Origin of the sequence: Ruminococcus sp. SR1/5 (assembly GCF_000209835.1) — a bacterium.
Lineage (GTDB): Bacteria > Bacillota > Clostridia > Lachnospirales > Lachnospiraceae > Blautia_A > Blautia_A fusiformis.
Genome location: NC_021014.1, coordinates 2,972,784 through 3,018,149, shown reverse-complemented (window position 1 = coordinate 3,018,149; position 45,366 = coordinate 2,972,784). Strand labels below are relative to the sequence as shown.

Below are 45,366 nucleotides of genomic sequence, written 5' to 3'. Positions count from 1 at the left end.
GAGACAAAGTATTCCACTGCGTTCTCAGGGAAGAATTCCTTAAACTCACCATATAACTGAGCCGCAAGTGTTTTATTGTGCGCAAGTACCAAAGTTGGTTTGTTTAACTGGGCGATGACGTTCGCCATGGTGAAGGTCTTACCGGAACCGGTGACACCCAGCAAAGTCTCGAACTGGTTGCCTTCCTTAAAACCCATGACCAGTTTTTCGATAGCCTAAGTCTGGTCTCCTGTGGGTTGGTATTCGGAGTGTAATTTGAAATGATCCATACGGTTCTCCTTGTTGTTCTGAAATTTGTGGATATGTAAATACTGCCTGTTACTATATGTAAAGAGAGTGCTTTTATCTTTATTATTGTTGCTTTTACAGTATATCATTCAGCATAAAAAAGTATAGGACAACCGAATATTTGTTCTATACTTTTTACCGCACCACACAAAAAAGGCAGAGCCTGCTCCACTCAGACTCTGCCTCTCACTTTTTTCTTTTTATACTGCCGTCATTCTTCTACTTTTCTCTCATAAACGATCTCACCGCCAAGAACTGTCATATCCACTTTCGTGGTCTTGATCTCATCCGGATCAATCTTATAAATATCTTTCTCCAGAACTACGAAGTCTGCATTTTTTTCCACTTCGATGGTTCCGTTCTCGTCTTCTGTATAGGAAGCGTAAGCTGCGTTTTTTGTAAAAAGCTTCACCGCCTCATCTACAGACATTTTTTCGGATGGGATCCAGCCTTCCTGTGGCTGACCGCTGATATTTTTGCGGGTGACTGCAAAATAAATATTCTCCATGGCATCAAAGCTTACCACAGGAGCATCCGAACCGCCGGACGTATGGATTCCCATATCCAGCATGCTCTTCCATGCATACACCTTATCCATACGGTGTGCGCCGATGGCAGGTTCCACTGTGTTCATATCCAGATCGATAAATACCGGCTGGATATATGCCAGAAGATCCTGGTCTTTCATCCCCTGCAAAATACGCGGATTGGTGATCTGGCAATGTACGATACCATGTCTGCCCTTTTTATTATCCTTCCGGTAAGGAGATTTCGTAGCTGCCTCAATGACCATATCCATGGCACGATCGCCGATACAGTGTACCGCTGCCTGCATCTGATGCTGGTCAAAAAAAGCAAACAGATCGTCAAGCTCCTCCTGACTGAATGTGATGATCCCGGTATTTCCCGGCGAATCCTCGTAAGGCTCATTCATGGCCGCTGTTCTTGCACCAAGGGAACCATCCTGGATCAGCTTCATCGGTCCGACAGTAAAGTGATCTCCCCTCTGCCCGGTACGATATCCTTCCTCAATAAAAGCCTTCGCATCCTCCGCCCGCTCAAAAAGGCACTGCTCATAATGGCGGATACTCAGCTCTCCTCTGGCATCCAGTGCCTTGTAGGAGGCCATGATCCGACGCCAGTTTTTCCCCGGAAGTGAGGCAAGATCATCGGACTGTACACCTGTAAATCCACATTCATTCAGCTTCTTCGCACTGTATTTGATGTAGTCTTCCACTTCTTCCTGGGATGGTGCTTCCAATACGGAAGAATAAAACTGTACTGCATTCTCCTTCAGAAGTCCGGTATCCAGGTCAACCTCCTTCGCAATCTCCGGGAACTCCGGGATTTTTTCAGAAGCTCCAGACCGCAACTGTTGCACACAGCCACATGCCCGCAGACACGCACCATAATGATGGGGATTTCCGTTGAGAGCGCATCCAGCTCATCCTTGTGCGGATAGCGTGGCTTATCAAAATGTTCCTCATTCCAGCCTCTGCAGTAGAGCCAGGTCAGCTTCTGACCTTTGCTCTCCTCCAGTCTTTTTTTGCTGCGGCAAGCATTTCCTCAACACTTGTGCAGTCAAACAGTTTTACAGATCTTTCCACAAATGCATAATGCAGCATATGCATATGTGTATCCACAAAACCGGGCAGCATCAGCCTTCCCTTAAGGTCGATCCGCTTTTTGCAGGAAAAAGCTTCCGCTTCTTTATCAGTTCCCACAAAAACGATCCGGCCATTTTCGATTCCCACAGCCTCTGCCACTTTTTCACTGTCATCCAGTGTTCTTATACATCCGTTAAAAAAATTGTATCCACTGTTTATTTTTCCTCTTTTTCTTTTTTATCCTCGTAGAAAAGTGCCATATCCTTGTCTACCTTTCCGATTCCCATGTAACGCGCCTTGTAATCCTTCAGCAGTTTAAAGAAAGTACCACTTAAGATAAATAATGTGGCAACATTTACAAATGTAGGGAATACGGTTGTAAAGTCTGCAATTACCCACAGCTGCGCCGGTGTTCCGTTTCCATAAAGAGTAAGCACTGTGACCAAAAGACCCCATAATGGTGTTCCAAGGATAAAAACCTTCTCTGCAATCTTCAGAACCTTCTGATTATTTTTCAGCCAGTGCTTCAGGATCACGCTGTAGTAGGTGAACCATCCGGTTGATGTTGTCAGTCCGAAAAGGAAAATACTAATCGCGATCAATGCTCTCGCAACAGAGCCCATTCCGGACTCAAATGCTGTCAGTGTCAGCTCTGACCCCTGAAGTCCTGAATTCCAGTAGCCTGTGGTGATAACGACAAGACCTGTCATGGAGCAGACTACGATAGTATCTGCAAATACCTCAAATGCTCCCATCAGTCCCTGTTTTACAGGATGGTCTGTCTTTGCGGAAGCATGGATCATTGGAGATGTTCCCCAGCCTGCCTCGTTGCTGTATACGGAACGGGCAAAGCCAAGACGCATTGCTGTTGCAACACCGGCTCCCATAAATCCGCCGACTGCCGCCTGTGTTGTAAATGCACCCTTGAAGATCAGTCCAAAGGTTTCCGGCAGCTTGTCAAAATTCACTACCAGTATTACGAGAGAGCCTACAATGTAAAGCATGCACATGATCGGTGTCATATAGGAAGAGATCACGCCGACTTTCTTTACACCGCCGATGATGATCAGATAGATCGCTGCCACATACAAAAGTGACGGTACGATGTACGGCAGGTGGAAGGTACTTCCGACAGCCTCTGATACTGTATAATTCTGCAAAGTAATGAACCATGTCATGAAAATACAGCCGCCGAACAGTACTGCAAAAAGTTTCCAGAAGGGAAGCTTTTTCTCTCCGCCAAGCCCCTTCTGCATGTAGTAGGTCGGGCCTCCCTGGTACTCACCGTTTGGCTGTTTCTCTCTGTAGTATACAGCAAGTGTTACCTCTGCCATCTTGATGACCATGGCAAGAAGCGCTGCGATCCAGAGCCAGAATAATGCCCCAGGTCCTCCTGTTGCAATAGCCGTTGCAACACCGGACATATTGGATACACCAACAGTACCTCCGATCGCAATGGAAATAGCCTGGAACGGTGTCAGGCTCTTTCCGTCATCTCCGCCTTCCTGGCGACGTTCTTTACTGAACATGTTTTTCACAATGTAACCAAAATGGCGAAACTGGAAGAAACCGGAACGTACTGTCAGATATACGCCTGTAGCGAGGATCGTGATCAGCAGCGGCAGTCCCCAGAGCCAGTTGGTCAGATTTTCAAATAATTCAAACATCTTTTCCTCTCCTGTCCTTCTTATTTTTTGTCTTTTGCATCCACTCGGAAAATCTGTGTATAGAATATAAAAAATCCCCGGAACATGAAGGCAGATACGGATACCCGGTGTTCCCGACATACAGCTCTTCTGCCATATATCTGCGAGCCCCGTTTCTATCCTCTTTATCCTTCATGCTCTGGGGATCTTACATTTCAGCCCACGAATCTTCCAAACGATGACAGTATATCACAGTTCCGGAAGAATTTCTACTTTTTCTGTTTGAATTTTGTATTTTTATTCATTTTTCGTGAATATTACTATTTTACCGTATGGATTCCGGATACTCCACCCCTTCCGGCATGGAATCCCATTCGTTAAGGCCAAGGCTCTGCTTGAATTTCGCCTGTTCAAGCGTAAGCGTCGGGAGATCATCCTGCAGATAATCCATCAGCTCGCTGATGCCTTCCCTGGTCTTGTTATTTACCATAAAGATCCTCTCACAGCCCATGTTCTCCATCCACTGTCTGACCATGGGAATGTTGGCATGGGGAGAATCCACCTTGGTGATGATCCCGATCAGCGGCCGTAGTAGAAAATTCCTGCTGCCGTCACTAAACAGGTTAAAGGGCTCATTGGCTGCCTGTACAATGGCGATCACATCCGCCTCAAAGGAAAAGCAGGCCAGTCCTACGCTGAAATGCTTGGATTCCGCATATTCTCCCGGTGAATCAATAGTATCTTCATTTGTATTGGTATACTGAGTCTTATGATAATGAAGCTCTTCCCCTTTAAGCGCCTGTGTCAGGGATGTTTTGCCGGCTTCACTTCGACCCATCAGAAAAATTTTTTCATTTTTTATCCCGTCCTGCCTCAGCTTCTGTGGATCTTACAGACATCGAATTTCAATGTCTCATGGAAAAATCGCACCACTTCCTCCACAGCTGTCATCACTTCCGTAAAACCGCCTGTCAGGATCAGCGTCCCGCAGAAACGATCCATAAATCCTACTTCCACATGAGCTGCCTTCACTGCAACATCTGCCGCAACTACAATCGCCTCCCAGGGTGTGACTCTGACCATACCAATGGCATCTCCCCTGTGGTCCTCGCCTTCATGGACACCGATATGTAACGCAAGATTCTCATAAACAGATTTATCACTTGGCGTAAAAACATGTGCAAAGGAAAGCTCCTTTCCAGGTACTCTCACCCGGGTCAGCCGAAGTCTTCTTCCCTTAAGGTTCTCATAATCATCATGAAACAGCCTCTCCAGCAGTTCTTCCTTTGTTATCCGTTCTTCCATGGTACACTTCCTTATCTCTTGGTGATATTGCATACTACATATCCCAGAGTATCACGGAAATAATCCACGATCTCCTCCATTGCAGTCTGCACATCGGAAATCTCTCCTGTTATGATCAGTGTTCCTGTAAAACGGTCTGCAAATCCAAGATACACATTACCGCTCTTCACAGCAATATCGGATGCGATCACAGCAGACTCGGAAGGTGTCATATTCATGATACCAATTGCAGATGATCCATAGTCCACCTGCGGATTCAGTCCAAGCTTCTGATATATGATAGGTGCCGGACCACCCATGATATGGGCAAATGTGATCTCCTTACCGGCTACGGTTTCCTGTACGATTCTGATCTGATCTCTATGTTCATCCGCCATTGATGATTCCTCGCTTTCAAAATTTTATATTATTCTCGATCTGATAATATTGGATAATTTTATAAGCCGGATTTCATTCATCCGGCTTACAACTTCCTAAAGTCAGGCAGATCTTTGAAATCCGCTCTGCTACCTGCTCATGGTCAAAAAACCTTCTGGCAGTTCATCTGATTTAATTTTACTATTTACCAATTTTAATGTCAAGACAATTCTTCGAAAACAAGTCAAAAAACAACGTTTTTAAAAATAGAAATCCACAAAAAACAACATTTATTTTCAAATCCTCGCGGAAAACCAGTCAGAAATCTGCTTAAAACTCAAACGCCTTCTTAATACTGTCATAATGTAGGAATTTTCCCTCTGCGGCAAACGCCCGGATCTGCTCCAGGGTTGCAAACATATATCCGTCTGTCTCTTCCATCTGAAGCTTCAGATCCTTATCCTCCACATCCATGACAAAACGGTACACATCCACAAAGTAATTATCTCCTTCCCCCGGGTTCTCTCTTTTATATGTAAAAAGGTATCCGCCCTCTGCCTCACTGGCGTCCAGTCCGGTCTCCTCTTTTACCTCACGGAGTACTGCATCACGGGATGCCTCTCCCGCCTGGGCTGCACCGCCGGAAACCTCCCACCAGCCCGGAGCCCAGGCCTTTGTCATCACACGTTTAGTAATAAGAAAGGTCTTGTCCGGTCTTGCTACCACGCCCAAAACTGTCAGATGATACTCTCCATCTTTTAAACACCAGTCATTGCGCTTCATAGTCCGTCCTGTCGGTTTCTTATCTGCATCGTAAATATCCCAGAATTCCATTTTATCTATCTCCTGTCTTTTTACAGAACGCGGAAATACAGTCTTACATTTGATCCGTTTCAGCCTGCCCGTTTCTCCGTTTTCTGTATCTTTTTTATTTGTTATGATAACACGTTAAAATCATATATGTAAACCCCCTGGATCCGATACCATTTTCCAGTTAGCGTTACCGTTCACTCCGTTCTCAGTAACCAGTTGTCCTTCTACATCTGTTTTTTTCACATTATAAGCATGCAAGTACCTGCAGCCTGAAAGATGATATCCAAAAATCTATAGATTGTTTTTATTATATTGCTCGTATTATGAATTAGTTTTATAGATTATTCTGTTATATAATTAACACAAACAAACGATTCTATTTAAAATAACCAGGGAGGTTTTTTTCAGATGAAGAATGATTATCCGCATATTTTTTCCCCATTAACCGTTAAAAATATGACTATCAAGAACCGTATTGTTATGATGCCGATGGGCACCAACTACGGTGAACAGAACGGCGAAATGAGTTTTCTTCATATCAATTATTATGAGCAGCGTGCAAAGGGTGGCACAGGTCTCATCATCGTAGAGAACGCAAGTATCGATTCCCCGCAGGGCTCCAACGGAACCACACAGCTGCGCATCGACCATGACAACTATCTGCCACGTCTTTTCAAATTCTGTGAAAATATTCATAGATACGGAACAAAGATCGCGATCCAGATCAACCATGCCGGAGCTTCCGCTGTTTCTTCCAGGATCAACATGCAGCCGGTTTCCGCATCTGACGTTCCATCCAAAGAAGGCGGCGAGATCCCGCGTCCTCTTTCCAAAGACGAGATCCTTCACATCGTAAAAAAATACGGTGAGGCTGCAAAACGTGCACAGACAGCTGGCTTTGACGCGGTAGAGATCCATGCAGGACACTCCTATCTGATCAGTCAGTTCCTCTCCCCGATCACAAACAAGCGTACCGATGAGTTCGGCGGATCTGTTGAGAACCGTACCCGTTTCTGCCGTATGGTCATCGATGAGGTAAGGAAACAGGTAGGACCTTTCTTCCCGATCATGCTCCGTCTCAGTGCGGATGAGCTGATGGAAGGCGGAAATACACTGGAGGATACTCTGGAATACCTGGATTATCTTCAGGAAGAGGTTGATATCTTCGATGTTTCCTGCGGACTTAACGGTTCCATCCAGTACCAGATCGATGCAAATTATCTCCCGGACGGATGGCGTTCCTACATGGCAAAGGCCGTAAGAGAAAAATTCAACAAGCCATGTATCTCCATGGGTAATGTCCGTGACCCGAAGGTTGCTGAGCGTATCCTGGCTGACGGTGATGCAGACCTGATCGGTATGGGCCGTGGTCTGATCGCAGACCCTGCATGGGTAAACAAGGTTGCCACAGGTCATGAGTGTGACCTCCGCAAATGTATCTCCTGTAACGTTGGCTGTGCCGGAAACCGTATCGGTGTAAACCGTCCGATCCGCTGTACTGTAAACCCATCGGTTCTTGAGGGCGATGTATATAAGAAAAAACATGTAAATAAAAACTGCAACGTGGTCGTTATCGGCGGTGGCACTGCCGGACTGGAAGCTGCCTGTACAGCCGCAGAGGTTGGATGCAATACCTTCCTTCTGGAAAAAAGCAATGAGCTTGGCGGACTTGCATCTCTGATCTCAAAGATCCCTGCAAAGAACCGTCTTGCTGATTTCCCGCACTATCTCATGCATCGTGCAGAACAGCTTGATAATCTTTACATCTTCAAAAACACAGAAGGAACACCGGAAAACATCCGCAAGTTCCATCCGAATATCATCGTAAGCTCCACCGGCTCCGCTCCGCTTCTGCCTCCGATCGCAGGACTGAAGGATCGTATTGACAACGAGAACCATAATATTTATTCTATTCTTGGTATGATCAGCCACATTAATGATTTTCCGAAGGATCTGGAAGGCAAAAAGGTTGTAGTTGTAGGCGGCGGTGCTGTAGGTCTTGATGTTGTGGAATTCTTTGCTGACAGAAACGCAGACATCTCTATCGTTGAGATGATGGATCAGATCGGACGTGATCTTGACCCGGTAAGCAAAAATGACACAAAGACCATGATGAAAAAACACAATGTACATCAGCTTACAAAAACTGCTCTCCTTGAGGTTAAGGATTCTTCCTTCCTTGTCAGGGGCGACGGTGAGCCTTATGAGCTTCCATTTGAGTACGGCTTCGTATGTCTCGGAATGAGAGCTCAGGGACAGCTTTACCAGAACCTCACAGAGGAATTTTCTTCTGAGGATGTTGAGATCATGAACATCGGCGACAGCCAGAGAGCAAGACGAATCATTGACGGTACCCAGGAAGGACGCAATGTCCTTACCGTTCTTGAGCAGAAGGGATACCTTTAATATTTTTCCGCTATACCCTTTCCGGGAACATTTCAATCCTTCTCCCGGAAAGTGTATATAGATCTGTTACAGTTCACTCGGTGATCCGTAACATAGATTTTCCACGTCTTCCTCCCCCGCAGCCGTCCGGAGAATGTCCGCAACTTCTTCAGATCTATGTGGTGGGAGGTTTAAAAAAGACAAATCTTCATCCAGATTTTACCAATGAGAGGAGTTATTACCATGTCAGAAAGAATCACAGGACATACCGAACTGATTGGTCTTATGGCATATCCGATCCGCCACTCCAGCTCTCCTGCCATGCAGAATGAAGCTTTTGCAAAGCTTGGCTATGATTATGCATATCTTGCATTTGAGGTTGGTGCAGACGAGATCGAGGATGCTGTAAAAGCAATCCGTACTCTGAAAATGAGAGGTTCCAACGTTTCCATGCCGAACAAAACTCTGGTAGGCCAGTACCTTGACGAGCTTTCACCGGCAGCAGAAATGTGCGGCGCTGTAAACACCATCGTTAATGATCATGGTCATCTTACAGGCCATATCACAGACGGTATCGGATTTATGGCAGCACTGAAAGACAATAACATCGACGCTATCGGAAAGAAAATGACCATCGTAGGTGCAGGTGGTGCCGCAACTGCTATCGAGATCCAGGCAGCACTTGACGGTGTAGGCGAGATCGTGATCTTCAACCGCAAAGATGAATTCTGGGGCCGTGCAGTATCTACGGTAGAAAAGATCAACACCAGAACTTCAAGCCATGCTGTTCTCTATGATCTGGCAGATCTTGACCAGCTGAAAAAGAAATGGCTGACAGTTATATTTTCGTAAATGCGACAGGTGTTGGAATGAAACCACTGGAAGGTCAGTCCGTTGTTCCGGACAAGTCTTACTTCCGCCCGGAGCTTATCGTTGTTGACGTGCCTTACTCCCCTCTTGAAACTGCTATGCGTTCTATGGCAAAGGAAGTTGGCTGCAAGACAATGAACGGCCTTGGCATGATGCTTTTCCAGGGCTCCGCTGCATTTGAACTGTGGACCGGCGAACCGATGCCGATCGAACATATGAAAGAGATTCTTAACATCAGATACGACGACTAAACTGCTATCTGTTCCTGTCGTATCAGAAAGGACCATTATGAAAACAGTTCAGGTAAGAAATATCACACTCGGAGAGGGAAGACCGAAGATCTGTGTCCCGATCGTGGGACAGACAAAGGATGATATCCTCCTTGAGGCAGGGACCTTCGCAAGGATCCCCGTAGACGTTGTGGAATGGCGTGTTGACTGGTTTGAGGACGTTTTTGACACAGACAAGGTTCTGGATGTGGCAAAAGATCTCCAGACCGTTTTAAAGGACACTCCGATCCTCTTCACCTTCCGTACTGCAAAAGAAGGCGGAGAAAAAGCGATCTCCAACGAAGCTTACAAAGCACTCAACATGGCTGTCGCAAAAAGCGGCTATGTAGATCTCATTGATGTAGAAGCCTTCACAGGTGAGGAGATCGTAAAAAGCATGATCCAGGAAGCACACAGCTATGGCGTAAAGGTCATCGCTTCCAACCATGATTTTGACGCAACTCCTGAGAAGGATGAGATCGTGCGCCGTCTTCGCATGATGCAGGACTATGGCGCAGATATCCCGAAAATGGCTGTTATGCCAAGAAACAAACAGGACGTGCTTACACTCTTAAGTGCCACGCTGGAAATGTCCGAGCAGTTCGCCGACCGCCCGATCATTACCATGTCCATGGCAGGTACAGGTGTTGTCAGCCGTCTCGCCGGCGAAACCTTCGGTTCCGCCCTTACCTTCGGTGCAGCTACCAAAGCTTCCGCACCGGGACAGATCAATGTCAACGAGCTTGCACAGGTTCTTGACATTATCCACAAAAGCCTGTGATCCTGTAACCTCCCATAAAAAGGATCTACGGTAGATTTTTGTAACAGAACGCGAATTATAAACCAGTTTTTAAACCCAATTGATGTAACAAATTTTTGCAATTTTAATCCCATAATAGCAAATCTATTAAAATAATAATTAAAAACAACAAATCTCATGACAAAAAAAGAAGTGTGCTGACCCATCCAGCACACTTCTTCTTTTTCTGTTTTTTATATCTTTGTTATTCCTCTGATCAATTTTTATCCTCGATGGCATTCTCCTCTTTCTTTCTGGGGTCCCAGTTTGAAAGGAAGATATTCAGACCGAAGCCTACAGCCAGGGCCCATGCGGATGCCCATGCAGTTCCCTGGGTTGCAAGCACAGCTGCCATAACACCTGCGATCATCTTGTCACGGTCTGTTCTGCAGTAATCCATACCGATCCTTGCACAGACAAAGGCCTGGAACATCAGAGTAATGGAGGAACCGACTCCGAAGATCGGACGGAAGAAGCTTACAACCGGAATGATCAGCACACTTAAAAACGTTGCAATACGGAAGGATGCCATACCGCCGATCAGAGACTTCATAGCTTTCTTTCCCTCCTTGTAACGGATGGAAACAGATACTGTCATTCCAACCCATAACGGACCGGAAAGCGGCGGGAATGGGGCAATGACGGAAAGGATCAGGTTCCTGATGCCGCTGACCAGGTTGGAACGGCTGGAATTGAAATCAATGTACTCATCATCTCTGGACTGGCGTGCCTCTGTAACCAGTGTCTCTGTGGTAACAAAATCACCAAATGCGATAACATAACATACAAGTGCCAGAGGAAGCGCTTTGACAAACATGGAGACCGGCGGGATTCCCACACCAAAGATACTTACCTGTGAGATGATCTCTTTGAACTGCGGGATCTTGATAAAGGTTCCCAGCTCCAAACCAGGCGCATCCAGCTCGCCTACAAGAAGACCTACCACCATGGCGATCAGATACGGGAAAAGGTTTCCATACCTGGCAACAAGATCCAGGAATTTGTTGTTCTTTCTCTTCTCCTGATATTTATCTGAAAAGCTGATCAGAATCAGAAGGCCTACACCGGCAACGATCGCCAGCGGATACTTATGCATGTTGCCGCCCTCTCCCAGCTGTCCTGCCATAACCGTCACCGGCGCAGCAAGAAGGATACCACCCTTAACAGAATTTGGTACTGCATGGACAAATTTATCCGCAAGCTTGGTGATGCCCATAAATATGAACACGAGACCAACCAGCATCTGCAGGGCGATCATTGCCTGGATACGTTCTTTTCCCATAGGGAAGCCTTCCAGGAATACGATCGTCAGCGGAAGGGTCGGTGTGATCCATCCCGGTACAACCGGATCACCAAGTAAGCTGTGTAGCATATACAGCATGGTCTCTATGATCACACAGCTCCATGCCAGCTCATAAGGCAATCCCAGATATTGTTCCAGATAAGGAACCGCCGCCAGTGCCGTAACCCCGAGGATCAGGCCCTGGATAAACTCTACGGACTCAATTTTATAGTGAATAAACGGAAAACGAATCTGAAATGGCCCAAACGGAATGTAGGGCAGTTCGTTTTCTCTTCGCTGTCTTGCTGCACGTGCCATAACGATTCTCCTTTGTCGTTTTTTTGATAATACATATATAGTATCTTTTACTTTATAAGTTTGTTAATTAACAAACATTTCCAGAAACGGTAAAGTCCAATCCGGGAATTGTTCCCGAATTGGAACTTTGTTTTGCACAGATTCAGTCATCTTTGTCTGTATCCATACAATGATTCACTTTTTTTACTGTAGTCAAACGGATATTCACCCCAAGGGATTTCCTTGATTCAGTCAATCCTCTTTTCCACGGTTCATCTTAACGAACAGTGCAAGAAGGATTCCTATGAATGTCACTGCCATATTGAGAAGCAGGATCATTCTCGGAGCACTGGTTCCGGCAGTCTTTGTAATGTAGCCGGCCAGTGTCAGAATGGTGTAGTTCGCAACGCTGGATGCGATCATGACCATGGATGTTGCAGTTCCCTTGTTTTCCGGGAAGAACTCCGCAGTTGTGGAAACAGCCAGCTGAAGCACACCGCCTGCACCTGCAAAACCGATCACAAATCCACCGATAAGACAAATTGTCGGATTCTGGATAAAGTAGCAAAGTCCCAGCATGATGAAAGAGATCAGCGGATAAATGATCAGGATATTGATCTCCTTCAGTCCTTTTTTGATAAATACAGAGGAACACAGGATCGCTGCAAAGGTTCCTACTGCATAGAAGGACTGGATCTTGGAAGGATCACTTAAGTTATAAAGCTTTCCGAGCTCCTGATTACAGTTCAGCCACAGCATGAATGTAGAAGAGCTTGTAAATCCGATGAGGATTGCTGCAAGAGCTGCAGGAGTGATCTTTAATTTTGCTTTTTCTTTCTTTACTGTACCTGCTGTATTTCTCTCCGGGAATGGCAGGAACAGGATCAGGATTCCATCGATAAAGATCGCAGCACCTGCAACAATAAAGATGGTTCTGTAGGACATATTCGCCGCTGCTACAAATCCGATGAGGAAAGGAAGCAGAAACTGGCTGATACACATGGAGAATTTTGTAAACAGGTTCGCTACAGAAGGATTGTTTACATAAATCTCCATACATGTCGGGCTTACGCAGGTGTCCAGGAAGGAGTTTGCGATACCGCCTACAATGGCAAAGGCGTAGGCAACTCCCATAGACGGAGCAAATGCGATTCCCATAAAGTATGCTGCATAACAAATCACGCCGATGATTCCGCTTAATCTGCGTCCGAATTTGTCGGACAGGGGACCGGAAAACGGAAGAGAGATCAGTCTTCCAAGTCCAAGTGCGGCAATTACAGATACTACCATGCTGACATCCATAGTTCCATCACTTAAAGCCTTTGCTCCCCAGTGAGCCGCAAGCTCCGGCTTGTACTGACCCATGATGGAAGCTCCGATTCCATGGATGAAATATGTAAAATACAGCGCGATAGAAGTAATCACTAAATTTTTCTTACCTGTCTGGCTCATTTTTCTTATTTCCCTTCGTTCTCAGCCTGAAATTTCTGGTACTCATCTGTCGGCATCTCAAGACCTGTGTAAAGCTTGTAAGATGCTGCACCCTGCCACAGAAGCATTCCTTTTCCGCCTACCGCAAGCTTCACGCCTGCTTCTTTTGCTTCTTTTACCATCTTTGTCTCTGCCGGATTGTATACGCAGTCAGCAACAACAAGATCCTTATGGAACATGGATTTATCAACCAGTGTGATGTCATCATGTGGTTTCATTCCTGCAAGTGTTCCGTTCGCGAGGATATCTGCGTTTGCGATCTCTTCTCTCAGTTTGTCCTGGTCGTCAAGGCAATATACGCTTACTTTGCAGTCCGGTACTTCTTTTGCAAGCTTCTCAGCAGTTCCTTTTGCTCTGTCAAGGAATGGATCGTCAGGATTGAAGATCGCGATGGATGCAGCTCCGTCAAGGGCACACTGTACAGTAAGGGCTGTAGCTGCACCGCCTGCTCCGAGGACTACCATCTTTTTACCCTTTACATCAACACCGTGCTCTTTCAGGTTGCGGACAAATCCGATACCGTCTGTGATATGTCCAACAAGTTTTCCATCCTCATTTACGATAGTATTTACAGCGCCGATGATCTTTGCTGCCGGTGAAAGCTCGTCTACACACTGCGCTACTTTGTTCTTGCAAGGCATGGTTACATTGCAGCCTCTCATTTTGAACAGACGCATTGCATCAAGAGCTGCCGGAACCTGATCCTCTTTGATATCAAATGCCATGTAAGCATAGTCCAGGTTATGGTACTGGAAGCTGAAGTTGTACATAGCCGGGGATCCGGAATGTCCTACAGGGCTTCCGATCAGTGCAAGTAAACCAGTTGTTCCTTTAATTCTCTGTTCCATTTCTTTTTACCTCCTGCATTTTCCCCTGACAGACACCGGATATATTTTTTCCGGTGTCTGTCAGGGTATCTTTTTAATTTTTGTACTGTCCGGTTTATTGGATAGATTGGCAGATCAGATCCTGGAAGCTACCTCATAAGCCTCTTTTGTTGCATCCAGTGCACGTCTTGCACGGATAGCATCTCCGATCACATGTGTCTCAGGTACAAGGTCTTTGATCTTCTCTTCCAGAGGATTGTAGTTGCGGAATCCCATGGAAAGGATCACAGAATCATATCCTCTTGACTCGTGACGTACTCCGTCAGCGGTCTCATATTCTACACCGTCTTCATAGAATTTGCATACCTTTGCTCCGGTGATCTCCTTGATTCCGTAGTCCTCGAAATCCTTCATCAGATATACTCTGTGCTCGTGGATCACGTCTGCACCTACGGTATCACGGAACTCGATAACAGTTACATCATGCTCCTGCTCGCCTAAAAATGCAGCTGTCTCGCATCCAACCATTCCACCGCCGACAACGAGAACCTTTTTGCCTGCTGCTCTCTTGCCATCCAGAAGATCAGAGCCGTGGATGATAGCCGGATTGTCGATTCCCTCGATCGGAAGGATCAGAGTCTTGGAACCGGTGGCAATGATCACGCTGTCCGGCTTCTCTTCTTTGATAAGCTCCGGAGTTACCTCACAGTTCATCACGATCTTAACGCCATCCTTCTGGCAACGATGGATGTAGCTGCGGATCATGTTTGTGATGTCACCTTTTCCCGGCGGATATGCAGCAAGTCTCATGTTTCCGCCGAGAACATCTCCTGCCTCATAAAGTGTTACCTCATGGCCTCTCTCCTTTGCGATAAACGCAGCGGAAAGTCCTGCAACGCCACCACCGATAACCATAACCTTCTTCGGCTCCTCAGCTTTCTCAAGCGGCTCTGCCTCATGACCCAGGAACGGGTTTGTCAGACAGCATACCGGATTTCCTGCATACATGTTTGCAACGCAGCCCTGAAGACAGGCGATACAAGGAGTCATATCCTCAAGACGCTCTTCCTGTGCTTTTTTCGGCATAGCCGGATCTGCAAGGCTCTGACGTCCGAATGCTACAAGGTCTGCTCTTCCTTCTTTTACCATCAGTTCTGCGAACTGTGGCTCTGTATAACGTCCAACTGTGATCACCGGGATATTTACCGCACGTTTGATCTCCTCAACCTCTGCTGCAGAGAATCCACCGTGGATAACAGTCGGTGCCCACATAAACTCATCCTTGATATGAACGGCACGGGATACATGGAGTCCGTCCAGTCCGCAGCTTTCCAGATATGCTGCGATCGCTGCACTGTCGTGGACATCAAGTCCTCCCGGAACCTCATCTGCACAGTTGATTCTTGCAAGAACTGCAATCTTTCCCTGTGTTGCTTTTTTAACTTCCTCGATGATCAGACGGGAGAAACGCATACGGTTCTCAAAGCATCCGCCAAACTCATCCACTCTCTTGTTTGTTCTCGGAGAGAGGAAGGTACTTACCAGATAACCGTGTGCCATATGGATCTCAACAGCATCTGCTCCTGCTTCCATAGCTCTTCTTGCTGCCTCACCGTAGCCTTTGATCAGCTCGTAAACTTCCTCAGTTGTAAGCTGCTTCGGAATATCACGGCCGCACACTGACGGGATACTGGTTGCTGCTGTGATCGGTGCTCCTGCGTTTTTTGCATTTCCTTCCGGACCTGCGTTCTGAAGCTGGATGGACACCTTTGCTCCTTCTGCATGACATCCGTCGATAACCTTGCGGAAGCTCTCGATCGTAGAGTCGTCATAAAGACATGGTTTACGCGGGCCGCCCTTTGCGCCCTTGTGAACTACAGTAGCCTCGATGGTGATCAGACCAAATCCGCCTTTTGCTCTTTCTCTGTAATATGCAGCGGACTGCTCACTCATTGTTCCGTCTGTGTTTGCAAAGTTATTTCCCATTGGCGGAACAACAAAACGATTCTTTACTGTCATAGGACCGATCTCGATCGGCTGAAACATCGCATTGAATTTCATATGCGTTCTCCTTTCCTTTGAAACAATCTTTTTGTTTCTTTCACGGTAACGCCCTGTCACCGGTATGACGTCGGAAACAGGGGCCCGTCTGAAATATTAGTTTCTTATATTAATTACAGTACTTCCGGCCAAGCCTCTTCCAGTACCTTCTTTGTGTTCTCATATGTATGTTTTGCAGCATACTCGATACCTTTTTCAAGGTTTGCATCGCTGATAACCTCTACGCCGATGGCATTTGGTCTGATGCCTTTTTCTTTGATCATTTTTACGAACGGTACTGTTGTTCCGATTCCTGTTCCAGGAGCAAGACGGTCATGCATGGACTCATCTCTTAAGATCGTTGTTGCATATGGTCTTTCCCATACATCGTTGATCTGGATGGATACGATCTTGTCTGCCGGGATTCCCTCAAGTACGGAAAGCTCGATCGGCTGGTTTGCTCTTACCCAGTGCCATGTATCAAGGATCAGTTTCGCATTCTCGCAGTCAGCAGCTTTTACAACAGCCCAGCCCTTTTTCACATCCGGGATTCCGCTGTATGGCATTGGCTCAACACCGATGATGTATTTGCCTGCTCTGTGGCAAAGCTCACGAAGCTTCTGTGCTGTGTACTCTACGGAATAGTTCTCCATCAGTCCGCAGTTGATCTGTTTTACGTTAAATAATTCACACATATGGAAGCAGAGCTGTTCTTTGTATTTCTGCTCATAGGAACGATGCTCCTCTGCCCACTGCACGATGTACTCAACCTCTGTTACCTTCATGTCATATTTATCCAGGATTGCCAGGATATCCTCGTCGAAAAGTCCCTCATTCAGGGCATCTACGTAGGTTTCTGCTCTCAGGCCGATTCCCTCATAGCCAGCCTCTTTGGCAACTTTTACACGGTCCTCAAATTTGCACTGATCTCCCAGTGTCCAGGAACTGATTGTGATTGGAAATTCTTTTGACATGATAATTCCTCCTGAAAATTTAAATAATTTTATTTGTTTTTTAAATTATTTTGTATCTTTTTTCTATAAGCATTATATAACTTTGTTAAATACAAAACAAATTGATTGTACCAGGAGAATCCATAGATTTTATCAATATATCATGTTATACTATATAAAACACATTCAGCCGTATTGCCGCCGTCACTGCATACGGCCCGGCAAATCTCTTATGTCTGTCAGACTTACCGGGGATCTGTCCGAAGTAAAACATTCAGATAAACTTACGAAAGGAGTATTAAAAAATGAATCTGTATCATCTTCGCTATTTCGTGACACTGGCTCATCTGGAACATTATACAAAAGCTGCGGATGTTCTGGCCATCACACAGCCCAGCCTAAGTCACGCGATCTCTTCTCTGGAGGAAGAGCTTGGAGTGAAATTATTTGAAAAAACGGACGGAATGTTTCTCTCACCAAATATGGCAAGTCTTTTCTGGAGGATGTGGAACAAACTCTGAACCGGCTGGATTCCTCCGTAAACGGTCTCCAGCTTGCAGGAAAGGGAGAAGGACAGATCGATGTGGCTTTTCTCAGAACTCTGGGTGTTGACTTTATGCCAAAGATCATCCGCAGCTTTCTTAATGCCAATAAGGGAAAACAGATCCATTTCAATCTGTTCTGTGATAAGGTTCTTACCGGCGATATCCTCACCGGACTGAAAGAGAAGAAATACGATATCGGCTTCTGTTCCAAATTTGACGACGAACCACTGATCGAATTTATTCCGGTTGCCAAGCAGGATCTGGTCGTCATCGTTCCGCCGGAACATCCTCTTGCTGAGAAATCCGAGATTCATCTGGAGGAAACGCTTCCATACAAGCAGATCATCTTCAAGAAGAGAAGCGGTCTCCGCCAGATCATTGACCAGTTATTTAAGAGCATCGGTCAGTACCCGGATGTGGCTTTTGAGATCGATGAGGATCAGGTTGCCGCAGGGTTTGTTGCCAATGATTTCGGCATCTGCATTGCACCGGATATCCCGATCCTTCACTCTCTGAACCTTAAGATCCTGCCCCTTGTCTCTCCAAGCTGGCAGCGGAATTTCTACATGGCCATGCTGAAGGATGTATACCATCCGCCGGTCGTGGAAGCCTTTAAAAAATTTGTGATCGAGGAAACCTCGAGGGAAATTTTTTATAAGACCAATTAAACGATCTGTTCATCTGCAAATATATGGTCCGGATCTTTTATATCATAAAGGACAGCTGCCCGATCTCCGTTCTGTTTCTGTACGGTTTATCGGACAGCTGTCCCTTTTATATGTAAAACTATTCTGTTTTATGATCAGCAGTTATTTATTTGCCTCTGCCTCACGAAGTCTGTGGATCAGCTCCTCACAGATCTCAAGCTCACTCTTTCCGTCTGTCTCAACAACTATATCTGCTGCTGCCTCATATTTCGCGCGACGTTTTTCCAACAGATCAGCGATAAATGAAACATTTTTGTTGTTCTCAAGTAAAGGACGGTCATGATTATCCTTTACACGTTCCAGAATAGTTTCCGGCTTTGCAGTCAGAAGTACAACACGGCCATTTTTTTTCATCTCGGCAACATTGCGCTCCCGCATCGGAACACCACCGCCACAGGATACTACAACATTAGATCTGGACTGCATCTCGATCAGAAGATTTGTCTCGAGCTCACGGAAATACTCTTCACCGTAAGTCTCAAAGATATCGGAAATGCTCATTCCCTGTCTCTCCACGATACACTGATCCATCTCCACAACATCCATGGCAAGAACATTCTTCAGATAATCGGAGATCGTAGATTTACCAGCTCCCATAAATCCGATCAGGAAGATATTATAATTGAAAAGATTTCTGGACTGGATCCTTTTACTGTTCTGTGTGATGCTTGCAAAAACATCATTGACCTCTTTCTTATGACGTCTGCCTTCCATTCTGGCTTCCAGCCATCCTTTCTGCTTCGCCTCCTGTTCCGGCTGAAGTACCGGAAGATCGTTAGCTTCCTTGTATACCATGATGTCCTCTACGATCCTGTTTCTCATAAGGAGTGCGTCCAGGATGATCTCATCGCACTGTCCAAGGCTTTCTCTTAATACTTCTAACTGGTTCATAATATCTCCTTTACTTCGTTCATTTTATTACGGATTTCCGTCATCACTTTATCACTTTAAATCAAGTATCTGTCCTTATTATACCAACTGGTCATTTTTATCTCAACCCAAATTTTCATTGAATTTACGCATGTGAACTATAGATTATTTTTATAATTTTTAGGCACGGCAAAGATATCTGACGCCGGACTTCACGCTATGATGGACTGAATTGTTTGCAGTAATTTATGGAATTGCTATAGTATTCACGCCAGGATCTGTGTCAAAAAAATCTCCGCCCTATTACAGAAGCAGAGATTTTTTACAGAAATTTTATCACCAAGATTCTACTGTATCACTTCATAGATCCGGTAATGCTTGTATATATAATCCCGGAACTGCTCCACAAGCGCACTTGGATACCGATTTTTCATCATTCCCATGTATATGTAACGACGGCAGTGCAGATTCTCAATATTTAAGATTTTCACAGGAAGTGTATGGATCACCGGTACATCCGGCACAATGCCTACACCAAATTCCTCCGCCACCATACCTGCCAGTGCACCATCCTCTTCTACCTCAAAGGCCGTCTCCGGTGAAAGTCCTTCCTTTTCGAAAAGCTCCCGGATCACAAAATACAGTCCGCTTGCAGGGGTAAAGGTCACCTGCGGATACTGCCCCAGCTCTTTTATGGTCACTGAATTTCGGTCTGCAAGAGCATGGTTCTCAGGCACTACAGCCACCAGCTTTTCTTCTGACACCGGCACAAAGCTGATCTCCTTCTCGCCCTCTGCCCGGGAACAGAAGATCACGTCGAATTTCTCTTCCTTCAGACCCCGGATCAGACTTCCGGTAGCTGCATTCTGAAAACGGAAATCAATCTTCTTCCCCTCCTGTTCATTAAGGAACCCCCGGACAAGCTCCGGGATAAATCTGCGTCCCTGGGTATGGATATATCCGATGGAAATACTTCCTCCCGGAATCCTTGCCGCTTCCTGTATCCTCTCCACACCAAGATTCAGGATATGTAAGGAGTCCTGCACATATTTCAGAAACATTTCCCCGTATTTGGTCATGGTCACATTTCTTCCGTGACGCTCAAAAAGTGGAACCTGCAGTTCCTTTTCAAGGTTGGAGATCGCATGGCTCAGGCTTGGCTGGGTTATATCCAGCCTCTTGGCTGCTCTGGTATAATTTTCGATCTGGGCAAGAGTCACAAAATATGTGAGCTGATTTAAGTTCATATGTCAAAAAATCCTTTCTTTCCTCCGCGCGAGAGACTTTCAGGCAGGTAAGCTCAGACACCTCGCTGCCTGGTCCGTTTCACACTCCAAGGCTCAGGAGTTCTTTTCCCGCCGCAAGTCTCTCATAAAACTGCTCATAAAAATCCCGCTTCTCATCATAAGGCTTCCTGTAAAACTGGTTTACCACATACATGTTCAGGTTTCGGATCAGATCACTGTCCTCGCTCTCATAGAGAACCGACTGGACATCCAGAAGAAAATAATGCCAGTCACAGACAAATTTTTCGTAATTTCGAAAATCCGGAGTATCTACCCATTTCCGGACCTTGATCTTACTGCGGCTGGTCTTTTTGCACTCGTGGATCTGAAGGATGTATTTAAAACTCCCGTCCTCATAGTATCTTCCCAGCAGGAACAAACGGCAGAAGCCCGGACGAAAGCTGTGGATGGAGCATCTTCCGTTGCCATTCAGAAATACGCATCGTTCCTCTGCCCCTGTCATCCTAAGATGCGGCAGAATATTTCCGTCTGTGACGCCAAGCTCTATTTTTCCGGCAAGCAGCTGGTCCACACTTAAGTGAAGTCCCTGACTTAACCGCCATACATCCAGCGGATCCAGTACAACAGAATCTCCCATTCCCGTACAGCAGTCAAAACAGCCCTTACAGTCCTGACAGTCTGCCTTTACCATGTCATTTGCCTCGTATAAACGACCGTCGGAAATTTCCTCCAGTGTAACCTCCCGCCGCATTAGACAAGTGCCTCCAGTCCTGTAACTCCCCAGTCCTCAGCCAGGCTTTTCAACCCGTCCAGGATCTCCTCCCTGGAATAATCGTGATCATCCAGGTAATCTACGTCCATATCATTGAGATGCAGATAAAAGGTAAGGGCAAGCTCCAGATAATCCGGATCATCTTCCTCCATGTTCATAAGAAGCTCATTTTCCGCTCCGTTGATGTCACCCTCATCAGCAAGTCCGATAACCTTCTTAAAAAGCTGGTCTGCCTCTGTATAATCTGCCTCTGCTGCAGGAAGTGTATACTGCGGCATATCTCCCTTAAGAAGAAGTCTTGTGATCAGTCTTGCGATATCCTGAATATTTCCTGACATTCTGTCATCCTGTAATCCCAAATCGTTTTCCTCTCTTTCTGCTGTCCTGTTCTGCCAGACACATTTCTCCGACCGACGTATCTGCATCCGGTCCTCCGCTCATCCGAACCCCGGATATCTGGACAGGCAATTTATTTAATCCAGTTTAATTCCTGACAACGCCTGCGCAAATGCATTGTTCACCGGCTCATTGGCCTCTTTCTGCTGTTTCTTAAGATAACGCTGCACATCACGCTTATTCACACCTGCACCCTCTTTGGCTCGTCTTGCCTGGAAGGATGAAAGCTTTTCTTTATAGCCGCACTGACATACAAAGGTCTCTTCTTTTCCCTTCAGAAGCATCTCCATACGCTTATGGCATTTCGGACAGCGCGCATTGGTGGTCCTGGATACTGTCTCTCTGTATCCGCATTCCCGGTCCTCGCACACCAGCATTTTGGCATTCTTTCCGTTGACTGCCAGGAGATGTTTGCCGCAGTTAGGGCACTTCTTGTTTGTCATATTGTCATGGCGGAAGGTTCCCTGTCCGCCTTTGATCTCATCTACGATCTCACAAGCATATTTACGGATCCCTGTGAGGAATTTATCCTGACGGAGCTTTCCGTTTGCAATATCACTGAGCTTCATCTCCCAGTCTGCGGTAAGCTCCGGCTTTTTCAGTTCTTCCGGAACCAGCTCCAGAAGCTGTTTCGCCTTGGAGGTAATGTAGATCTCATTGCCTCTTTTTTCCATCATAAAGCTGTTGAAAAGCTTTTCAATGATGTCCGCTCTTGTGGCCACCGTTCCAAGTCCACCGGTCTCACCAAGGGTTTTTGCCGCTTTTTTGTCGTGGCTTTCCATAAAGTGGACCGGATTTTCCATGGCACCAAGAAGTGTGGCCTCTGTAAATCTGGCCGGTGGTTTTGTTTTGCCTGCTGTAAGAGCTGCTCCTTCCACAGTAAGTATCTGACCTTCCGTAAGCTCCGGAAGCTTCTGGTCTTTCAACTTATCACCGGATTCCTCTTCATCCTCATCCTGCCAGCCGCCTTCATAAACCTCTCTCCACCCTGCACTTTTTACAATACGTCCGCTTGCAGCGAAAGTTTCTCCTGCTGCAGTTCCTTCCATGCTTACCAGCTCATATACAGCCGGCGGATACAGCACGCTCAGGAAACGGCGTACTACCATATCGTAAATCTTCCGTTCCTCGTTGGTCATATGATCCAGCTGTACAAACTGTTCTGTAGGAATGATGGCATGATGGTCACTGACTTTTTTGTCATCCACAAAGCCAGCACTGGTCTGGATCGGTTTATTGACCAGCGCACCGGCAAGTTTTCGATAAGGACCTGTCCCGCATGCCTGAAGACGCTCTTTAATGGTAGGAACTACATCTTTTCCTATATATCTAGAATCCGTTCTTGGGTAGGTAAGGACTTTGTGATTCTCGTAGAGCCTCTGCATGATATTCAGAGTTTCCTTTGCAGAAAAGCCGTATTTCTGATTGGCTTCTCTCTGAAGAGTGGTCAGGTCATAAAGCCCCGGCGCATAGGTCTTCTTCGGCTTTCTGGAAACCTTTGTTATGGTAAGGCTGCTTTTTCCTGCCTTTGTCTGGATCTCCTGGGCACGCTCCTTCTTAAAGGTACGGAGGCTTCCGCTTTTTCCGTCACGCCAGGTCCAGCGTACATTTCCCGCCTGCAGAATGATCCCGTAATAATCCTCCGGCTTAAATTCCCGGATTTCCTGCTCTCTTCTTGCGATCATGGCAAGGGTGGGGGTCTGCACACGTCCGCAGGAAAGCTGGGCATTATATTTACAGGTCAGTGCTCTGGTCCCGTTCATTCCCACCAGCCAGTCCGCCTCCGCCCTGGCCTGTGCCGCACGGTAAAGATCATCATAATCATGGCCGTTTTTAAGGTGGGCAAAGCCGTCACGGATTGCTTTGTCCGTTACGGATGAGATCCACAGACGCTTGATAGGTTTATGGCAGTCTGCCTTTGCAAGGATCCATCTTGCTACCAGTTCTCCCTCACGTCCGGCATCTGTGGCAATGATGATCTCCCCGATATCCTTCCTGTAAAGCTGGGTTTTCACCGCATTGTACTGCTTGGAGGTCTGGCGTATCACCACCAGTTTCATTTTCTCCGGCATCATGGGAAGCGTGGAAAGCTCCCATTTGGTATATTTTTTATCGTATTCTTCCGGATCTGCCAGTGTTACCAGATGTCCCAGGGCCCAGGTCACTACATAGGCTTTTCCTTCCAGGGTTCCGTTCCCCTTCTGACTGCAGTGGAGGACTCTAGCAATGTCTCTGGCAACGGATGGCTTCTCCGCAATTACTAATGATTTCATATTTTTTCTTTCACCTCTTACTCTTTGGAGCCTGTTTCCTAATGGCTCCGGGGTTCAACTATTATAGCATGAAAAAAGCACTTCGTCCAGAAAAGGGCCGAAGCCTTTTTCCGTCGAAATGCTCTTTACTTTCATATTACTCTCAGCAGCTGTTCATGCACATTTTCCACTGATCTTATAGCCCACTCCACGAACTGTTTCCACCAGATCTCCTGCCGGGCCAAGCTTCTGGCGAAGGGTACGGATATGTACATCTACGGTTCTGCTCTCCCCGTCGAATTCATATCCCCAGATCTGATTTAAAAGCTGTGTTCTGGAAAGAACCGTACCACTGTTTTTCAAAAGGAGACAAAGCATCTCGTATTCTTTCAGTGTCAGATTCACAGGCTCCTGATCAACAGTTACCTCATGTCTTCCCGGACATACATAAAGATTTTCCATACGATACTCCTCTGCGCCATTGTCCTCTGATCTCCGAAGAAGGGCACGTACCCTGGAGATCAGTTCCATCATGCGGAACGGCTTCGGAATGTAATCATCTGCACCGCTGTCCAGACCTACCACGGTATCAAACTCACTTCCTTTTGCAGTAAGCATGATCACCGGAAGTTTCCGCACATCCGGACGGATACGGATTTTTTTAAAATAGACAGTCCGTCTTCCTCCGGAAGCATAATGTCCAGAAGCACCAGTGAAGGCAGTTCTTTTTCCAGCGCTTTCCAGAAAAGTGATGGCCGTTCAAAACCCTGTGCCTCCAGACCCTGACTGTTTAATGTATATACAACAAGTTCACGGATACTTTCATCATCTTCCACAAGATATATCATAATTTTCCTCCAGCTTCATTTTTCATCTGATACGTGCAAGTATAAAGTGCATTCGTAAAATCCAACATAGAAAAAAGGTTAAGTTTATGTAAAATATAGAAATCCTTAAGAAATTTTAATTTGTAAAAGCCGAACGTCAATGTTATGATAAAGCAGAGAGTTGTTTGGAGGTTTTTTATTATGTATTCTTTTATTGTGAATCCCAATTCAAGATCCGGTGAGGGACGTAATGTCTGGAACCGGCTTCGCAGCATCATGGAAAGTCAGGGGATCTCATATCAGTATTTTCTCACAGAATATGTGGGACACGCCACAGTACTGGCACGAAGGATCAGTACTGCCGGAACACCGGAGGACCCGGTAACTCTGGTAACAGTAGGCGGTGACGGCACTATTTACGAAGTACTTACCGGGATCATTGATCTGTCTTCGGTTGTTTTCGGATTTATCCCGGTCGGGTCCGGCAACGATTTCTGCCGCAGTATGGGCCTGCCCTTTGATCCTTTTGAAGCGCTTCGCTCTATTCTTGAGAACAGACGGACCATTTTCATGGATGTTCCTGTTCTCCACCTTGGCAGCCATTCCTACCGTTTCGGCATCAGTGCAGGAATGGGCTACGATGCGGCAATCTGTCAGGAAGTCCTGATCACACCTGGCAAAAAATTTCTCAACCGTCTCCATATGGGTAAACTCATCTACCTTATGGTGGCACTGAAGCAATTTCTCTTCCTTACTCCGTCCCCGGTCACGATAACACTTGACGGGAACAAGCCACAAACCTTCAGCAGGACTTGGTTTGCGGCTGTAATGAACCAGAAATATGAAGGCGGAGGCTTTAAATTCTGTCCAAACGCCAGTCCGGAGGATGGTTTACTGGATGTGATCGTTATTGAAGGAATCTCCAAGCTGAAAATGCTGTTCTGCCTGCCGAGCGCTCTCTGGGGAAAACATACCCGCATTCGCGGTGTACATATTTTACAGTGCAGGAACGTACATATTACAAGTGACCATTCCCTTCCTGTGCATAAAGACGGAGAATCCGGCGGAATCCAGCGTGAATTTTCTGTGACCATTGAAAAGAAACCTTTAAAAATCATAATGCCTGTGTTATAGTAGCAGGTAGATACTTAACAAAAAAGAAGCTTAAGGCTGACATCAGCCATACCTCAAGAAAAGGAGCGGCAAAATGTTGAGTAAAATAAAAAATACAGGCACGGTTTTATCATAGCAATCTATTTCGTTGCCTATCTTATCCTGTTTGGATATCTGGAGCAGCGGCCTGTACGAGCCTACCATGTTGTACATACTGTTTTTGATGATATGATCCCGTTCTGCGAGATTTTTATTATTCCGTACCTTTTATGGTTTCCATATGTGGTAATAACGGTTGTGTATTTCCTGTTTCGCAATAAGAATAAAAAGGAATATTTCCAGCTGATCTTCAACCTGATGATGGGAATGACGGTTTTCCTTGTTGTTTCCTACATCTATCCGAACGTTCAGTATCTCCGCCCTGCGGTATTCCCCAGAAGCAACATCTTTACACGACTGGTGGCCGAGCTCTATCGGACAGATACTCCCACCAACATCCTGCCAAGTATCCATGTATTTAATTCCCTGGCTGTTTATTTTGCCATTCATCACTGCCAGGCACTGAAAGACAGGAAATGGCTTCAGCGAGGAGCCCTGATCCTTTCTGTTCTGATCATCCTGTCCACCATGTTTATCAAGCAGCACTCCGTGATCGATGTATGTCTTGGTACCACACTGGCACTGTTCGGACATCTCCTGTTCTATCCACAGAGAGTGGAGGATTACGAGGAACAGCGCTCCCTATCTCATATGCGCAAGAAGAAACCGGAACAGAATTTATAAAAAAAGCCCCGTTGGGGGCTTTTTTAATTAAATCCATAAAACTTCTGACAGATCTTATAGGCTGCCACAAACATCTTTCTTCCACCTTTTCCGGGAAGATTGGACACTCTTCCGAAGAGACTTCTCCGAAGCTTCCGGTACAGTCCCATATTCTGGTTTTTGATGTAATCCTGCAGCTCCTGTTTTTTATCCAGGCATTCCTGCGTTGCAGCTCTTACCAGCATGATCGAAGAAACGGTTGTGATGATATCCAGATAGCTGAACATATAAGCACGAAGTCTGCGGTTGCTCACATTAGCCTTCAGATAGGCGTCCACCATCAGTTTGTTTACACGGATCTGCTGATCGATACGCTTGATCATCACTTTCTCATTGACAGACTGATCATCTCTTCCAATAAAATATCGATAGAAATTTACATCCAAATAATAGAGATTTTTTACATAGGGAAGCGGCTCAAACGCAAACAGGTTATCTACGTAGAACGTATGCTTCGGAAGCTCCATTCCACAGTCATGGAGAAGTTTTGTACGGTATATCATGGAATGCATAAGGAGATACTGGCCTTTTTTCATGTGGCGTACCTCATCCCATCCGAAAATCTGGTTTGTCGGAAAACAGTGTCTGTACTGCATGATCTTTTTGCGGGTAGCTCCCTGCTTCTCATAAACGAAATTACTGATGAGAAGATCCACGGTCTCAGCCCCACGTGTCAGTTCATAAAGTGTTTTCAGGACCTCATAGTAGGCGTCCTGATTTACCCAGTCATCACTGTCCACAACCTTGAAATAAAGTCCTGTTGCGTTTTTGATCCCTGTGTTGACTGCCTGTCCATGGCCGCCATTTTCCTGATGTATGGCTTTTACGATAGTTGGATATTTCTCGGCATAATCATCTGCGATCTCGGCAGTACGGTCACTGGAGCCATCATCTACAATGATGATCTCCACTTCCTCTCCTCCGATCAGCAGGGAATTGATGCATTTTGACATATAAGCCTCTGAATTATAGCATGGTATTGCTACGCTCAAAAGTTTCATGAGTTTTCCTCCTTCATATATCTGGTGTATGCGCGAAACGCAGATGGTATTGCATATTTTTTATCGGATTCTCTCTTATCCACAAACAGGAACTCCCCCTGCGGTGCTTCTTCCAGAGAGGATACAGCGATACGATAAGCACACATCCTCCATTCAATATGGGAAAAAATATGCTTCGCATCCGGCAGTGCTTCGATCCGCAGTGGTTCCAGCCCCATGGCTTTTACCCGGGCAAGTGCCGCCTTCTCCGTCAGATGTCCTTCCACATTTGGAAGCTCATAAAGGCCTGCCAGAAGTCCTGTATCCGGACGTTTACGGATCGCTGTACCTGCTCCATCCTGGATCACAAGGACCGTTCGCTGTTCTATGGTGCGGGCTTTCTTCGGTGCTTTTACGGGAAGTTCTTCTACAGTTCCATGCTTTCTGGCAAGGCAAAAATGCCCCAGCGGGCATTCTTCGCACTTTGCTGCTCCGTTTGGAACACAGACTACAGCTCCCAGCTCCATCATAGCCTGGTTGAAATCCCCTGGTCTGTCCTCAGACATCTGCTCTGTAAGATCATTTTCCACCGATTTCCGTACAGACTGTTTCATGATATCTCCACGGTTTTCGGTGAGTCTTGCGTATACCCGCAGCACATTTCCATCTACTGCAGGGACTTTCTTTCCGTAGGCAATGGACGCAATGGCACCTGCCGTATATCTTCCTATTCCTTTTAACGAGAGAAGTGTCTCAAAATCCTCAGGGATCCTGCCTCCATATTCTTCCATGACCTGAACAGCCGCTTTCTGCATGTTGCGGACACGGCTGTAATAGCCAAGGCCTTCCCACAGCTTGATGATCCTCTCTTCCGGTGCCGCCGCAAGGGCTGCTACATCCGGAAGTTCCTGGATAAAGCGCTGAAAATAAGGTTTCACCGCTTCCACTCGGGTCTGCTGGAGCATGATCTCAGATACCCAGGTATAATAGGCATTGTCTTTATCTCTCCAGGGCAGGAGCCTTTTGTTTTTATCGTACCATTTCAGAAGGGGTTCTGCAATGTTTTCAGGCATATCATTTCCTTTCTATAATCTTACCGGTATCGGATCACAGATCTTCATGGAATCTTCCGTGACGGCACAGTCATAGGCCAGGATGTGAACACCGGCATCTGCTGCCGCCTTAAGTGTTTCTCCAAATTCCGGATGTGTCTCCCGATTTGGTTCAAAATACCTTACACCCTTCATCTGGATCACCAGAAGAAGATACGCCTCATAGCCGTCAGTTGCTGCATGCATCAGCTCACAAAGATGCTTGATCCCCCGTTCTGTAGGTGCGTCCGGAAAGCGCACGATATTATTTTCTTCCAGAGTGACGCCTTTTACCTCGATAAAAGCCTTTCGCTTCCCGGATTCCACATACAGGTCAAAACGGGAATTTCCGTATGTCTTTTCTCTCCTGACAGTCACTTTCTCCGGAAAAAGATTTCCGGCCGCCACCCACTCTTCTGCTGCTTTATTTGGGGCCTGGGAATCCATATTGATCCAGCGGCCCTCCTTGTTCACACTGATCAGATCGTATTTCGTTTTCCTGGCAGGATTATCACTCTTTTCCAGGATCACTTCTGCTTCCGGAACAAGAAGTTCCCGGCATCTGCCTGTATTCTTCACATGGACCGTTTCCAGCTGATCCCCGATCTGCACATGAGCGATAAAACGGTTAGGCCTGTCTTTGAATATACCTCTGATCGTATTCTTATAATTCATAGTTTTTCCCTCGTAACCCTTACTATAACATAAAATCTTCAAAAGCGCAGTTGCTTTTTTTCTTTTCTCATATAGAATTATTTTGATAACTGTTCACTGGTAATATTCCGCGAGGTGTTTTTTGTGAGCGAAGGTCACAGAAAACCCGAGACATACCGCGCGAATTTATGCGATTAGCATAAATTCTGTGCATCGCGAAGCGTATTGCTGAGAACGGAGTGAACAGTAACTTGTTTTGTACTATGTCCAGTACAAAGGGTTGCTTTTTTTACATATCATAGTTTTTTGGGGAGGTTTTTCTGATGGACAGTATTATTTTTGATGTTGACGGTACGCTCTGGGATTCCACCGGGATCGTAGCTGAGGCCTGGAGTGATTACCTTATCCATACGGAGCACATGGATACCGATGTAAGCGCCAAACGACTGATGGGGCTTTTTGGCCAGCTGCTGCCGGATATTGCAAAGGCTCTTTTCCCTGAGCTTCCGGAAGCAGAACAGCTTCGTATCATCGACGGCTGCTGCCAGGCAGAGCACGAGGCACTGCTTCGCAAATGTGCTCCGTTGTATCCGGATCTTGAGGAAACACTGAAGATTCTTTCCAGCCGTTTTCCTCTTTTTATCGTCAGTAACTGCCAGGCCGGATATATTGAAGTGTTCCTGAAATCCACAGGCTTCGGACACTATTTCAAGGGCCATCTCTGTCCCGGCGACACCGGCATGGCCAAAGCGGAAAATATCATGAAGATCCGCGAGGATAATAATCTTTCCGATCCGGTTTATATCGGTGATACTTTAGGAGACTTTAATGCCTGCCGGAAAGCAGGAGTTCCTTTTATCTTTGCTGAATACGGCTTCGGGCAGGTGGATAAACCGGATTACCGGATCACCAGGCCTTTTGACCTTACGGAGATATGCAGATGAGTATGAAAAAATCAAAATCCATAGACCTTACTTCCGGTCCGATCCTGAAAACGCTTTCAGAGCTTGCTCTTCCTATCATGGCATCTTCCCTTCTTGGAACTGCCTATAATATCACAGATATGGCCTGGATCGGGCTTCTGGGCTCCAAGGCAGTTGCCGGTGTCGGTGTGGGCGGCATGTATGTGTGGCTTTCCCAGGGACTGGTAGCCCTTCCGAGAATGGGCGGACAGGTAAACACAGCACAGTCCTGCGGCCGGAAGGATTATAAAGAGGCACGTTCCTACGCGGCCAGTGCCCTGCAGATGACCATTCTGTTCGGTCTTTTATTTTCTGCAGCAAGTATTATATTTCTTGATCCTCTGATCGGATTTTTTAATCTGACAGACCCGGAAGCATATTCTTCTGCCAGATCTTATATGCTGATCACCTGCGGACTGATCATTTTTTCCTTCCTGAACCTGACTCTCACCGGACTTTTTACAGCCCAGGGAGATTCCAGGTCTCCGCTGATGGCCAATTTTCTTGGACTTGTGGGAAATATGCTCCTGGATCCGCTCCTGATCCTTGGCATTGGACCTTTTCCACGGCTTGAAACGGCAGGTGCTGCCATTGCCACAGTAACTGCACAGTTCCTGGTTTTTGCAGTGCTGGTTTTCCGGATCTTTACTTCCGGGCTGGAAACAAATGTACTTCGTGAACTTCATCTTTTTTCACGTTTTCCGAGAAAATTTTATAAAAATATCTTCCGCATTGGTTTTCCAACCGCTATCCAGAGCATGCTCTACTGTATGATCTCCATGGTACTGACCAGAATGGTTTCCGCCTTCGGTGCTGCTGCCATTGCTGTCCAGCGTGTGGGCGGACAGATCGAATCCGTTTCCTGGAACACCGCGGACGGCTTTGCCTCTGCCTTAAATGCTTTTACCGCACAGAATTTCGGTGCAAAAAAATACGACCGCATCCGCCAGGGCTACCGTATTTCCTTTGGTATCCTGACAATCTGGGGCCTTATCATAACTGCAGCCTTTGTGCTGCTCCCACGCCCGATCTCCGGACTGTTTTTCCATGATCCGGAATCCCTTGGGATTTCTGTAAATTACCTGATCATCATCGGCTTCTGTGAGGCTTTCATGGCCATTGAGCTGATGACCATCGGTGCACTGTCCGGCCTTGGTATGACCAAGCTCTGCAGTATCATCAGTATTATCCTGACAGGGGCCAGAATCCCGCTTGCCATGCTGCTGACTCATGCGGGAATGGGACTCAATGGTATCTGGTGGGCACTTTCCCTTACTTCTATCGTAAAGGGAATCATCTTTACTCTGACATTCCGGCAGACCAGCCGAACGAAATTAAACTAAATACAGACAGAAAAACTCCCCGCGGATACCGGAGCCTGATCAGACAGGTTACCGTTTCACGGGGAGTTCTGCTTTTTTACCTAAAGGATAGTTCTGATACTTCTGATCATTTTTTGATACATTTTGTTCTGAGTACAAACAGAAATACCGCAAGTATCACAAACAGAATTACTACATAGGCGATCTTTGCTGCTACACTTGTGGTGAATGCGTCAACTCCTGTAGCCACTCCGATAAGTATCAGACAGATTCCTGAAACCTTTTCCATTTTTTTCTCATCATACTTCTGGGCTCTGGCCTGTGTGTTTCCGCCTTTCATAAAAAAGGAACCGTGTCCGGTAAAAAGCATAAATCCTACTACCAGTGCTGCGATTGTAAGTATAAAGCTGAATGACTGATCAAACATAATGTTTTCCTCCTGCTAAAGAACAGGAGCCACACACCGGATCACCGGCTGGCTCCTGTTTGTTTTTGACTACAGCTCCGATCAATAGAAACAGACGATCGGAACATTATACTGGATAATGTTGTAAAGCTCTCCCGCTTTATCCGGCGGCATATTGATACAGCCGTGGGAACCTCCGGTTAGATACCGATCGCCTCCAAAATACGGCTGCCAGTCTGCATCATGGAATCCAATGCCTCCGTTAAACGGCATCCAGTAGGTTACCGGCTGTTCATAGGAATAGGTTCCGTCTGGTTTCTTGGTGCCACGTAACACATCCGGGCTCTTCTTATAGTACAAGGTGAAGATTCCAGGAGGTGTTTTTCTCTTGGGATCACTTGCAAGTCCGGATACGATATCTGATTCAAAGATCACATTTCCATCCTGATAATACCACATATACTGTTCTGTAAGGTCCACTTCAATGTAGGTATTTCCCAGATCATTCACACCATAGGAATTGGCTCTCATGGAATAAACCGGCTCTCTGGTCGTCTGAGCTCCGGACTGGATCTCCTGGGTAAGCTGTGCCACCTCTCCGTCCTGATCGATCTTCCAGCCATATGCAGAACCGGAAACCGAAACAGTTCTTCCGCTTGTTGTCTGGAACTGACGCTCTGTACCTACTGTATCATGATCCGCTGCAAGCTGTGCCACATAATCCACGATATGCTGTTTGAAGGATGCATCATCCTGGATCAGCTGGCCCTTTTCGTCAAACTGCAGCCAGTTCTTGATGGTGCTTCCATCAAGTGTTACTGTCTCATCTCCAAATGTGTAGGTGATGCTTGCCCTCGCAAAGTTATTATATGCATCCACCGTTGCCTGCAGATCTGCACTGTCGCTGGTCACATCTGCTTTCACATAAGCATCCGGGTTACTGCCAAGATCTACTTCCCCGTCATCGCTGCTGATAGCATCACTGATCATCTGATAGGCTTCTTTTACCTTCAGTTCACTTCCCACTGTCTCCGGCACGATCGTAAACTCGGAATCATTAAAGCTTACATACGCATTCTCCGGTGCTACCTGATTCTCTTTCTGGGCACAGTTCAGTGCTTTCACTTCTGACTCCAGCTTTGACTTGTCAAAAGCTGTCTGCTCACTGGCTGTGTAAGTCGTCTTTTCAAAAAATCCTCTCACCCATTCATAGGGCTTCTGCGCTTTCAAAAGCTTCAGAACTTCACCACTGGATATATAACGATAACTGATATCCGTTCCTTCTATAGTCTGCGGTTCCTGATCTCTGGCCTTTACCTGGATGGAATAGCCTTCCATTTTTTTGCGATCTCCTGCTCAACCTCATATGCAGTCCTGTTGGAGCTGTCGATCCCGTTAATCGTTGTGCCCTCAAAGAAATGACTGGTGTAATAATAAGATACTCCTGCATATGCACAGCCTGCCACTACCAAAACCATGGCGGCGATCATTCCGGTCACCTTCAGTGCCTTATGCTTTTTCTTTTCGGGTATAACGATAGGTTCAAATTCAGATTCATCGATAGGTACGTAGGTGATCTTCCTTGGCCTTGCTGATTTCGAAGGTCTTGCCGACTTGTGAGCAGCTGATCTGTTATTTTTATTTTCAGGCTGAGGCTCTCCTGCAGTATCACTGACGATCTTTGCCATGGCATCATTGATCCTGTCCTCGATATCCCTCTTTTCATCGTTGCTCATATTTATTCACCTCTATGTTCATGTGCCTTCAAAAAAGGCATCTTTCCATTGATACTTTCTGGTCTTACTCACCAGCTTTTTCATTATATCATACTTTCCGGAAATTGCATCTCATTTCACGGTTTTTTATAACTTATTTGTACCGTACAGCTTCCGCGCCATATCTTTCATAACATAGACGTACATTACCCAAAGGAGCACTGACGCAAAGATCCAGGCCACCGGACTTGCAAGACAGGTACCGATATAGCTACTTTTTCCGGCTGCAATGGTAGCGGTGATCCCTCTTCCTGCAAGCTCAGCTACACCGGCCATCATAGGAAGAAGACCATATCCCATTCCCTGGATCCCGTTTCGCAGTACATTGACAAAATACAGAGGAATAAAAAACAGTGCCACACATTTTACATAGATTGCTACCATAGGAAGCACTTCTTCAATGTTATCTGAGATAAACAGATATGCGAAATATTTTCCCGCAAAGAACAGAAAACTGCCAACAACAACAGAATATACAATTCCTATAAAATGCGAAGCCCGGAAGCCTTCCCGCACTCTCTCAAGCTTTCCGGCTCCGATATTCTGTGCATTGTAGGTAGCGCTGGCAGTTCCCTGTGCCACATATGCCTGGGTGAAGATCTGCTCGATCTTACTTCCTGCTGTAAACGCCGCCACCGCATAAGAGCCAAGCATATTTAAGGCTGACTGTACCATCATGGTTCCGATCGCCGTAATGGAATACTGCAGTCCCATTGGGATTCCCACACCGATCTGCTTGGCTGCGAGGTTACGTCTAAAATACCAGTCTTCTTTTTTCATACGAAGCTCCGGCACAAACTTCCAGATATATACCAGACATAAGACTCCTGAAACTCCCTGGGAAATAATGGTAGCCCAGGCTGCTCCAGGCGCTCCCAGCTTAAACACGATGATAAATACAAGGTCAAGCACAATATTCAGCATTGCAGATAAGATCAGAAAATACAGTGGTACCTTACTGTTTCCCAGTGCACGGAGGATACTGGCCAGGATATTATATAATGCCTGGGCAAAAATCCCTCCGCAGATGATCATAACGTAAGCATATGCATCCTTGAAAATATCATCCGGCGTATGCATAAATTTCAGAAGTGCATGCATACCTGTCATGCTGACTGCTGTCATCACTGCCGAGACCAGCGCTGTCAGGATCAGTGCATTGCCCACGGTCTGACGCATCTCATCCATTTTTCCCGCACCGTACTTCTGTGCAGTCAGTACGGTAAAACCGGCAGTAAGTCCCAGAAGAAAGCCTATGATCAAAAAGATGATAGTTCCTGTTGAGCCAACTGCCGCCAGTGCCTTTGTTCCTACAAATTTTCCTACAACCACCGCATCTACCATATTGTAGAACTGCTGAAATACATTACCAATAAATACCGGGATCGTAAATCCCAGGAGCACTTTTACCGGTTTTCCCTGTGTCATGTCTGTTTTCATGAAATCTTTTTCCCCCCATTTAATTTGATCGTTCCTAAACTTTGTGCTGCTTTTTGTTATTCTTTTTATTATTCTTTCTGTAACTTTACAGTTGCTCAAAAGTTACCTGTTTTTATGTATCAGAGGGATTATAGTTGAAATGGAATGATTTTACAAGATGATTTTGAAATTTTTTTTCATGTGTGAAAACAGAAACAATCGGATGAAAAAATCCCGGCAGATCCGTAAAAATCTGCCGGGATTCCGTGAATCTTATTTATTTCTCAACAAGAAGAGACTCTCCTGTCATTTCCTTCGGCTGCTCCATACCCATAAGCTGGATCAGAGTCGGAACGATATCTGCAAGACATCCGTTCTCACGAAGTGTGTATTTCGGATCTGCGTTTACAAGGATAAACGGTACCGGATTAGTTGTATGAGCTGTCCATGGCTCACCTGTTTCATAATTTACAAGCTGCTCTGCGTTACCATGGTCAGCGCAGATAAAGAGCTGTCCGTCAACCTCTTTGATTGCCTCTACAGCCTTACCAACACACGCATCAACAGTCTCAACAGCCTTGATCGCAGCTGCCTCAACACCTGTATGGCCAACCATATCCGGGTTCGCAAAGTTGATGATGATCACATCATATTTGTCAGATTTGATCGCCTCTACAAGCTTTTCACAAACCTCCGGTGCACTCATCTCCGGCTGCATATCGTAGGTCGGAACCTTCGGGGATTTTACAAGGATTCTATCCTCTCCTTTGTTTGGCTCCTCAACACCACCGTTGAAGAAGAATGTAACATGTGCATATTTCTCTGTCTCGGCGATACGTGCCTGTGTCATATCGTGAGCTGCAAGGTACTCACCAAAGGTATTGTGAAGAAGAACCTTGTGGAATGCTACCAGCTTATTCTGGATGGTATCATCATACTCTGTGAAGCATACGAATGTGGTATCCAGTCTCTTTGCTCTCTCAAAGCCCTTAAAATCGTCATCACAGAAAGCTCTTGTGATCTCTCTTGCACGGTCCGGACGGAAGTTGAAGAATACAACGGAATCCTTATCGGAAATAGTTGCAACCGGTTTGCCGTCTTTCTCGATAACAGTCGGAAGCACAAATTCATCTGTCTTGTCATCATCATAGGAAGCCTGAACTGCTGCTGCAGCATCTGTTCCCTTTACGCCTTCGCCCTGTGTAAGAGCTTTATATGCAAGCTCAACACGATCCCAGCGGTTATCACGATCCATTGCATAATAACGTCCGGAGATCACACCGATCTCACCAACGCCGATCTCTTTCATTTTAGCTTCCAGCTGCTCTACAAACTCTTTACCGGATGCAGGCGGTGTGTCACGTCCATCCAGGAAGCAGTGTACGTAAACTTTCTTGAGTCCCTCTCTCTTTGCCATCTCAAGAAGTCCGTAGAGATGTGTATTGTGGCTGTGTACGCCACCGTCAGAAAGAAGTCCCATAAAATGAATCGCGGAATCGTTGTCTTTTGCATTCTTCATAGCAGAAAGAAGTGCCTCATTCTTGAAGAAATCGCCGTCCTGGATCTCTTTTGTGATCCTTGTAAGCTCCTGGTATACGATACGGCCTGCGCCCATGTTCATATGACCAACCTCGGAGTTACCCATCTGTCCGTCCGGAAGACCTACCGCAAGACCGCTGGCATTGCCTTTTACAAACGGATAATCTTTCATGAGTCCGTCCATAACCGGTGTTTTTGCCTCATATACAGCATTTCCGTCATGTCTGTCATTGAGTCCGTATCCATCAAGGATCATTAAAACTGTTGGTTTTTTGCTCATAATTTTCCCCTTCTTATCTTTGATCGAAAATCTGTCCGGCACAGCTCTTCACTGATTCTGAAACCCTCTGTACCATTCAGGATTCTTTTGTTTTCCATTTTATATAGTACCAAAATCCAGAAATTTTGCAACGTTTTCTTTGACAAAAATTTGTCTGTTTTCAATTTCCCGACAACTGATACGGCTGATCTGTAAATTTACGCGAAAGATATTATTTCTGGTATACACGGATCATAGAAGAAATCTTTCTTACAGATGCGCTGTTTTCCAGTTCTTCCTTAACCTTAAAGAAAGCGCCCTCGCTTACAAGTTTGGTGATCACAACAACCTCTGCGGTATCCGGTCTCTTGCTTTCTTTCTGCATGATCTGTGCCACGCTTGCCTGATATTTTGCAAAATGCTCCAGGATTTCAGCCAGCACACCGCAGCGGTCCTCTACCTGCAGGCGGAGGAAATAACGGTTATGGGTATCTGCCATATTTTTTACCGGAAGTGTCTTATAGCAGGTGCAGCCTACTCTTCCGCAGCAATCTGCCTTCATATTACGGACTACCTCAAATACATCACCGGCAACCGCACTTGCTGTAGGAAGCTCACCTGCTCCACGTCCGTAGAACATGGTATCTCCTACTGCATCTCCGTGTACAAAAACCGCATTATAAGAATCATTGACGGATGCAAGGGGATGCTCTGCCGGGATCAGCATCGGGCAGACATAGGCCTCAACGCCGTCCTCCTGACAGCGTGCAACACCCAGAAGCTTGATCTCGCAGCCCATTTCTTTTGCGTAACGGATATCCTTTGCCGTGATCTTTGTGATTCCTTCTATATGAACATTATCAAGGGTAACTCTGGAATTAAAGGCAACTGATGCAAGGATGGCAACCTTTCTTCCAGCATCAATTCCCTCGATATCTGCAGTAGGATCTGCCTCTGCATATCCAAGTTCTGTAGCAAGAGCAAGAGCATCTGAAAATTCCATTCCCTCCTGGGACATCTTGGTAAGGATAAAGTTCGTAGTTCCGTTTACGATTCCCATAACTTCCGTTACATGGTTGGCCTCAAGACTGTTCTTCAACGGGCTGATGATCGGGATTCCTCCGGCAACTGCTGCCTCAAACAGAAAATCCTTCTGCGCTGCCCTGGCAGTTTCCAGGATCTCTTTTCCGTGGACTGCGATCAGATCCTTGTTTGCAGTTACAACGTTCTTGCCAGCTTTCAGTGCTGCAAGGATATAAGTACGTGCCGGCTCGATCCCGCCGATCAGCTCGATCACAATATCAATGGAAGGATCTCCCTCAATATCTGCCCAGTCTGTTGTAAGAACAGAAGGATCGTCTACCTTCCCGGACGCTTTCTCAAGGTTACGCACCAGGATCTTTGTGATCTTTACCTGGCATCCAAGCTTGGCTGTCATTTCCTGCTCCTGGCTTTTGATCACTTTATATACACCGGTTCCTACTGTTCCGAGACCAAGAAGGGCCGCATTTACGACTTTTTCGTTCATTTTCTGATGTCCCCTTTCCGTTTTTTCCAATTTTTATCAAAGTAACTCCTATGTTATGGCAGAAAACGCTTTTTGTCAAGTTCCGGCAGAGGAAGTAATTCCAGCCAGCTGCCAAAAAAGTCCGGTGATCAGTTCCTGCACCATAGCTTTTGACTGTGGATCCAGTTTATCCAGCTGGCGCACCATGGCAGCCAGACTTTTCAGACCACCTTCCTGGATTTGGGAAATGGTATCTGCTCCGGTTGCTTCCAACACAGAAAAGAGTTCCCCGATGAGATGCTCTCTCTGTTTTTCATCCATATGGTCGATCCATTTATGAAGACTTCGATCTGACGCCGCAGCTCTTCTTGTCAAACTTTCTTTCTCTATAAAGGATGGCCCCATTACCTCCCAGGTAAAAGCATCATGCTGCAGGATCCCCTTCTGTGTACTGGCTACAATCCGCGGATCTTTCTGGTGGCTGAGCAGCATACCGATCACAGATGCCTCGGGAATGATACGAGTGACTTTTGGCAAAACCCTTTCCACTCTTCCGGGACTGAAAAATCCTTCCGGGAAACCCGGGCCATCATTATCATAGACAGAAAGAAGCTTTTCCTGCAGGATGTCACTGCACTGCATCGCTGCATACATAGCCAGATTTCCGCCTTTGGAATGACCGCCGATCCGCAGCATGGACTGTATATAAGTTCCATGCGTTTCCAGATATCCCAACGCCTTTCTGTGCGAAGGAACAACTCCGTTGCTTAAGTTAAAATCCTCCTTCCATCCCACAATGGTATCATCGGTTCCCCGAAAGGAAATATATGTGGTTCCATCATCCAGTCCTATAGTCACTGCCGCAAACTGCTGAGCCTGACTGGAAAGGATTTCATTGACAAAGCCTCCTACTGTACATTTCCGGAATCTCTCCGCACAGGCCATTTTTTCAAGGAGCACCGGTGTATTCTGCAGAAATGCACTTTCTGCTTTCAGATCCTTCTTCATTTCCCGTCTGGAAAAAGCCGCAAAGAGTTCTTCTACAGAAAGAGTATTTCCGTTTTTACTTCTGCCCTCTCATCCAGATCAAGATAGGAAAAACACGCCAGTATCAGATTGTCAACTTCATTAAAGGGTGACTGCTCAAAGGTAAGATCTCCTCTCCAGTCAAGATAATCCAGAATATTCCCCATAAAATCCTCCGCAAATGATCATATAAGCGTCTTACGCACAGCTGCAGGCTTTCTTTCTATTATAATACGTAACGGCTGCATCACAGCACAGCCATCTGATGCGTTTCTGCCGTTATCAGATAACCGTTTTCTGAAACGACATACCCTGCCAGATATTTATTGTTATCATACCATAAATCCTGATCATTTGCTCCTTTCATCCATTTTTTTCTGAGATAAAGGATGTAATGAATGCAGCCGCAGGTAAAAGCTGGAAACAGTATCGACAGGCCTGCTGCTGACATCATATAGATCACTGCCCCTTTTCCGTCATCCGGTGTTCCTGCCACAAAGCAGTAGAACATGGTAGCTGAAAAATACAGTGTGATCACCACTGAAATTAAGATTTTAAAAAACTTCCTCATTGCTTCTCCTTTCTGTAGTGTCGATATAAGGACACTGTTGTGATTCCAATTTTACCTTCATAATAAGATTAATTCAAGGATGAATCGGACAGGATATATATATGATAAAATATGACAGATTTTGGGTCACGATGAAGGAGCGTGGGATCACTCAGTATGATCTTTATGAACATTACCAGATCACCCGTTCACTTCTGGACAGACTTCGAAAAAATAAAAATGTTGAAATTTATACCATAGACAGGCTGTGTTCCATTCTCCACTGCGAGATCGAGGACATTGTGGAACACGTTCCCGAGCCTGACGAAAGGAACGAACATACAGAAAAAGCTTCAGAGAAAAACAATCCTTACTCTGAAGATAAGAAAAACTCTCTCTGACTGTGATCAGATGCAGCTTTTTTGTTGGCTGTGTTATCCGTGTCAGGGAGAGTTTTTTTGATTTTTTCTATAAGTAGATATAAAAAAAGGGGCCGAAGCCCCTTTTTAAATAGATCTTATTTGTAGTTTACGATCTTTCCGAAATCTGGTTTCAGGGAAGCGCCGCCTACAAGACCGCCGTCGATATCAGCCTGAGCGAATAAGTCAGGAGCTGTTGCAGCGTTTACAGATCCGCCGTACTGGATACGGATCTCTGCTGCTGTAGCGTCATCATAGATCTCAGCGATGCATTTACGGATATCAGCGCAAACTTCCTGAGCCTGCTCTGTTGTAGCTGTCTTACCTGTTCCGATAGCCCAGATCGGCTCGTAAGCGATAACTGCTGTCTTAGCCTGATCAGCTGTAACACCCTGGAATCCAACCTTAACCTGCTGACGGATGAAGTCCATTGTCACGCCCTGCTCTCTCTGAGTAAGTGTCTCACCGCAGCACATGATCGGTGTGATACCATGCTCGAAAGCTTTGAGCATTTTTTTGTTAACGTCTTCGTTTGTCTCACCGAAGTATTCTCTTCTCTCGGAATGTCCAAGTACTACGTACTTAACGCCTGCGTCTACGAGCATAGCAGGAGCGATCTCGCCTGTATAAGCACCTTTCTCCTCGAAGTACATGTTCTCAGCACCAACCTGGATGTTTGTTCCTTTAGCTGCCTCAACAACAGGAATGATGTCGATAGCCGGTACGCAGAATACTACATCAACTTCGTCGTTAACAACAAGCGGTTTTAAAGTCTCAACCAGCTTTACAGCCTCGCTTGGTGTCATGTTCATTTTCCAGTTTCCAGCAATGATTTTCTTTCTTGCCATGGTTTTATCTCCTTTTTGTGTTCTTGGAACACTTTATTTTTTATCAGTCTTTATCGTTAGCTGCTGCTACACCTGGGAGCTCTTTGCCCTCAAGGAACTCAAGAGAAGCACCGCCACCTGTGGAGATGTGTGTCATCTTGTCGCCATATCCGAGGATATTTACAGCTGCTGCAGAATCACCGCCACCGATGATCGTTGTTGCATCTGTCTCAGCAAGAGCTTTGGCAACTGCTTCTGTACCATGAGCGAAGTTCGGCATCTCGAAGCATCCCATCGGTCCGTTCCATACAACAGTCTTGGCATCTTTTACAGCGTCTGCAAAAAGCTTCTCAGTCTCCGGTCCGATATCCATTCCTTCCCATCCGTCCGGGATCTCACCACGTTTTACAACCTGGATGTTGCAGTCATTGGAGAAGTTATCACCGATTCTGTTATCTACAGGAAGAAGAAGCTTCACGCCCTTCTCCTCTGCTTTCTTCATCATGTCGAGAGCATACTGAAGGTAATCATCCTCGCAGAGGGATGTTCCGATATGTCCGCCCATAGCCTTGGAGAATGTATAAGACATACCACCACCGATGATCAGTGTATCTACCTTGTCAAGAAGGTTGTTGATAACAGAGATCTTGCTGGAAACCTTAGCGCCGCCAAGAATTGCTACGAATGGTCTCTCCGGATTGTTTACAGCGTTTCCAAGGAAATCAATCTCTTTCTGCATCAGATATCCTACAACTGCTGTTTTTACATATTTGGTAACACCTACGTTAGAGCAGTGAGCTCTGTGAGCAGTTCCGAATGCATCATTTACAAATACATCACAAAGAGAAGCAAGGTCTTCGCTGAACTTATCTTCATTCTTTGTCTCTTCTGCACGATAACGTGTGTTCTCAAGAAGAACTACATCGCCATCTTTCATCTCTGCTACAGCAGCTTTTGCGTTCGGTCCTACTACCTCAGGATCTGCTGCAAATTTTACTTCCTGGCCAAGAAGCTCAGAAAGACGAACTGCTACAGGTGCAAGAGAAAGCTCCGGTTTCGGCTCTCCCTTCGGTTTTCCGAGGTGGGAGCAGAGGATAACCTTTCCGCCGTCTGCGATCAGTTTCTTGATTGTAGGAAGAGCAGCTACAAGACGGTTCTCATCTGTGATCTTTCCATCCTGAAGCGGAACATTGAAGTCGCATCTTACAAGTACTTTCTGTCCTTTTACATTGATATCGTCAACACTTTTTTTGTTCAGCATCTCTATATCTCCTTAACTTTTATTTCTGCAAAAGCAGATGAATAAGGGCGAGCGGTATTGTTGTCCGCTCTGTTAACAGTCATTTCCTCAGACATTTTTTTGTTTGGTCTTTTGAAAAAAAAGGGCCCGGTCCTCTTCAGACCGGACCCTTTCTGAGTCTATTCTTCTACACTCGTTCGCTGAAAATTAAGCGTTCAGAAGGCTTCCGAAATGCTTGATTGTACGAACCATCTGGCTTGTGTAGGAGTTCTCGTTGTCATACCAGGAAACTACCTGAACCTCTGTTGTGCCATTCTCAAGTGGAAGTACCATTGTCTGAGTAGCATCGAAGAGGGAACCAAATCTCATACCAACGATATCGCTGGATACGATCTCATCCTCGTTGTATCCGAAGGACTCGTTAGAAGCTGCTTTCATAGCTGCGTTGATCTGCTCTTTTGTAACATTTCCTTCAACTACTGCTGTAAGGATTGTTGTAGAACCTGTTGGGGTAGGAACACGCTGTGCAGAACCGATAAGTTTGCCGTTAAGCTCTGGGATAACAAGTCCGATAGCTTTAGCAGCACCTGTGCTGTTCGGAACGATATTAACTGCAGCTGCACGGGATCTTCTCAGATCGCCTTTTCTCTGCGGTCCGTCAAGTGTCATCTGATCGCCTGTGTAAGCGTGGATTGTGCACATGATACCGGATTTGATCGGTGCAAGATCGTTAAGAGCCTTAGCCATTGGTGCAAGGCAGTTTGTTGTACAGGAAGCTGCGGAGATGATCTTGTCCTCGTTTGTAAGACCCTGATGGTTTACGTTGTAAACGATTGTCTTAAGGTCGTTTCCAGCCGGAGCGGAAATAACTACGTGCTTAGCACCTGCATCGATATGAGCCTGAGCTTTGTCTTTAGATGTGTAGAAACCTGTGCACTCAAGAACTACGTCTACACCGATTTCTCCCCATGGAAGCTCTGCAGCGTTAGCCTTAGCATAGATTTTGATCTCTTTTCCGTCTACTGTGATGGAATCCTCTCCTGCTGTTACTGTATCTGCAAGAGCATATCTTCCCTGTGTAGAATCATATTTTAATAAGTGAGCAAGCATTTTAGGAGATGTAAGGTCATTGATTGCTACAACCTCGAATCCCTCTGCTCCAAACATCTGACGGAATGCAAGACGACCGATACGTCCAAAACCATTAATTGCAACTTTTACTGCCATGATAAATTCCTCCTATGAATTGAATGGTGATTAAATCGTTCCTTTGTTTGTTAAAGAAACATCAACCTGCTTCATATTGTACCTAATTCCAAACAAAAATTCAAGAGCTATTTATAAAAAAGAACATTAAAATAAATATTAAGAAAATTCCTGAAAAATGTGCTATAATTCTCTGATAGAAAGTTCTGTCCTGCTGATCCCCAAAACAGATATCTATATTCCCGCCGGGAGTTTGACTTTCCCGGCTTCACAGCAGGCAGATACGATCATTGTCACAGAATATAAAGGCTTTAATATGGAGGTACAAAATGGACCAGAAAATTTTATGGGACTGCCATATGCACTCCTCTTTTTCCGCAGATTCCGATACACCAATGGAAGAAATGATCCAGACTGCCGCAGACCAGGGTCTCACGGGAATCTGTTTTACTGAACATTTTGATCCGGATTATCCCGATACTCCGGAAAATCTTGATTTTTCCCTGAACATCCCTGCATACCGCCAGAAACTTGAGAGTCTTGCGGATGCTTTTAAAGACCAGATCCAGGTTAACTTCGGGATCGAGCTTGGACTTCAGCCTCAGCTTGCAGAATCTTTTTCCGATTTTCTGAAAGAAGTTCCCTTTGATTTCGTTATTGGTTCCTCCCATGTGGTGCACGGATACGATCCTTATTATCCTTCTTATTTTGAGGGCCGTAAGGAATCCGCATGCTACATGGAATATTTTGAATCCATCCTGGAAAATATCGCTGCTTTTGACGAGATGGATGTGTACGGACATATCGACTATGTAGTACGTTATGGTCCAAATCAGAACCGTCAGTATTCTTATGGAAGATATAAGGAGATCCTGGACGAGATCCTGCGGACATTGATCCGCAAAAATGTGGGAATCGAGCTGAACACAGGCGGTTATCACTACGGGCTTGGTGAACCGAATCCATGTGTCAATATTATCCGACGTTACCGTGAGCTTGGCGGTGAGATCATCACCATCGGTGCAGATGCCCATACTCCGGATAAGATCGGCTATGCTTTTGACAAGGCGGCTGATGTTCTCCGTGAATGTGGTTTTTCCCATTATGCTGTATTTAAAAACCGCCGTCCTGTTTTTCATAAGCTGTAGCTCTGTTTCTCTCTCCGGTGAGAGAGTTTACATTTTTATACCGAAAATATCATTTTATCTAAGGAGGAACTCTATATGTCAACAAAAAGACTCCAGAAAAAGAAAGCTGCCATGCAGGCAAAAAAAGAAAAGCAGCTGAAAAAAAATACCTCTGCTGCCGGCACCAGTTCCAGTGTTGCCAAATCTGTTGAAAATGCTAAAGCCGAAGTGAAAAAACTTGAAACCGTAAAGAAGGAAACGCTTAAAGTCGAAACCT

Annotated in this window: 46 protein-coding genes and 2 pseudogenes; 12 read left to right on the top strand and 36 right to left on the bottom strand. The window is 45.8% G+C overall.

What is annotated here, in order from left to right:
• The 10 genes from CK1_RS15180 to CK1_RS15135 all read right to left on the bottom strand — a co-directional run.
• The coding region (locus tag CK1_RS15180) for a DEAD/DEAH box helicase family protein (protein WP_502685138.1) at positions 1-212 on the bottom strand (212 nt) is incomplete at its 3' end.
• Positions 213-499: 287 nt separating this feature from the next.
• Entirely contained in the window at positions 500-1,669 is a 1,170-nt protein-coding gene (locus tag CK1_RS15175; RefSeq protein WP_306288967.1) for an amidohydrolase, read from the bottom strand.
• Positions 1,582-1,803, bottom strand: coding sequence for an amidohydrolase family protein (locus CK1_RS15170; RefSeq protein ID WP_306289119.1), 222 nt, complete (start codon positions 1,801-1,803; stop codon positions 1,582-1,584). The genes CK1_RS15175 and CK1_RS15170 overlap by 88 nt, the downstream gene beginning before the upstream one ends.
• The gene (locus CK1_RS15165; protein WP_306288966.1) at positions 1,800-2,054 is read right to left on the bottom strand and encodes an amidohydrolase family protein; all 255 of its coding nucleotides are present in this window, start codon (positions 2,052-2,054) and stop codon (positions 1,800-1,802) included. The genes CK1_RS15170 and CK1_RS15165 overlap by 4 nt, the downstream gene beginning before the upstream one ends.
• Positions 2,055-2,110: 56 nt before the next feature.
• Positions 2,111-3,562 carry an alanine/glycine:cation symporter family protein gene (locus CK1_RS15160; RefSeq protein ID WP_015527039.1) on the bottom strand — a complete coding sequence of 484 codons (1,452 nt, stop codon included), beginning with the start codon at positions 3,560-3,562 and terminating at the stop codon, positions 2,111-2,113.
• On the bottom strand, positions 3,555-3,737 hold the full coding sequence (locus CK1_RS15155; RefSeq protein ID WP_015527038.1) for a hypothetical protein: 183 nt from the start codon (positions 3,735-3,737) through the stop codon (positions 3,555-3,557). Before CK1_RS15155 ends, CK1_RS15160 begins: the two co-directional genes overlap by 8 nt.
• A gap of 129 nt (positions 3,738-3,866) precedes the next feature.
• Entirely contained in the window at positions 3,867-4,403 is a 537-nt protein-coding gene (locus CK1_RS15150) for a EutP/PduV family microcompartment system protein (protein WP_306289118.1), read from the bottom strand.
• Between the two features lie 11 nt (positions 4,404-4,414).
• Positions 4,415-4,846: a BMC domain-containing protein gene (locus CK1_RS15145; protein ID WP_015527036.1), complete on the bottom strand. Its 432-nt coding sequence runs from the start codon at positions 4,844-4,846 to the stop codon at positions 4,415-4,417.
• Positions 4,847-4,857: 11 nt separating this feature from the next.
• On the bottom strand, positions 4,858-5,223 hold the full coding sequence (locus CK1_RS15140) for a BMC domain-containing protein (protein WP_015527035.1): 366 nt from the start codon (positions 5,221-5,223) through the stop codon (positions 4,858-4,860).
• 310 nt (positions 5,224-5,533) lie between these two features.
• The gene (locus CK1_RS15135) at positions 5,534-6,037 is read right to left on the bottom strand and encodes an NUDIX hydrolase (protein ID WP_015527034.1); all 504 of its coding nucleotides are present in this window, start codon (positions 6,035-6,037) and stop codon (positions 5,534-5,536) included.
• Between the two features lie 387 nt (positions 6,038-6,424).
• On the opposite strand from CK1_RS15135, the gene CK1_RS15130 reads away from it, so the two are divergent.
• From CK1_RS15130 to aroD, 3 genes and pseudogenes are all read left to right on the top strand, one after another.
• Positions 6,425-8,422 (top strand): oxidoreductase, encoded by a 1,998-nt coding sequence (locus CK1_RS15130; protein ID WP_015527033.1) that lies wholly within the window; start codon positions 6,425-6,427, stop codon positions 8,420-8,422.
• 222 nt (positions 8,423-8,644) lie between these two features.
• Positions 8,645-9,522, top strand: a pseudogene (locus tag CK1_RS15125) (shikimate dehydrogenase).
• A 37-nt stretch (positions 9,523-9,559) separates the two neighbouring features.
• Positions 9,560-10,321 carry a type I 3-dehydroquinate dehydratase gene (aroD, locus tag CK1_RS15120; protein ID WP_015527030.1) on the top strand — a complete coding sequence of 254 codons (762 nt, stop codon included), beginning with the start codon at positions 9,560-9,562 and terminating at the stop codon, positions 10,319-10,321.
• A gap of 235 nt (positions 10,322-10,556) precedes the next feature.
• Here the strand turns inward: aroD and CK1_RS15115 are convergent, their stop codons facing one another.
• The 5 genes from CK1_RS15115 to CK1_RS15095 form a co-directional block, all read right to left on the bottom strand.
• Complete coding sequence (locus tag CK1_RS15115) at positions 10,557-11,939, bottom strand: SulP family inorganic anion transporter (protein ID WP_015527029.1); 1,383 nt, start codon at positions 11,937-11,939, stop codon at positions 10,557-10,559.
• A 231-nt stretch (positions 11,940-12,170) separates the two neighbouring features.
• Positions 12,171-13,370, bottom strand: a complete 1,200-nt coding sequence (locus CK1_RS15110) for an MFS transporter (protein WP_015527028.1) — start codon at positions 13,368-13,370, stop codon at positions 12,171-12,173.
• 5 nt (positions 13,371-13,375) lie between these two features.
• Entirely contained in the window at positions 13,376-14,257 is an 882-nt protein-coding gene (aroE, locus tag CK1_RS15105; RefSeq protein WP_015527027.1) for a shikimate dehydrogenase, read from the bottom strand.
• A 114-nt stretch (positions 14,258-14,371) separates the two neighbouring features.
• On the bottom strand, positions 14,372-16,297 hold the full coding sequence (locus CK1_RS15100; RefSeq protein ID WP_015527026.1) for an FAD-dependent oxidoreductase: 1,926 nt from the start codon (positions 16,295-16,297) through the stop codon (positions 14,372-14,374).
• A 113-nt stretch (positions 16,298-16,410) separates the two neighbouring features.
• Complete coding sequence (locus CK1_RS15095) at positions 16,411-17,250, bottom strand: sugar phosphate isomerase/epimerase family protein (protein WP_015527025.1); 840 nt, start codon at positions 17,248-17,250, stop codon at positions 16,411-16,413.
• Between the two features lie 284 nt (positions 17,251-17,534).
• On the opposite strand from CK1_RS15095, the gene CK1_RS18510 reads away from it, so the two are divergent.
• Positions 17,535-17,750: a LysR family transcriptional regulator gene (locus tag CK1_RS18510; RefSeq protein ID WP_015527024.1), complete on the top strand. Its 216-nt coding sequence runs from the start codon at positions 17,535-17,537 to the stop codon at positions 17,748-17,750.
• Positions 17,735-18,442 (top strand): LysR substrate-binding domain-containing protein, encoded by a 708-nt coding sequence (locus CK1_RS15090; protein WP_353611180.1) that lies wholly within the window; start codon positions 17,735-17,737, stop codon positions 18,440-18,442. The genes CK1_RS18510 and CK1_RS15090 overlap by 16 nt, the downstream gene beginning before the upstream one ends.
• Positions 18,443-18,583: 141 nt before the next feature.
• Here the strand turns inward: CK1_RS15090 and CK1_RS15085 are convergent, their stop codons facing one another.
• From CK1_RS15085 to CK1_RS15060, 6 genes and pseudogenes are all read right to left on the bottom strand, one after another.
• Positions 18,584-19,372 (bottom strand): shikimate kinase, encoded by a 789-nt coding sequence (locus CK1_RS15085; RefSeq protein ID WP_015527023.1) that lies wholly within the window; start codon positions 19,370-19,372, stop codon positions 18,584-18,586.
• A 326-nt stretch (positions 19,373-19,698) separates the two neighbouring features.
• Positions 19,699-20,598, bottom strand: a complete 900-nt coding sequence (locus CK1_RS15080) for a LysR family transcriptional regulator (RefSeq protein ID WP_015527022.1) — start codon at positions 20,596-20,598, stop codon at positions 19,699-19,701.
• Between the two features lie 79 nt (positions 20,599-20,677).
• On the bottom strand, positions 20,678-21,349 hold the full coding sequence (locus CK1_RS15075) for a YkgJ family cysteine cluster protein (RefSeq protein WP_015527021.1): 672 nt from the start codon (positions 21,347-21,349) through the stop codon (positions 20,678-20,680).
• Entirely contained in the window at positions 21,349-21,729 is a 381-nt protein-coding gene (locus CK1_RS15070; RefSeq protein WP_022426444.1) for a DUF6483 family protein, read from the bottom strand. The genes CK1_RS15075 and CK1_RS15070 overlap by 1 nt, the downstream gene beginning before the upstream one ends.
• A gap of 114 nt (positions 21,730-21,843) precedes the next feature.
• Positions 21,844-24,039, bottom strand: coding sequence for a DNA topoisomerase III (locus CK1_RS15065; protein ID WP_015527019.1), 2,196 nt, complete (start codon positions 24,037-24,039; stop codon positions 21,844-21,846).
• A 153-nt stretch (positions 24,040-24,192) separates the two neighbouring features.
• A pseudogene (locus CK1_RS15060) lies at positions 24,193-24,866 on the bottom strand (response regulator transcription factor).
• A gap of 180 nt (positions 24,867-25,046) precedes the next feature.
• Between CK1_RS15060 and CK1_RS15055 the strand changes: the two are divergent.
• Both CK1_RS15055 and CK1_RS15050 read left to right on the top strand, forming a co-directional pair.
• Entirely contained in the window at positions 25,047-25,979 is a 933-nt protein-coding gene (locus CK1_RS15055) for a diacylglycerol/lipid kinase family protein (protein ID WP_015527017.1), read from the top strand.
• Between the two features lie 276 nt (positions 25,980-26,255).
• On the top strand, positions 26,256-26,741 hold the full coding sequence (locus CK1_RS15050) for a phosphatase PAP2 family protein (RefSeq protein WP_306288965.1): 486 nt from the start codon (positions 26,256-26,258) through the stop codon (positions 26,739-26,741).
• 23 nt (positions 26,742-26,764) lie between these two features.
• Here the strand turns inward: CK1_RS15050 and CK1_RS15045 are convergent, their stop codons facing one another.
• From CK1_RS15045 to sfsA, 3 genes are read right to left on the bottom strand one after another with little or no spacing between them, the layout of a single operon-like run.
• Positions 26,765-27,781 (bottom strand): glycosyltransferase family 2 protein, encoded by a 1,017-nt coding sequence (locus CK1_RS15045; RefSeq protein WP_015527016.1) that lies wholly within the window; start codon positions 27,779-27,781, stop codon positions 26,765-26,767.
• The gene (gene mutY / locus CK1_RS15040) at positions 27,778-28,833 is read right to left on the bottom strand and encodes an A/G-specific adenine glycosylase (protein ID WP_015527015.1); all 1,056 of its coding nucleotides are present in this window, start codon (positions 28,831-28,833) and stop codon (positions 27,778-27,780) included. The genes CK1_RS15045 and mutY overlap by 4 nt, the downstream gene beginning before the upstream one ends.
• Positions 28,834-28,845: 12 nt before the next feature.
• Entirely contained in the window at positions 28,846-29,526 is a 681-nt protein-coding gene (sfsA, locus tag CK1_RS15035) for a DNA/RNA nuclease SfsA (RefSeq protein ID WP_015527014.1), read from the bottom strand.
• Positions 29,527-29,828: 302 nt separating this feature from the next.
• On the opposite strand from sfsA, the gene CK1_RS15030 reads away from it, so the two are divergent.
• Together CK1_RS15030 and CK1_RS15025 are read left to right on the top strand one after the other, a co-directional pair.
• Positions 29,829-30,449 carry an HAD family hydrolase gene (locus tag CK1_RS15030; protein WP_015527013.1) on the top strand — a complete coding sequence of 207 codons (621 nt, stop codon included), beginning with the start codon at positions 29,829-29,831 and terminating at the stop codon, positions 30,447-30,449.
• Complete coding sequence (locus CK1_RS15025) at positions 30,446-31,810, top strand: MATE family efflux transporter (protein WP_015527012.1); 1,365 nt, start codon at positions 30,446-30,448, stop codon at positions 31,808-31,810. The genes CK1_RS15030 and CK1_RS15025 overlap by 4 nt, the downstream gene beginning before the upstream one ends.
• Positions 31,811-31,916: 106 nt before the next feature.
• Here CK1_RS15025 and CK1_RS15020 read toward each other — a convergent pair whose 3' ends face one another.
• From CK1_RS15020 to CK1_RS14980, 9 genes are all read right to left on the bottom strand, one after another.
• The gene (locus tag CK1_RS15020) at positions 31,917-32,216 is read right to left on the bottom strand and encodes a DUF3784 domain-containing protein (RefSeq protein ID WP_015527011.1); all 300 of its coding nucleotides are present in this window, start codon (positions 32,214-32,216) and stop codon (positions 31,917-31,919) included.
• 81 nt (positions 32,217-32,297) lie between these two features.
• On the bottom strand, positions 32,298-33,533 hold the full coding sequence (locus CK1_RS15015) for a L,D-transpeptidase family protein (RefSeq protein ID WP_015527010.1): 1,236 nt from the start codon (positions 33,531-33,533) through the stop codon (positions 32,298-32,300).
• Positions 33,509-33,931, bottom strand: a complete 423-nt coding sequence (locus CK1_RS15010; RefSeq protein ID WP_015527009.1) for a hypothetical protein — start codon at positions 33,929-33,931, stop codon at positions 33,509-33,511. The genes CK1_RS15015 and CK1_RS15010 overlap by 25 nt, the downstream gene beginning before the upstream one ends.
• A 126-nt stretch (positions 33,932-34,057) precedes the next feature.
• Positions 34,058-35,410 (bottom strand): MATE family efflux transporter, encoded by a 1,353-nt coding sequence (locus tag CK1_RS15005; protein ID WP_015527008.1) that lies wholly within the window; start codon positions 35,408-35,410, stop codon positions 34,058-34,060.
• A 256-nt stretch (positions 35,411-35,666) separates the two neighbouring features.
• Positions 35,667-37,208 carry a 2,3-bisphosphoglycerate-independent phosphoglycerate mutase gene (gpmI, locus tag CK1_RS15000; RefSeq protein WP_015527007.1) on the bottom strand — a complete coding sequence of 514 codons (1,542 nt, stop codon included), beginning with the start codon at positions 37,206-37,208 and terminating at the stop codon, positions 35,667-35,669.
• A 211-nt stretch (positions 37,209-37,419) separates the two neighbouring features.
• Positions 37,420-38,715 (bottom strand): homoserine dehydrogenase, encoded by a 1,296-nt coding sequence (locus tag CK1_RS14995; protein WP_021652282.1) that lies wholly within the window; start codon positions 38,713-38,715, stop codon positions 37,420-37,422.
• 75 nt (positions 38,716-38,790) lie between these two features.
• The gene (locus CK1_RS14990) at positions 38,791-39,702 is read right to left on the bottom strand and encodes an Mbeg1-like protein (protein ID WP_015527005.1); all 912 of its coding nucleotides are present in this window, start codon (positions 39,700-39,702) and stop codon (positions 38,791-38,793) included.
• Positions 39,703-39,734: 32 nt separating this feature from the next.
• A complete protein-coding gene (locus tag CK1_RS14985) occupies positions 39,735-39,887 on the bottom strand; it encodes a hypothetical protein (protein WP_015527004.1) in 153 nt (50 codons plus the stop codon).
• A gap of 80 nt (positions 39,888-39,967) precedes the next feature.
• Entirely contained in the window at positions 39,968-40,291 is a 324-nt protein-coding gene (locus CK1_RS14980; protein ID WP_015527003.1) for a hypothetical protein, read from the bottom strand.
• Positions 40,292-40,392: 101 nt separating this feature from the next.
• Between CK1_RS14980 and CK1_RS14975 the strand changes: the two genes are divergently transcribed.
• Positions 40,393-40,671 (top strand): helix-turn-helix domain-containing protein, encoded by a 279-nt coding sequence (locus CK1_RS14975; protein ID WP_015527002.1) that lies wholly within the window; start codon positions 40,393-40,395, stop codon positions 40,669-40,671.
• A gap of 116 nt (positions 40,672-40,787) precedes the next feature.
• On the opposite strand, the gene tpiA is transcribed toward CK1_RS14975, so the two are convergent.
• The 3 genes from tpiA to gap all read right to left on the bottom strand — a co-directional run bounded on the left by tpiA (position 40,788) and on the right by gap (position 43,983).
• Complete coding sequence (gene tpiA / locus CK1_RS14970; protein ID WP_015527001.1) at positions 40,788-41,537, bottom strand: triose-phosphate isomerase; 750 nt, start codon at positions 41,535-41,537, stop codon at positions 40,788-40,790.
• Positions 41,538-41,580: 43 nt separating this feature from the next.
• Positions 41,581-42,777, bottom strand: coding sequence for a phosphoglycerate kinase (locus tag CK1_RS14965; RefSeq protein ID WP_015527000.1), 1,197 nt, complete (start codon positions 42,775-42,777; stop codon positions 41,581-41,583).
• 186 nt (positions 42,778-42,963) lie between these two features.
• On the bottom strand, positions 42,964-43,983 hold the full coding sequence (gap, locus tag CK1_RS14960) for a type I glyceraldehyde-3-phosphate dehydrogenase (protein ID WP_015526999.1): 1,020 nt from the start codon (positions 43,981-43,983) through the stop codon (positions 42,964-42,966).
• A gap of 308 nt (positions 43,984-44,291) precedes the next feature.
• On the opposite strand from gap, the gene CK1_RS14955 reads away from it, so the two are divergent.
• Together CK1_RS14955 and CK1_RS14950 are read left to right on the top strand one after the other, a co-directional pair.
• Positions 44,292-45,110 carry a histidinol-phosphatase HisJ family protein gene (locus CK1_RS14955; RefSeq protein WP_015526998.1) on the top strand — a complete coding sequence of 273 codons (819 nt, stop codon included), beginning with the start codon at positions 44,292-44,294 and terminating at the stop codon, positions 45,108-45,110.
• Between the two features lie 75 nt (positions 45,111-45,185).
• A partial coding sequence (locus CK1_RS14950; RefSeq protein WP_306288964.1) for a hypothetical protein occupies positions 45,186-45,366 on the top strand: 181 nt, incomplete at its 3' end.

Bases quoted from the DNA above. Each gene is read 5' to 3' on its own strand.
- CK1_RS15160 (WP_015527039.1), bottom strand. From the start codon at position 3,562: ATGTTTGAATTATTTGAAAATCTGACCAACTGGCTCTGGGGACTGCCG.
- CK1_RS15155 (WP_015527038.1), bottom strand. From the start codon at position 3,737: ATGAAGGATAAAGAGGATAGAAACGGGGCTCGCAGATATATGGCAGAA.
- CK1_RS15145 (WP_015527036.1), bottom strand. From the start codon at position 4,846: ATGGAAGAACGGATAACAAAGGAAGAACTGCTGGAGAGGCTGTTTCAT.
- CK1_RS15140 (WP_015527035.1), bottom strand. From the start codon at position 5,223: ATGGCGGATGAACATAGAGATCAGATCAGAATCGTACAGGAAACCGTA.
- CK1_RS15135 (WP_015527034.1), bottom strand. From the start codon at position 6,037: ATGGAATTCTGGGATATTTACGATGCAGATAAGAAACCGACAGGACGG.
- CK1_RS15130 (WP_015527033.1), top strand. From the start codon at position 6,425: ATGAAGAATGATTATCCGCATATTTTTTCCCCATTAACCGTTAAAAAT.
- aroD (WP_015527030.1), top strand. From the start codon at position 9,560: ATGAAAACAGTTCAGGTAAGAAATATCACACTCGGAGAGGGAAGACCG.
- CK1_RS15115 (WP_015527029.1), bottom strand. From the start codon at position 11,939: ATGGCACGTGCAGCAAGACAGCGAAGAGAAAACGAACTGCCCTACATT.
- CK1_RS15110 (WP_015527028.1), bottom strand. From the start codon at position 13,370: ATGAGCCAGACAGGTAAGAAAAATTTAGTGATTACTTCTATCGCGCTG.
- aroE (WP_015527027.1), bottom strand. From the start codon at position 14,257: ATGGAACAGAGAATTAAAGGAACAACTGGTTTACTTGCACTGATCGGA.
- CK1_RS15100 (WP_015527026.1), bottom strand. From the start codon at position 16,297: ATGAAATTCAATGCGATGTTTCAGCCGATCGAGATCGGTCCTATGACA.
- CK1_RS15095 (WP_015527025.1), bottom strand. From the start codon at position 17,250: ATGTCAAAAGAATTTCCAATCACAATCAGTTCCTGGACACTGGGAGAT.
- CK1_RS18510 (WP_015527024.1), top strand. From the start codon at position 17,535: ATGAATCTGTATCATCTTCGCTATTTCGTGACACTGGCTCATCTGGAA.
- CK1_RS15085 (WP_015527023.1), bottom strand. From the start codon at position 19,372: ATGAACCAGTTAGAAGTATTAAGAGAAAGCCTTGGACAGTGCGATGAG.
- CK1_RS15080 (WP_015527022.1), bottom strand. From the start codon at position 20,598: ATGAACTTAAATCAGCTCACATATTTTGTGACTCTTGCCCAGATCGAA.
- CK1_RS15075 (WP_015527021.1), bottom strand. From the start codon at position 21,349: ATGCGGCGGGAGGTTACACTGGAGGAAATTTCCGACGGTCGTTTATAC.
- CK1_RS15065 (WP_015527019.1), bottom strand. From the start codon at position 24,039: ATGAAATCATTAGTAATTGCGGAGAAGCCATCCGTTGCCAGAGACATT.
- CK1_RS15055 (WP_015527017.1), top strand. From the start codon at position 25,047: ATGTATTCTTTTATTGTGAATCCCAATTCAAGATCCGGTGAGGGACGT.
- CK1_RS15045 (WP_015527016.1), bottom strand. From the start codon at position 27,781: ATGAAACTTTTGAGCGTAGCAATACCATGCTATAATTCAGAGGCTTAT.
- mutY (WP_015527015.1), bottom strand. From the start codon at position 28,833: ATGCCTGAAAACATTGCAGAACCCCTTCTGAAATGGTACGATAAAAAC.
- sfsA (WP_015527014.1), bottom strand. From the start codon at position 29,526: ATGAATTATAAGAATACGATCAGAGGTATATTCAAAGACAGGCCTAAC.
- CK1_RS15030 (WP_015527013.1), top strand. From the start codon at position 29,829: ATGGACAGTATTATTTTTGATGTTGACGGTACGCTCTGGGATTCCACC.
- CK1_RS15025 (WP_015527012.1), top strand. From the start codon at position 30,446: ATGAGTATGAAAAAATCAAAATCCATAGACCTTACTTCCGGTCCGATC.
- CK1_RS15020 (WP_015527011.1), bottom strand. From the start codon at position 32,216: ATGTTTGATCAGTCATTCAGCTTTATACTTACAATCGCAGCACTGGTA.
- CK1_RS15015 (WP_015527010.1), bottom strand. From the start codon at position 33,533: ATGGAAGGCTATTCCATCCAGGTAAAGGCCAGAGATCAGGAACCGCAG.
- CK1_RS15010 (WP_015527009.1), bottom strand. From the start codon at position 33,931: ATGAGCAACGATGAAAAGAGGGATATCGAGGACAGGATCAATGATGCC.
- CK1_RS15005 (WP_015527008.1), bottom strand. From the start codon at position 35,410: ATGAAAACAGACATGACACAGGGAAAACCGGTAAAAGTGCTCCTGGGA.
- gpmI (WP_015527007.1), bottom strand. From the start codon at position 37,208: ATGAGCAAAAAACCAACAGTTTTAATGATCCTTGATGGATACGGACTC.
- CK1_RS14995 (WP_021652282.1), bottom strand. From the start codon at position 38,715: ATGAACGAAAAAGTCGTAAATGCGGCCCTTCTTGGTCTCGGAACAGTA.
- CK1_RS14990 (WP_015527005.1), bottom strand. From the start codon at position 39,702: ATGAAGAAGGATCTGAAAGCAGAAAGTGCATTTCTGCAGAATACACCG.
- CK1_RS14985 (WP_015527004.1), bottom strand. From the start codon at position 39,887: ATGGGGAATATTCTGGATTATCTTGACTGGAGAGGAGATCTTACCTTT.
- CK1_RS14980 (WP_015527003.1), bottom strand. From the start codon at position 40,291: ATGAGGAAGTTTTTTAAAATCTTAATTTCAGTGGTGATCACACTGTAT.
- CK1_RS14975 (WP_015527002.1), top strand. From the start codon at position 40,393: ATGATAAAATATGACAGATTTTGGGTCACGATGAAGGAGCGTGGGATC.
- tpiA (WP_015527001.1), bottom strand. From the start codon at position 41,537: ATGGCAAGAAAGAAAATCATTGCTGGAAACTGGAAAATGAACATGACA.
- CK1_RS14965 (WP_015527000.1), bottom strand. From the start codon at position 42,777: ATGCTGAACAAAAAAAGTGTTGACGATATCAATGTAAAAGGACAGAAA.
- gap (WP_015526999.1), bottom strand. From the start codon at position 43,983: ATGGCAGTAAAAGTTGCAATTAATGGTTTTGGACGTATCGGTCGTCTT.
- CK1_RS14955 (WP_015526998.1), top strand. From the start codon at position 44,292: ATGGACCAGAAAATTTTATGGGACTGCCATATGCACTCCTCTTTTTCC.